This is a genomic window from Xenorhabdus hominickii (assembly GCF_002632725.1).
Classification (GTDB): Bacteria; Pseudomonadota; Gammaproteobacteria; order Enterobacterales; family Enterobacteriaceae; genus Xenorhabdus; species Xenorhabdus hominickii.
On the sequence record NZ_NJAI01000001.1, the window covers coordinates 1,275,341 to 1,327,712 of the forward strand.

Sequence of the window (52,372 nt, forward strand, 5' to 3'; positions counted from 1 at the left end):
GATTTGTGACAATAACGGCAATAGACGTCAGCTTTGGCCATGCTTTACCCTTAAAAGGCGGGAAGCATATCACAACAACTAACTATTTAATACATGACCCGTTTTTTGGGTGAAGAGTTATTTACAAGCAAAAATAATGACATTATTGGGTTTGAAATTAATAATGTCATGTTTTTACTATTGATTAATTATATTTTTCTAATCGATATTTGTAATAATTTTTTCAGTAATCTCCCTTGGATGTAGGGCGGGAGCATAACGTGAATCGTCTTTTTTAAAAAAAACACATCAATAATATAATGTTGGCTATTTTCGATACGCCAAAGTTGATAGTAGTGGCTATTTTCTTGATAGAGATGGTTTTACTTACCTGCTTTCCGTTTATGATACTCTGAGAATCGTGGCATCAAAATAAAAATAAAAATAAAAAGATGGTATTTACGACTTTTCAGTTTATTCTATTTAATTTAGTTGGTTGTATTTAGGTGTATTAAATATAAAAGACTAATGATTTATTTTAAGATGGTGAGGTGGTATAAAATTTGACTCAAATTGAAAATAGGGAGAATGTTAAAATAAAATTTTCATAAGGATTTAATTATGGAACAAAACCACTTACACCCTATTTCAAATGAAAAACATGATAATTTAATTTATGTGAATTTTGAACATAAAGTAGGGAAATATACTGCTGAAGATTTTAAATCTGATTGGAGAATATCGCCTACGTTATCATCAGGGCTTAATCAAGGTCGATTAAATATTGTTATTGATCCACGAAATAATAACAATAAGGTGTTAGAGATAACGTATCTTGCTGATATGGTTGGCTCTAAAGCTGGAACATCATTTAATGTACCAATAAATGGTAAGCATAAAGCGTTATGGTTGCAATATAACGTGTTATTCAGTAAAGATTTTATGTGGATTAAAGGAGGGAAATTGCCTGGTCTGGCAGGTGGTGATCATCCATCAGGATGTGTCGATAATGGTAGTTTTGATGGTTTCAGCAGTCGTTTGATGTGGAAAAAAGGAGGAGGAGTAGTAGGTTATCTTTATTATCCTGAGAAAGAGTCCCGATGTGGCGATAACGTTAAATTAAATTTCTCTTTAAAGAGAGGTGTTTGGTATACATTAACGCAATATGTGAAGTTGAATGATATCGGAAAACGAGATGGCATCTATATACAATATATTGATGATAAAGAAGTCGTTAGGATAAGTGACATTAAATTTAGAAATAAGGATGATGTTTTTATTGATGCAATAAAATGGAGTTCATTTTTCGGTGGTTCGACGCTGGATTGGGCTCCGCCACTAGAGCAACATTCTTATTTTGATAATTTTATTGTTAGTGTTGAAAAACCTGATGGTATTAGGTAATTGATGTATTTATCTTGTAGGGCGTTAGGAATAGGGTGATGACCCCTTTATCTAATGAGATTATAAAGGGGGAATTCAATAATTAACTATTACCGATTAATTACGTGGCTTTTATCACCAGCAAAATATCTCTCAACATTTTTAAACGCGCTTTCGAAATAAATGTCATAGCAGCTTTTGGTAACATAGCCGATGTGTGGGCTGCAAAGTACATTCTCTCGTTTTAATAAAGGGTGGTTGATATCCCAGATTGGTTCAATATCAAAAACATCGAGTGCAGCAAAACCCGGAGTACCTAGGTCTAGGGCTTTTTCAAGTGCTCCGGCTTCTATCAATCCAGATCTTGCGGTATTGACCAATACAGCGGTCGTTTTCATCTGGGTAAGGTCGGAAAATGTAACATTGCCAGCGGTTTCTTTGACTAATCGTTGGTGTAGGGTAATCACATCTGAAGTCTGGAAAAAATCTTCACGGGAATTTGGCACAATCAACCCTTCTTGGCGAGCTTGCTCTTGCGCACGAGTTGATCCCCAAACCTGTACTTGCATGTCAAATGCTTGTGCGTACTTCGCAATCATTTGGCCTATCTTGCCGTAACCGACTATTCCCAGTGTCTTGCCGGCAACGGTATCACCAAACTCAGTTTGCCATAATCCTTTCTTCATAGTTTCTACCGAGGGAACAAATTTGCGTATGGAATTCTGGATTAATAGCCAAGTTAATTCTGCGGCGGCAACGGGTGAACCCGCACCTTCAACGACAGCAATTCCCCGTTGTGCGCATAATTCCAGATCGATATTGTAAGCCACTTTGCCCGTTTGGCTGATCAGCTTTAAATTGGGGGTCTTAGACAAGAATTGCCCATTAATGAGGGTTCTTTCACGGATAAGTATCAGAGCGTCAGCCTTGGCCAACCACGCTTCTGCTTTAGGATCGCGATCAACTGCGCCGAGACTGACAACTTCAAAATCACTGTTCTGATATAAAGCCTGAATGTGTTTTGTAGCGTATTGATAATCATCGGGAATAACAACTAATGGCATTTGAGACATCCTTTGTACAGTTTTAATAATTTCGAGTGAACAAAGTAAAGAGTAAAGGCGATGCAATACGAATTAGGCTAGCTTATTTTTCGTTACAATTCATTAACGTTTAATTTAAAATGTTAACTTCAATCAATTTAGTAAAATGTGAGTAAAGGGGAAATGGCAAGGGCTATATGGGATAAAAATGGGAAGAGCGGGAGAGAGTACCGCCAATTCTTTACGAAATGGCGGTTGAAAATATTAAACAGTTCCAGATAACTCTTTCAGATATTGGTAAATCTGACGGTAGGATTTCGGTGGCTTGTTGGCCGCCTTCTCTTTTTTAGCGTTGCGTACCAGTGTGCGAAGTTGCTGACGATCAGTATGAGGATACAATGTCACCACTTCTTCCAAGGCATCATCATTTTCAAGCAATTTGTCACGTAGTTCTTCCAGCTTATGCAATATAACGATTTGCTGATTGTGACGGTTTTTCAGCTTATCCAACGCAGTGGTAATAGGTTCGGGGTCACGAGCACGCAACAATTTACCGATCAACTGTAACTGGCGGCGACGGCCCTCACGTTTGATTTTTTGTGCCAACTCAATGGCAGCCAGCAAATCTTCATCCAGTGGGATCTTTTCCAGTTGGTTCTTACTGAGTTCAACCAGTTCGGTTCCCAGTTTTTTCAGTATTTCAGCATCTCGCTTGATTTCACTTTTACTGACCCAGATTATCTCTTCTTCTTCCTCTTCAGCAGGATAATTGTCGAGCCAATCTTCAGGCTGCTTTGCCATAATCGTTTTCCTTCCAAAAAGGCCGGATAAGGTATGTTTTGGAGCATGACCTATCGTCCGGTGGGTGTTAACATCCTAATATTGTGTATTGTAACTGGGAAAATTGCCTGATTACCACTCGGCATTCATGTCATGAACCGGATTTAGGCATTTTTTATGACAAATTATCTTTTTAATTCATTGGATTACGGTTAATTAATGATAGTCACGAATCAACAAATCGCAGAGCAGCGTAAGCAACTAGAAGATGCGGTCGCCCATGCTCTGGAATTAGCGAAGTCCGGTTGTGATGCTGCGGAAGTCGCAGTCAATAAAACTACCGGGATCAGCGCGAGCACCCGTTTCAGTGAAGTCGAAAACGTTGAGTTTAACAGCGATGGCGCACTGGGGATCACGGTTTATCATCAACAACGCAAAGGTAGTGCCTCCTCAACAGATCTTAGCCCAGAGGCGATTGCCCGTACTGTTCAGGCCGCTATTGATATTGCTCGCTATACGTCACCTGATCCTTACGCAGGCCCTGCCGATAAAGAGTTACTGGCGTTTGAGGCTCCTGAGTTAGATTTGTTCCATCCGGCTGATCTGGATGCCGATAAGGCCATTGAGCTGGCTGCTCGAGCTGAACAGGCTTCATTGCAGGTGGATAACCGCATTACTAATACCGAAGGCGGCAGTTTTAACAGCCATTATGGTATTCGGGTATTTGGCAATAGTCACGGTATGTTGCAAAGTTACTGTTCAAGTCGTCACTCTATGTCGAGCTGCGTGATTGCTGAGCAAGATGGCAATATGGAGCGTGATTATGCTTACACCATAAGCCGCCATCTTGACGATTTAAAATCACCAGAGTGGGTGGGGCATGAATGTGCCCGCCGTACGCTTTCCCGTTTGGGCGCGCGTAAATTATCCACAATGAAAGCCCCGGTTATTTTTTCTGCGGAAGTGGCAACGGGTTTATTTGGTCATTTGGTGGGAGCAATCAGTGGTAGCAGCATCTATCGTAAGTCTTCTTTCTTGTTGGACAGTCTGGGCAAACAGATTTTACCTTCATGGCTGACCATTTCAGAGCAGCCTCATTTACTGAGGGGGCTGGCTTCGACTCCCTTTGACAGTGAAGGGGTACGCACGGCTCCGCTTGATATTATCAAAGAGGGTGTTTTGCAGACTTGGTTGCTGACTTCTTACTCTGCACGTAAATTGAGCATGGTGAATACCGGCCACGCGGGCGGAATTCATAACTGGCATATCGCAGGTCAAGGGCGGGATTTTGCAGGTTTGTTGCGCGAAATGGGAACAGGTTTGATCGTCACCGAGTTGATGGGGCAAGGTGTGAGTGCGATTACGGGGGATTATTCCCGTGGTGCATCTGGCTTTTGGGTCGAGAATGGTGTGATTCAATATCCCGTCAGTGAGATCACTATTGCTGGCAATTTGAAAGACATGTGGGCGAATATGGTGACAATTGGTGATGATATTGAAACGCGCAGTAATATTCAGTGCGGTTCGGTACTGTTGCCAGAAATGAGTATCGCCGGTCAATAGGGATACTCAATCAACAACAGCCAGTTCGGAAGTCACTGGGCTGGCTGTGAGCTAACGGTGGTATTCACCTGCGGCTTCTGGTTGGTAAAGTATTTCTAATACTTTGATGCGGGTTTTCTCGCCGTTTGGCAGTTCCCAAGCGATCTCATCATTTACCCGCAGACCCAGAAGTGCGGCACCTAAAGGAGCCATAACTGACAGGTGCCTGGTGCTGTCTTGCAGGGAAGCAGGATAGACCAATGTGCGGACACGTTCTTCATTACTGCCTAGGTCAATAAAACGAATTTCACTGTTCATGGTGACTACGTCGGCAGGAATATCTACTGGTGGCACGATTTCCGCTCGATCCAGTTCTTCATTTAAGGCATCCGCAATACTGGTATTGGCAAATGCGGGTTGTTCCAACAACGAATCTAAACGTTCAGCATCCAGTTCATTGATAATAATTTTAGGTTTTGTCATACCACGCTCCAAATTAGGCTCAATACAAAATAACACCCCGCATCGCAAGGAGGGGGTGTTATTTTCAAAGTGATTAAAATGATATTAGGCTGTTCTGCCATGAAAATAAAGAGATCATGATCACGAACTGTTTTGCATTATTAATGAAATAAGCTTCATCCACAAGGGATGGATACACTGCCCACCATCATTTTGAGCCTCAGATTATGCATCGGTGGTAATGACTCGTGGATTGGCTTCTCCCCAGAGGGAAGAAAACTCAACAATGTGCATACCGCTCCATTTCTGAATATCAGATTGGGTGATTTCATCTTTACCTTGTTTACCGAAGATCACAGCTTCATCACCGCTCTTAACTTCTGGCAGATCGGTGACATCGACCATCACGGTATTCATGGAAACGCGACCAACAACTGGCGCACGGTGTCCGTTGATCAGGACGTAGGCTTTGTTTGACAGGCTGGAGCTGAAGCCATCAGAGAAACCGACCGGCAGGTTAGCCAGCTTGGAGTCACGTTTCAGGATAAAGGTATTGTCGTAACCTACACCGTTACCTTTAGGATATGGCTTAACAGAAGCAATGCGGGTTTTCACCTGCATCAGTGGTTTGAATTCTGGGTAATCAGTGCTCAGGCTGCCGTAAAGCGCACTACCAACGCGAACCATGTCGAATTGTGCTTCAGGAACGCTCAAGGAGGCAAAAGAGCTTGATGCGTGTAGGGTAATGTCTTCACGTTTCAGATTAGCCGCTTTCATCAGCCAATCAGTTTGCTCTTTGAAGTTTTTGGCACTTTCACGAATAGCGTTCAGGTCAGTAAGTGCATGGTGGCTCATGATACCCACCATCTTCAGGTTAGACAGTTTAGCAATTTCCAGTGCTTCCTGTTTACCCTGCTCAGTTTTCATCTCCAGTCCGTTACGGCTCATGAGACCAGTGTTCAGAACCAGATGGACACGAATTTCTTTGCCATGTTTTTTGGCAAGGGTATCGATGGTCTTAGCGTGTTCCAGATCGCCAACCATCTCTTCCATGTCATAAGGCAGAGTGCTTTCGATTTCACTTGCCGCAGCCGCACGAACACGCATCAATTGGCCTTTAAAGCCGCTTTCACGCACGATGCGAGCTTCTTCGTTACTGGTGATACCTACACAAGGTACGTTTGTTTTGATTATGGATGGCATCAGTAAGCCGATACCGTGACCATAAGCGTCGCCTTTCAGGATCGCGCACACTTTAGTGTCTTTGTTCAGATGCGTTTTCAGTATATGGATATTGTTTTCAAACGTAGTGGTGTTGACTTCAACCCAAGCGTTATTAGTTGCTGCAACGTGTTCTGCTTTAGTGTTATCCAAAGAGAGTGCAGGCGCTGCTTGAGCAACACTATGGGTCAGGCTCAATCCAAGCATAATTGCCAGTGTAGTTTTAGTAAAACGCATGAAATAAATCTCCAATTTAGGATTTGTGTGTGCAATGCACTATGTGTAAATGCTCCTTAATAATAGGTTTTTTCTAAACTGATTTCATTCAGTTAACTTATTGATATGTAACATTTATTGTGTATTGAATACTATTTATAAATAGTTAGGATAATTAACCAATTTAATTATTTAAGTCGATTGTTTTTATTGTGGTTGAAAGATTTATATGTGGAATATATGAAGGTTTTTTTATCTTTAGTTGGTTTTAACTACTATTTTTGTTTTTTTGAAGATAGAGAGAATGCGAATGTTTTGGATGAAAAAAGGATTTTAGGGCGCGAATATCATTGTGTGGAAGGCGTTGAAAATAAATGTGGTGGGAATGAGAAGGGACAGGTGAGTTTTGTGTTTACGCCCTCTTTCGAGGAATATAATGGACGTTACAGTGACTAGAATCTATTGGAATTGTATATTTTGTTTACTATTCTTCGTCAAAGCCGGAATTAAATAGCTCAACAATGGCCGCCAGCGCTTGTTGTTCATCCGGTCCTGTCGCTTCGACTTCAATATAACTGCCTTGTTCGGAATCCAGCATGAGCATGGCAATCACGCTGCGGGCTTCTGCTTGAATATTGCTGCTGTTGCGCAGAATGACCTGCGATTGAAACTGCTGTACAAGATCATGCAGTTTCATCGCAGGCCGGGCATGCATTCCAAGCCGATTTTTAATTTTAAGCTGTTGTTTGACTGTCATGCTTTTCTTTATTGCTTGATCGATTGATCGCGCTATTTGCGTTTTTCCAATGTACGGTGACGTGACTGCACGTTTTTGCCACGAGAACGAAAATAATCGGCCAATTGCTCCGCAACATAGACCGAGCGGTGTTTACCGCCGGTACAACCAATGGCGACAGTCAGGTAGCTACGGTTATTGGTTTCCAGCATCGGTAGCCAAAGTTCAAGATAGCTGCGGGTCTGATAAATGAAGTTATGGACTTCTGTATGGCGATCCAAAAATGCCGCAACAGGGCGATCCAAACCTGTCATTGGACGCAGTTTAGGATCCCAATGTGGGTTGGGCAGGAAACGCACATCAAAAACATAGTCTGCGTCAATCGGGATGCCATGTTTGAAGCCAAAAGATTCAAATACCATTGTCAGCTCACGTTCACGTTTACCCAGTAAACGCGTCCTGAGCATTTCTGCCAGCTCATGAACGGACATTTCAGATGTGTCGATGATCAAGTCAGCGCGTGAACGCAGAGGCTCCAATAGATCACTTTCTTGGTCAATCGCACTTTCCAGTGACAGGTTCTTGCTTGATAGAGGATGCAGGCGACGTGTATCACTGTAACGACGGATCAACGTGTTGCGGTCGGCATCAAGAAACAGTAGCTGCGGTGAAAAACTGGCAGGCAATTGCGTTAGGGCTTCTTCGAAGATTTCTGGCGACTCCGGCATGTTTCGGACATCGATGCTGACTGCCGCCGAAATATCGCGTTCTGCCAGCGTGTTTGCCAATTCTGGCAGTAACACGACTGGCAGGTTATCTACACAATAGAAACCCATATCTTCCAGCGCACGCAGGGCAACCGATTTACCGGAACCAGAACGACCGCTGACTATCATCAGCACCATGAAGTGACTCCCTAAACGTTTATAATTTTAATTGCCATTTATTCAGTAATGGTTTTGTATAGTTCTTCATCACTCTGTGCTGAGCGCAGGCGACGACAAAGACTCTTATCTGCAAGGCGCTTTGCAATCAATGAGAGTGAATGTAAATGGGTTTGACACTGGTCTGATGGAACCAATAAGGCGAACAATAAATCAACAGGTTGATTATCGATGGCATCAAAAGTAATGGGCTGCTCCAGACGCAAGAACACGCCAACGGCATTATTCGAGCACTCTTTATTTAATTTGCCGTGGGGTATCGCAATTCCATTACCAATGCCAGTTGTTCCCACTTTTTCGCGGGAAAGAATGGCTTCAAATACGGTATGTTCCGGTAATCCAAGCTGCTTTGATGCCAGCTCACTGATAATCTCTAAGGCACGCTTTTTACTCGAACAAGGTACGTTGTTACGCGTACATTCGAGTGAAAGCACTGAGCTTAGTGGTAAATCTGTTTCGTTGTTCATTTTGTTATTCACTTAGAGCCTTGTAATACCAGATGCCTAGTTGGGGCATCTGGTATTGATGCACTGCGTTATAGTCACTCTATAGAAGTCACACCATAGATGTTAAAGACACTATATGTTAAAGACACTATAGGTGCGATAGATAGAACAGTGGTAATTTTATGACGGCCCTATCGCTTGAAAGCTGTTAATGTTGTCTCAATTTGCTTTTGTGTTTGGTTAATTGACGCGCTAGCTTATCTACCAGTACATCAATTGCCGCATACATGTCTTCATGCTCTGAGGTTGCATGCAACTCACCTCCATTAACATGCACCGTGGCTTCGGCGATTTTCTGTACCTTTTCCACTCGGAGGATGACCTGAATGAGATTAATTTTATCGAAATATTGATCCAATTTGCCGCATTTGGTGTTTACAATGTTGCGTAGTGCATCTGTAATTTCAATATTGTGGCCTGTAACATTGAGTTGCATAGTGTTTTCCTTCTCTGTGTTGTTCAAACCAGTTTTTTACGTTGGTTTGAAGGCGGGATGGATAACGACTCTCTATATTTTGCGACAGTCCGACGTGCCACTTGAATACCTTGTTCAGCCAGTATACTGGTCAATTTACTATCACTCAGTGGCTTAGCCGGGTTTTCTGCCGCGACCATTTTTTTCACCAGCGCACGTATTGCGGTAGAAGAGGCTTCACCTCCACTATCTGTATTGACGTGACTGGAGAAAAAATACTTAAGTTCAAAAATCCCTCGTGGACTATACAGGTATTTCTGTGTCGTTACGCGGGAGATGGTGGATTCATGCATGTCAATCTGATAGGCAATATCAGCCAATACCAGCGGTTTCATGTACTCCTCACCATGTTCAAAAAAGTCTTGTTGCCGTTCAACAATGCAGATGGCGACTTTCAATAATGTCTCATTGCGGCTTTCTAAGCTTTTTATCAGCCACTTGGCTTCCTGCAAATTACTGCGGATGAACAGACTGTCATTTTCATTATTGGTCTGTTGCCCCATTGCTGCATATTGCTGGTTGATACGCAGACGGGGAATGCTATCGGCATTTAGCCTGACTTGCCAGCTTTCATTGACTTTCTGCACTAAGACATCGGGAATAACATATTCGGATTCACTGGTATTGACTACCAACCCCGGTTTCGGCTCCAGTGATTGAATAATATCAATCGCTCCTTTCAGAGCGTTCTCTTTTAATTTGCTCTGGCGTAATAAATTACGGAAGTCTCGATTGCCCAGCAGTTCAAGATATTTGCTGACAATGAGTTTGGCTTCGTTCAGATGTGGAGTTTCTGGTAGCAAAATTGAAAGCTGGATAAGCAAGCATTCCCGCAAATCACGGGCAGCCACACCAATCGGATCAAAATGCTGTATGCGCTTGAGAACGGTTTCGACTTCTACCAACGCCAGTTCGTCATTACCGATACTGATAAGGATTTCGTCGACAGAAACAGTCAGATAGCCTGTGTCATCAATAGCATCGATGATTGACGTGGCAATGGCAAAATCGGTTTCGGTAAACGGCGTCAATTCTGCCTGCCACATCAGATAATCTTGCAGCGTCTGATGTGTCTCTCCCTGATAGACGGGAAAGTCCTCAGTTTTGTAATCACTGCTTGTTCCTGAAAGCGTGCCAGCGGAGTAAATTTCATCCCAACTGGTATCCAGTGGGAGTTCTTCAGGCATCTCTTTCTGTTCTAGCGCTTCTCGGGCGTCCATCACTTCAGTATCAGGGGGTTCCTGGCTATCCACTTCTTCATGTGGATCCTCTTGTTCAAGCAGAGGATTGGTGTCCAAAGCAAGCTGAATTTCTTGTTGAAGTTCAAGCGTAGAAAGTTGCAACAAACGGATAGCTTGCTGGAGTTGTGGCGTCATTGCCAATTGCTGACTGAGCTTGAGTTGCAAACTTTGCTTCATAGCGTTACCACTTTCTCCTTAACTCGTCCTTAACCTCGCTGGAACGATCCCTTGAGCTGTGTCTGGCAAAAAATGGGAATTAAAGGCGGAAACCTTCACCCAGATAGACACGTTTGACCTGCTCGTTATTCAGGATATCGTCTGGACTGCCATGAGCAATCAAGTGCCCCTGACTGACGATATAGGCACGTTCACAGACATCCAAGGTTTCACGAACATTGTGGTCAGTAATCAGAACCCCTAATCCGTAATCTCGCAAGTGTTGAATGATCTTTTTAATATCCAGTACAGAAATCGGGTCAACGCCTGCGAAAGGCTCATCCAGCAGGATAAATTTTGGATTGGCCGCTAGCGCGCGGGCTATTTCCACACGGCGGCGTTCACCACCGGAAAGTGATTGCCCAAGGTTGTCACGCAGGTGAGAGATGTGAAATTCTTCCATCAACTCTTCTGCGCGTATTCTCCGCTGCTCCTGATTAATGTCTTTGCGGATCTCAAGGACTGACATTAAATTGTCGTATACACTCAAACGGCGGAAAATTGAGGCTTCTTGTGGTAAGTAGCCGATTCCACGACGGGCACGTTCATGCAGAGGCAGCAGGCTGATGTCCTTGTCATCGATGGTGATTGAGCCAGCATCACGCGGGACAATGCCGACTACCATGTAGAAAGTCGTGGTTTTCCCTGCGCCATTAGGGCCAAGCAGGCCAACAATTTCGCCTGACTTAACGTTTAGGCTGACGTTTTCAACGACCTTACGGCCCTTATATGCTTTTGCCAGATTTTCTGCGTTTAGTATTGCCATAAGTCGTTATTTACTCTTTTTTTGTGCATCAGTGCTGTGAGCACTTGGGCTTTTTTCCTGTAACTGGGCAGGTAACAGGACGGTGGTAACGCGTTTGCCTTTGTCACTAAAGGCTTCCATTTGCTGTGTTGGTACCAGGTAGGTGATTTTATCGCCTTTGATATTGCTGTCCAGTTGTTCAAGATAGGCGTTACCTGTCAGTGTGACCAGCTCTTTACCCATTTCATACTGCATTTTTGACGAATGCCCTTTAATCGGTTTTCCGTCATCTTGCAATTGGTAGAAAGTGGCAGGATTACCGTAGGCTTCAATGACCATTTTCTTCTGGTCCCCTTCAGGGCGGGTGACTACGACTTTATCAGCATGAATGTCGATTGAACCTTGTTTTAAGATAACATTATCCGTAAATGTGGCAATGTTGCCCGTTATATCCAAAGACTGTTTTTCAGAGTCGACGGTAATAGGTTGTTTTGTATCATCTTTTAAAGCCAGTACGGGCAGACTGACTGCAAAAAGTGTACTGGCAATAACGGTATTACGGATTAGGTTGTTCATGTGGAATCTCATAGCGAGTGGTCACCTTTTCAATCAGTTCAGCAGTTTTGTTTCGCAGATTGCCGCGCATTTTCATGCCAACAGATTTCAGCCCGATACCAGTTAGTGTAACTAGGTCATCGGATGCAACATCTTGCGTCGTGAGATTGACGGTTGCATTCTCTGTCGTGATCCTCTGCAATTGTGATGCTTCGGTCAGGCTGTGCAATTGGACATCCCCATAGAGATAGAGCATTTGATCATTGGTTAGCTTGGCTTTATTGGCACCTACTGTCCATGTGGCTACGGGGGTTCCTGCTGTGTTGTTAGGATCAAAAGTTGTTAAAATAGGCTTGCTAAACCAAGTGAGTTTTGTTTCGGCATAGTTTTTGACATCATCGGCCACCAGTTTGTAAACCAACTTTCCCTCAGGATCATAAACAAAAGTAATGGCTTCCTGTGTTTGATAAGTAGGGTAACCATCATCCACGATGGGCGATGATGTGTCGTCATTTATATTGGATAAATTCCAGCCGATCAGCGCCAGTGCGATCAGTGCCAGTGTTGCGATCAGCCAGGATTGAATTCTTCTCATTCTTTTTTCAGTTTTAATTTATATGGATAACCCTTTGGCACCTTCCAGTTTATTCTGAGAGAAGAGTACCAAATCACAAAGTTCCCTGACTGCACCGCGACCACCAGCAATCTGAGTTACATAATCTGCCTTTGGCAACAACAGTGGATGGGCATCTGCAACGGCAGCAGATAGCCCGACTTGTGCCATAACAGGCCAGTCAATAAGGTCATCACCGATATAGGCAACTTGCTCTGGCTGTAGGGCTAGTTTATCCAACAGTTCTTGATACGCCAAAATCTTATCGTTTTGGCCTTGGTAAAGATGTGTAATTCCCAATGTTTCCGCACGATTTTCCAGCAATTTCGCCTTGCGGCCTGTAATAATGGCAACTTCAATACCGGAGGTGATTAAACAACGAATGCCATAACCATCGCGAACATTAAAGGCTTTTAATTCTTCGCCTTGGTTGCCCATATAAATCAGCCCATCAGACATTACACCATCAACATCACAAATCAGCAGGCGGATTTTACTGGCTTTTTCAATAATCGCTTTGTTAACTGGGCCATAACAAGTGTCCAGATACTCTGTTCGGTTCATTCAGGAATTCTCTTTATTTATATCATATATGATTGGCTCAGTTTACTGGCTTTATACGACTCCGGCTTGTAAAAGATCGTGCATATGTAATACACCCAGTAATTTATCACCTTCTGTGACCAACAAGGAGGTAATATGGCGTGATTGCATCAAATTCAAGGCATCAACGGCCAGTGCGTTAGGTTTGATACGGACACCGCCAGCCGTCATGACATCAGCAATTTTTGCATTGTTTAAATCGATTCCCATATCGAAAATACGACGCAAATCGCCATCGGTAAAAATTCCCTTAATCTGCATATCATCATCGCAGATAACCGTCATACCCAGTTTTTTGCGGGTAATTTCCACTAAAGCTTCCCGCAGAGTCGCGGTGCTGGGGACATGAGGAATATCATTACCGATGGTCATTAGATCACTGGTAAGTAATAAAAGCTTGCGCCCCAGTGCGCCACCGGGATGGGAGAGGGCGAAGTCTTCAGTTGTAAAACCACGGGCCTGCAAGAGGGCAATGGCCAAAGCATCTCCCATGACGAGCGTTGCTGTGGTACTGGTGGTGGGTGCTAACCCCAGTGGGCAAGCTTCCTGTGGGATTTTAATACACAAATGGACATCTGCGGCTTTTCCCATGCTGCTGTCGTGATTGTTTGTCATACAAATTAATGAAATTTTCTGGCGCTTGAGAATAGGAACCAAAGTCAGAATTTCATTTGATTCGCCAGAATTGGAGATAGCCAGCACGATGTCTTTTGGTGTCACCATGCCGAGATCGCCGTGACTGGCCTCGCCCGGGTGAACAAAAAAAGAGGGGGTTCCTGTACTGGCAAATGTCGCCGCGATTTTTCGCCCAATATGGCCGGATTTACCCATTCCCATGACAATCACTTTGCCTTCGCATCCAAACATTAATTTACAGGCTTGGCCGAAATCGTCATTAATGTACTGCTCCAGACCTGCCAGTCCGTCAAGTTCGATGTGTAATACTTTCTTACCTGCTTGCTGAAAATCGATATTAGACATTTTTACTTTCCACTCTTTTCCCATTTAACCGGTAATTATTCAGTACCGTAATAATTAGAAACAAAAAGTACGACAAAATAAGCGATAAAACAGCCCAATAACAAGATACCGTTCAATCGGTTCAATCGATGCTTTCTTCCCAGACAGAATACCGTGAATAGTACACTAGCTGCCATCATGACCCAAAAATCCCGTGAAAAGGCATCAGGCGAAATGACGCTGGGGGAAAGTATGGCGGGAACCCCCAAGACGAGGGTAGTATTGAATACATTAGAGCCGACGATATTGCCCATTGCCATGTCATTCTCACCTTTTATGGCGGCTGCAATGACTGTCGCGAGTTCAGGCAGGCTGGTTCCTACAGCAAGAATTGTCAGACCAATGATTAGTTCACTGACACCATAAATGCGTGCAATGACGGTCGCATTATCAATCACCATCCGGGTGGAAATGGGCAGGATAATCAAACCCAGGACAACCCAAAGAAGTGCAATTCCTTTGTTGCCTTCGACAGGTAATTCTGAATTTTGTTCCTGAGTATAGCTATCAACACCATTATGTTGGGATGAAGCCGTCATCTTAAGCATCAATGAGATGAAGAAGAGGGCGGAAAGTAGCAGCATGATGCCATCCAGACGACTCAGGTAGTTGCTGGACAACAAATACCCGGCAAAAGCAGTAATCAGCAACATCAGGGGAACTTCCCGCCGCAAGATGTCTGATTTCACTGTAATTGGCCTAATAAAAGCAGCGGCTCCCGTGATCAGCAGCAGGTTAGTGATATTGGAACCAATTGCATTACCTACGGCCATGTCCGGCAATCCGTCTAAGGTTGCCGTGACTGAAACCATCAGTTCTGGCAGTGAAGTCCCGATGCCCATAATGATTAGCCCGATAACAAAGGGAGGGATTTTTAGGGAACGGGCAAAAACCGCAGCACCATAAACTAATCTATCGGAACCATACACCAGTAAAATAAACCCAGTAATGAGCAGTACAATAGTCAGAAACATGGAGTGTCCCTTAAATAAGAGTTATTCCGAGCATAATGCTAATAATGGTTGATTTTTAAACATAAAATATTTATTCAGCTAGACTTATACATTCTGACGGTCGAGAGATGAAAAGTAAAATTTGTCACAACTTTCCTAACGCAAATCGGGAAATTTTTTTGTAGTATGCAACACTGCTTATTTAAATCTAGTAATAAAAACAGTTCTATTAACGGTTAGGGGCTATCAATAATGAGTCAACAAACAGCAAATCTTATAGAGATCTGCGGCATGTATTTTACCCGAGGTCAACGCTCTATTTTTGCTGATATTAATCTGACCGTCCCGAAAGGAAAAGTTACCGCCATCATGGGGCCTTCCGGCATCGGAAAAACGACCCTGTTACGTTTGATCGGAGGGCAGATCCGTCCAGAACGTGGCGAAATCTGGTTTGATGGCGATAATATTCCGGCATTGTCCCGCCCACGTCTTTATGCTGCCCGTAAGAAAATGAGCATGTTATTTCAGTCAGGTGCCTTATTTACTGATCTGAATGTTTTTAACAATGTGGCTTTTCCCTTGCGCGAGCATACCCAACTACCTGAAGAGTTGATTCATACTACCGTGATGATGAAATTGGAAGCGGTGGGGCTGCGTGGTGCTGCGCAATTAATGCCATCGGAACTGTCTGGAGGCATGGCGAGAAGAGCAGCGCTGGCGAGGGCTATTGCACTCGATCCTGACTTAATCATGTTTGATGAGCCATTCGTCGGTCAAGATCCTATCACGATGGGGGTGTTAGTGAAGCTGATTGATGAGCTTAATCATGCGCTTGGTGTTACGTGTGTCGTGGTATCCCACGATGTGCCAGAAGTGCTGAGTATTGCCGATTATGCTTACATTGTGGCGGAAAAGCAGGTGATTGCAGAAGGTACGCCAGAACAATTGAGAGCAAATCAGGACCATCGGGTACGGCAATTTCTTGATGGTATCGCTGATGGGCCAGTACCTTTCCGTTTCCCTGCAGGGGATTACAAAACTGAGTTATTAGGATAATGGAATGTTGATGTTAACACGGGCGTTGTCAGCATTGGGCAGACGCACAATTGAGGTGATAGCCTCATTTGGTCGCGCGGGATTCATGCTGTTCAGTGCCATTATTGGTAAGCCTGAACCAGCCAAACAATGGATACTGTTACGCCAGCAACTTTATAGCGTAGGTGTGCAATCACTGTTGATTATTGTGGTTTCAGGATTGTTTATCGGTATGGTCCTCTCATTGCAGGGTTATCTGGTTTTGACCACATTTAGTGCAGAGGGCAGTCTCGGCATGATGGTCGCGTTATCACTGTTACGTGAATTGGGACCAGTAGTGACTGCGTTGCTGTTTGCAGGTCGGGCAGGTTCAGCGCTGACCGCAGAAATTGGTTTGATGAAAGCTACGGAACAGATTTCCAGTCTGGAAATGATGGCCGTTGATCCACTGCGACGTGTTATTGCTCCACGTTTTTGGGCTGGTTTAATCAGCATGCCTTTGCTGTCGCTGATCTTTGTCGCCGTTGGGATTATGGGTGGCGCAATGGTTGGTGTGGATTGGAAAGGCATTGATGGTGGTTTTTTCTGGTCATCCATGCAGTCTGCGGTGGACTGGCAAAAAGATTTGCTCAATTGTTTTCTCAAGAGTGTCGCTTTTGCCATCACAGTAACGTGGATTGCACTGTTCAATGGTTATGACGCTATCCCAACGTCGGAAGGGATCAGCAGGGCGACGACGCGCACGGTAGTTCATGCGTCGTTGGCGGTATTGGGTTTAGATTTTGTGCTGACAGCACTGATGTTTGGGAATTGAGTCGATGCAAAGCAAGAAAAATGAAATTTGGATTGGGGCTTTTGTCTTGATTGCGTTGGCTGCAATCATTTTTTTATGTCTGAAAGTTGCGGATATTCGATCCTTCGGCAATCAACCAACTTATCGTGTTTATGCCACATTTGACAATATCGGTACTCTGAAAGTACGTTCACCGGTAAAAATTGGGGGGGTCGTGGTTGGCCGTGTAGAGAGGATTTGGTTGGATCATAAAACCTATACGCCACAAATTGAGCTGGATCTTTTCACGCAATACGACAATATTCCAAGTACCAGTTCGCTTTCTATCCGAACCGCAGGGTTATTGGGGGAGCAGTATGTGGCACTCAATGTCGGGTTTGATGATCCTGATTTGGGAACTTACATGCTGAAAGATGGCGATCGTATTGAAGACACGAAATCTGCAATGGTACTTGAAGATTTGATTGGTCAGTTCTTGTATAAGAGCGGCGGCGGCAGTCAGGAAAAATCCGCACCGACATCTGGACAAGTACACTAACCAGCAATCCACTGCTTAGGAGAGATAATGTTTATGTTTAAGCGATTACTTATGATTGCGTTACTGGTGGTTGCGCCATTGGCCTGCGCCATGGACCAAACCAACCCCTATGCATTGATGAAAGATGCGGCGGAAAAAACATTTACCCATTTGAAGAACAAGCAACCCCAGATTAAGGCAAATCCAGAAGTATTGCGTCAGATTGTGCAGCAAGAATTGTTGCCTTATGTGCAGGTAAAATATGCTGGAGCACTGGTTCTGGGACCTTACTATAAACAAGCGACACCGGAGCAGCGTGACGCTTATTTCAAGGCGTTTGAGTCTTATCTGATACAATCCTATGCTCAGGCTCTGGCGATGTATCACGGCCAAAATTATCAGATTGCCCCAGAACAGCCATTGGGGGATAAGACAATAGTGGCTATCCGCGTCACCATTACTGATTCTAATGGACAACCGCCAGTTCGTCTGGATTTCCAATGGCGTAAAAACAGTAAAACGGGGTATTGGCAGGCGTATGACATGATCGCAGAAGGTGTGAGCATGATTACGACCAAGCAAAATGAATGGGTGGATATCCTGCGCAATAAAGGGATTGACGGTCTGACTGAACAACTGGCTATCAGTGCGAAAACTCCTATCTCTTTGGAAAAGAGCAAGTGACATGGAAAAAGATACGTTGGATAGCAGCTTAGCCAGTAAGAACGTAGCCAGTAAAAAAGCAGTCAGTTGGGAAAAAGTGGGTAATACGCTGTTTCTGCATGGCACGTTGGATCGTGATAGCTTGCTTCCTCTTTGGCAACAAAAAGCCAGTGTGCTTGAAGGCATCGAAAATATTGATGTTGCCCAGCTTAGTCATGTTGATTCTACAGGGTTGGCGCTGTTTGTCCGCTTGAAGGAAGAGTGGCAGCAAAATGGCAGGACTCTGACGCTTTCGAGGGTTGGAGAACGCCTGAAAACGTTGGTTGAACTATATGGTCTGCAAAGTCTTTTTGATGATAATCAGTCCACAACGTAATTCCTTCTTTCAATAATAATCAACGCCCTTGTAAGTCATCGTCTTACAGGGGCGTTTTTCTTGGTTTAAGAGTCGCCTGGATTCCATTACGATAGGCGTCTACTATTATTTTCTAACGACGAGTGTGAGCAATTTATGGATACTAATAAAATTAAAAAAGTGCTGATGGAAAATTTAGCACTTGATGAAGCTATCGTTAGCGGTGATGGCAGCCATTTTCAAGTTATTGTCGTTGGTGCCGTTTTTGATGGCCTGAGCCGTGTCAAACAACAGCAGACGGTTTATGCTCCTCTGATGGAATACATTGCTGATAACCGTATTCACGCGTTGTCAATCAAAGCATATACACCTGAACAGTGGCAGCGTGACCGTAAGCTCCAAGGATTTTGAGGCTGTTTGTCTCTCAGCGAACAGCACATTTTGAATTAAACAAGAGAATCATGACAGATGGATAAATTTCGTGTAAAAGGGCCAACCTGCCTGTCGGGGGAGGTTACTATTTCCGGGGCAAAAAATGCCGCGCTGCCAATTATGTTCGCTGCGTTGCTGGCAGAAGAGCCTGTGGAATTACAAAATGTTCCTGAATTGAAAGATATTGATACCACCATCAAACTGCTCAACCGTTTGGGAACAAAAGTAGAACGTAATGGCTCTGTTTTTGTTGATGCCAGTGGGGTTAACGAGTATTGCGCCCCTTATGAACTGGTCAAGACGATGCGCGCTTCCATCTGGGCATTGGGGCCACTGGTGGCTCGCTTCGGGCAAGGGCAGGTTTCTTTGCCGGGTGGCTGTGCTATCGGTGCCCGTCCTGTTGATCTCCATATTTCTGGGTTGGAGCAGCTTGGTGCGAAAATCGTACTGGATGAAGGTTATGTCAAAGCTTCTGTAGATGGCCGCCTTAAAGGTGCCAACATTGTTATGGATAAAGTCAGTGTTGGAGCAACAGTGACTATCATGACCGCTGCAACATTAGCGGAAGGCACAACCATCATTGAAAATGCGGCGCGTGAACCTGAAATTGAAGATACTGCTAATTTCCTCAATACACTGGGTGCGAAAATCCGTGGGGCTGGCACTGATCGCATCGTGATTGAAGGTGTTGAGCGTCTGGGTGGCGGTGTTTATCGCGTATTACCTGACCGTATCGAAACGGGCACCTTCTTAGTCGCTGCTGTGATTTCCCGTGGTAAGGTGATTTGCCGCCATGCTAAGCCGGATACACTGGATGCTGTATTAGCCAAACTGCGTGAAGCGGGTGCCGATATTGAAGTAGGAGAAGATTGGATTAGCCTTGATATGCATGGTCAGCGCCCTAAAGCGGTGACATTCCGTACGGCCCCGCATCCGGGTTTTCCGACTGATATGCAGGCTCAATTTAGTCTGTTGAACATGGTTGCGGATGGTGCAGGTATGATCACTGAAACTATTTTTGAAAATCGCTTTATGCATATTCCTGAGTTGATTCGTATGGGAGCTCGGGCAGAAATTGAGAGCAATACTGTTCTGTGCCACGGCGTTGAAAAATTATCGGGTGCTCAGGTCATGGCGACTGATTTGCGCGCCTCTGCAAGTTTGGTACTGGCAGGTTGTATTGCTGAAGGAACGACAGTTGTAGATCGTATTTATCATATCGACCGAGGTTACGAGCATATCGAAGATAAATTGCGTGGCCTTGGGGCGAATATTGAGCGTATTAAATCAGCCAGCTAAGCGGAGCTGATATCGACTTCCGTTCGAATAAGAATTATCCCTCGTCCATATTGGTGGGCGAGGGAAATTAATTTAGTGACCATCAAATTCATCAATTGTGACGTTAAGTGTGAGAGGAGAGCCATCACGCAGCACAATAACAGGCACAACGCTCCCCGGATGGATCTCAGCCACTTGATCCATGGTTTCTACAGGGGAAATCGCAGGTTGGTTATTAACACTGGTAATGATGTCGCCCACTTTAATGCCGGCTTTTTCGGCTGGTCCTTCCGGTGCAACTTGAAAAACACGCATGCCTTGAATCTGATTGATATTGCTGTCCGTTGAGCGAATACGGGGTAACTCTCTGGCGGTAATGCCAATGTATCCCCTGATGACTCGCCCGTCACGGATTAACTTCTGCATGATTGTCGTCGCCAGTTTTGTTGGAATGGCAAACCCTAACCCTTCAGGTGTTGTACCAAATTCTGACTTATCAAACGTCAAGGTATTGATACCGACTAATTCCCCCAATGTATTGACCAAAGCCCCACCGGAGTTTCCCTGATTAATCGAAGCATCTGTTTGCAGGAAATTCTGGCGACGTGTCTGGCTGAGGCCCACGCGCCCGGTCGCGCTGATAATCCCTTGCGTGATAGTCTGCCCTAAATTATACGGGTTGCCGATTGCCAACACGACATCCCCTACATGGGCTACTCGTTTGGGATTGATTGGGATCATGGGCAGATTTTTGGCATTAATTGTTAGGACTGCCAGATCTGTTGGATCGTCTGAACCGACCAGCAGAGCCTCATAAAAACGGCCATCTTGCAGCGCGACAATGATAGAGCCTGCTTTATTGATGACATGTTTATTAGTGATAATATAACCACGTTCACTCATAATGACACCGGAGCCTAAGGGTTGTAGTTCTCGGCTTTCGTGGGAAAAACTGCCCATGTTGCTGCTATAGATATTAACAACAGCCGGCGCCGCTCGCCGAACTCCTTGGCTGAAACTGTAAATTTTATTGTTGTCATTATCGCTCAGGAGATTTTTTAAGCCATTGGGACGGAATGAAGGGATGACGACCAATAAAATGGCTGCAATGAATAGACCTATTAGTATAGAGCGCAATAACTTGATCAGCATGGCATTATTCAATAATAAATGATTGAAAGAAGAATAGCATAGAAGTAGACAGACACGGCATTGTACAGTGTCTGTCATGGTTACTAGATTGTGCTTTTATAACCTTCGTCTTTCAAGTTGCCGCTTTGTTGGCTACGCTCACTTACCCCGGTCACATAGTTAGTTATGCTCTCGGGGATTCGTTTTCTTGCCGTCGCGCTGCAACTCGAAATCCATTGGATATATACCCTTGGTTTTTCAGTGGGTATAATGGTTAAATTGATTAATTGCGCAATAACAGATAAACATTAGCGTCGCCACGTATGACGTTCAGCGCGACAACAGAAGATTTTTCCTCAATGACTTTACGTAGTTCATTGATATTTCGAATTCGCACATTATTGGCACCGACAATAAGGTCATTCTTCTGCAAACCCGCCATTGCTGCCGGTGAATTCTGAGCAATGGAATCTACTTTGATACCTTCAGTTTTTTTCTCTGTGCCATTGCTCAGCGTTGCGCCTTTCAGGGCGACACTCAGGTTTTCTGCTTTTGTTGATTCACCATCACTGTTTTCCAGTTTGACGGTTACTTCGATAGGTTTACCCTTGCGCAGCAGGCCAATTTTGACTTCTTTGCCTGGGGCTGTTGTCCCGATTTTTGCCCGCAATTCAGCGAAGCTCATGACTCTCTTACCATCAAAGGAAACGAGCACATCCCCCGGCTTGATACCTGCTTTCTCCGCAGCTGATTTAGGTAAAACTTGGCTGACAAAAGCACCTTTCTGCGCATCAACGTTGAGTGCTTTAGCGATATCTGCCGACATCTCAGTACCCTGGATGCCGAGTATGCCACGTTTGACTTCCCCATTGGCAATAAGTTGACCAGCAAGGTTCTTGGCCATATTACTCGGGATAGCAAAACCGATACCGATGTTACCACCACCCGGTGCGATGATGGCGGTATTAATCCCGACTAATTCTCCTTTCAGATTAATCAATGCCCCACCGGAGTTACCACGGTTAATGGATGCATCAGTCTGGATAAAGTTTTCTAAACCTTCCAAATTCAAACCACTGCGACCAAGGGCAGAAATGATCCCTGAAGTGACAGTTTGCCCCAACCCAAACGGGTTACCAATTGCAACGGCATAATCGCCAACATGTAGTTGATCGGAATCAGCGAATTTAATCTCTGTCAGGTTTTTGGCATCTTTCAACTGTAAAAGCGCTATGTCAGTCTGTGGATCACGCCCGATGAGTTTTGCTGAATATTCACGACCATCGTTTAACTGAACATTCATTTTGCTGGCATTTTCAATAACATGGTTGTTGGTCAGCACATAGCCTTTATCTGCGTTGATAACAACACCAGATCCCAGACCTTTAAATGGGCGGCTTCTTTGCTCAGGTGAAGGGAAAGCAGGTCCAAAGAAGAATTGGAAATCTTCCGGTAACTGAAGTTGCTGATTTTGCACTTCAGTGCCTGAAACATGCACAGTGACAACAGAAGGAAGCACTTTTTCCAGCATTGGTGCGAGACTGGGTAATTCTTGAGAGGCCATTGCAGCAGGTAAGGCTGCATGACTTACCATTGGAACTGAAGCTAAAGACAATCCAATACTGATAGCGAGTGCGCTGAGCAATGTGTTTTTTCTTTTCATTGAATACGTTCTCATACCTAAGCCAGAAAGGGTAATTGTATGCACTTAAGCAACCTATCTTGTCAGGGAGTTTAATGCTCCCCAAAAAGTGATGCTTTATTGTGATAGGTTCTAAGTATCATTGTTTCGATGTTTTTATGACTGTCGATTATTCGGCAAAGTTCACTAATAATGTAGTTACAAGTAATTTCTTTACAGGTATTTACGTGAATCAAAAATAAAAAACAAAACTTTTTCGAGCAGAGAAGAGAAAAACATCGTTGGGTTGCCGTGGCATTGACTGTTACCACGGCAAAATAGTTACTGTTTCTTATCTTGAATAGGGCGAAATAGGCCAGAAGCACCTTCAGAATAATCACGTGGAGGCATATTCGATGCGACTTTACTTTTCTCAGCATCGGATTCGCCCAGGCGATAATTGAAAGGGTTATCCTGTATTGGCGTGTCAGGCATCAGTTCGCTGGAACTTTTAGCCATATGCTGATACAACTGGCGATAATCGCGAGCCATATTATCAAGTAGCTCAGCACTGCGGGCGAAATGACCAACCAGTTCTTTGCGGTATTCTTCCAGCTCAGCCCGATTTTTCTCTAACTCTGCCTGTAGTACACTTTGTTGGCGGAGCTTTGAGCTGCCAAAACGGACAGCTAACGCTCCGGCGATAAAACCAATGATTAATCCGATCAGTGCATATTCCCAAGTCATGGCAACTCCTTTAGTAACATCATTGTTCGTAATGTTTTAGAGCCGATCCCCTTATTTCGAGTAGGCTCTTAATGTCGTTACTACACTATAACCGTTAATTAAGTTGGAGTGGAATATTGATTATTAATTAATTTGCCTACCACCCAATATGTTAATTTTACACAAAATTGCACAAGTATGTAGTGAGCTACTTTCTGAGTTGGCAAAGAGTATAATGAACTGAAATCATAGGAGATTGCTACCACTCTCGCCAATAAAATGCCATATGTGCTGAGAATAAAAAATTTTAAGGATCGTCAATTTCATGTCACCGATTACACCTTCATCTCTCTATCAATCTGCGCTGTCTGACGGCCAGTATCAACCTGACGATGTACAGCGGAATACCGTTACACGTCTGGATATTATTCATCGCAATCTTATCAATGCTCGCTCTTGCCTTTCTCAGCAGCCTAAGGGGCTAAAAGGCATGTTGGGGAAATTATTTGGTCGGCAAGCACCTGAACGGTGTCGTCCGGTGCAGGGGCTTTATATGTGGGGAGGTGTCGGGCGTGGTAAAACGTGGTTGATGGATATGTTTTACCAAAGCCTGCCTAGCGAACGAAAATTGCGTCTCCATTTTCACCGTTTTATGCTGCGGGTACATGAAGAATTAACGATTTTACAAGGGAATGAAAATCCTCTAGAGGTGATAGCTGATGGCTTTAAGGCGCAGACCGATGTGCTCTGTTTTGATGAGTTTTTTGTATCAGATATTACGGATGCCATGATCCTCGGTACGTTGCTTGAAGCCCTATTTGCGCGGGGAATTACATTGGTAGCAACCTCTAATATTCCACCGGATGAGCTTTACCGCAATGGATTACAGCGTGCACGGTTTTTACCTGCCATTGAGCAAATCAAAAAATATTGTGATGTTATGAATGTCGATGCGGGTATTGATTATCGGTTACGCACGCTCACACAAGCGCATCTTTATCTGACACCATTGTCGGACGAAACGCGGCAGGAGATGCATCACATGTTCCTGCGATTGGCGGGGCGAGAAGGTGAACCGAATCCTGTATTGGAGATTAATCACCGCAGTATGCCTGCTATCAATAGTGTGGATGGAGTATTGGCCATTCACTTTAAAACATTGTGTGAAGATCCCCGTAGCCAGTTGGATTACATTGCATTGTCGAAGCTTTATCACTCTGTTTTGCTGCATGAGGCACCGATTATGACCGCGTTGAATGAAAGTGCAGCCCGGCGTTTTATTGCACTGGTTGATGAATTCTACGAGCGTCATGTAAAACTCATCATCAATGCTGAAGTCCCGATGGAGCAGATTTATCAGGGAGAACTGCTGACATTTGAATACCGTCGTTGCCTGTCCCGATTACAGGAAATGCAGAGCGAGGAATATCTGAAACTCCCGCATTTACCTTGATATATTTGCCCGTGAGAGTAAAAGCAAAATCAATCCACGGGATAATTATTGAATTTGGGGTCGATTTTTTACGATGACTTCTCTATAATCTTGCGACCCCACGTTACAGCAGGATTTTTTATTTCCCAAAAAACTTGCATTAGTGCCGGCATAGGCTACTCGAAGGGGTAGGTTTGCTGGACATGAGTCGTGTGAACCTCAAAACAGTTTCTGAACATCGAGTGTTCACCAACGTGTAACTTATAATTGGGTAAGCTTTAATGAAAACTTTTACAGCTAAACCAGAAACCGTAAAACGCGACTGGTATGTTGTTGACGCAGATGGCAAAACTTTAGGCCGTCTTGCAACTGAAATAGCTAGCCGTCTGCGCGGCAAGCACAAAGCGGAATATACTCCGCACGTTGATACTGGTGATTACATCATTATTGTTAACGCAGAAAAAGTTGCTGTAACTGGCAACAAACGTGCTGACAAGATTTATTATCACCACACTGGCCACATCGGTGGTATCAAGCAAGCGACCTTTGAAGAGATGATTGCCCGCCGTCCTGAGCGTGTCATTGAAATCGCGGTTAAAGGCATGCTGCCAAAAGGGCCACTGGGTCGTGCAATGTACCGTAAACTGAAAGTTTATGCGGGCAGCGAGCACAACCACGCGGCACAGCAACCACAAGTTCTGGACATTTAATCGGGATTATAGGCAATGGCTGAAAATCAATACTACGGCACTGGTCGCCGCAAAAGCTCTTCCGCTCGTGTCTTCATTAAGCCAGGTAGCGGTAACATCGTAATCAACCAACGCAGCCTCGAAGTTTACTTCGGTCGTGAAACTGCGCGTATGGTTGTACGTCAACCACTTGAGCTGGTTGAAATGCTGGACAAACTGGATCTGTACATCACTGTTAAAGGTGGTGGTATCTCTGGTCAGGCAGGCGCAATCCGTCACGGTATTACCCGTGCACTGATGGCTTATGACGAGACTCTGCGTTCTGATCTTCGTAAAGCTGGCTTCGTTACTCGCGATGCTCGTGAAGTTGAACGTAAGAAAGTGGGTCTGCGTAAAGCACGTCGTCGTCCACAGTTCTCCAAACGTTAATTTGTTGCCACCGTTGTGGCAGTGGATTAAAGTTAAAAGGCCCGTCATTTTATGGCGGGTTTTTTTATTCTCTTGATTTTTTAGTCTTCGATAATGCGCTTTTTTTTGAAAAAAATAGCACATTAAAGAAACAAAATTTTAGACTCCGATATTTCATCATTAATTCTCAATGTACTTCCCCACAAAATGTGCAAAATCTGGTAGACTAGTAACAATTTTTTGCCTTATCCGTACGTTTGCCTGATTTGGCAGAGGTGGAATATATCTCTTAGACTTCGGACTTCTCGTTGCAACTAACAAAACTGCCACTTGAAAGATGAAAGGGATGATAGCCTCAGATAATAAGTGCGAAACAGGATGAGAATATGAGCGAGAATAGCCGCTGTTCATTGAAGGGCTGTTCGTTCCTTTGTTTAGATAAACTTGGAGGTTTTCATGGCTGTCGCTGCCAACAAACGTTCGGTAATGACTCTGTTTTCCGGCCCGACCGACATTTTTAGCCATCAAGTGCGAATTGTACTGGCGGAAAAAGGGGTCAGTGTTGAGATTGAACACGTTGAAGCAGGTAATTTGCCTCAGGATTTGATTGATCTGAATCCTTACCAATCGGTTCCTACTCTCGTTGATCGTGAGCTGACTCTGTATGATTCTCGCATCATTATGGAATATTTGGATGAGCGTTTCCCTCATCCACCACTCATGCCTGTGTATCCTGTTGCTCGTGGCTCCTGCCGCCTGATGATGCATAGAATTGAAAAAGACTGGTATTCCCTGATGTATAAAATTCAGGAAGGCAATGTTCAGGAAGCTAATGCTGCACGGAAGCGACTTGCTGAAGAATTGATGGCTATCGCGCCTATTTTTAGAGAAATGCCGTTCTTCATGAGTGATGAATTCAGCTTGGTGGATTGCTACTTGTCTCCGTTGCTGTGGCGTTTGCCTATCTTGGGCGTCGAGTTGTCTGGCCCGGGTGCAAAAGATCTTCAAGTCTATATGCAGCGTGTATTTGAGCGTGATGCATTTTTGGCTTCATTGACGGAAGCAGAACGTGAAATGCGTTTACAAACACGGAATTAATTTATGGAGATGACTCAAATGTCTCCACGCCGCCCTTATCTATTGCGGGCACATTATGAGTGGCTGTTGGATAATGACCTGACCCCGCATATTGTTGTGGATGTTAGCTTATACGGAGTAAGCGTCCCGATGGAATATGCGCAGAATGGGCAAATTATCCTGAATATCTCGCCGAGGGCGGTTGGTAATTTGGAATTGACTAACGATGAAGTTAGGTTCAATGCCCGTTTTGGTGGTGTTGCCCGTCAGGTTTATGTTCCGATGGCGGCTGTGATTGCGGTTTATGCTCGTGAGAATGGGGCTGGGATGATGTTTGAGCCAGAGGCTGCTTATGAAACGGATACTGAGTCAGAAGAAATGGCTCCGCCAGTTGCTGACAATCTGGTATTTATCAGAGACAGCAGAGCTTCTCGCGATGATAATTCGCCCGATGACGAACCTCCTCAACCACCAAAAGGTCGCCCGACCTTGCGTGTTATAAAATAATCATATCGAACCTGTTATCCCATAGGATTTCAAATTGCAGCCAACCAAGTCGCAGATTGAAAGATGGGATAATGGTCATGATATAAAATAAAGGAGATTATTATCTCCTTTATTTTTCAAACAAATTTTTATTCAGATGTTAAAAATAGAGACTGTCGGCCGCATCCAACTGCAAGAGACACACTTCTACATTTTCTTTGTTGCTTCCAATATTGGATTTTCTGGCTGCGTTCAAGCTATCTGAGACTTTCTTTATAAATTTTTTGTGTCCATCTGAGCTTGAGATCGTTGCAGGGATATTACAGATTTCACTTGGTGAGAAAGTACGATTTGATTTTGCTAAGGCTAATACTTCTACCGGATTATTAATCAAAGCCAATGACAAGGCGCTACTCACTTGTTGAGAAAATTTGGGATTCATATTGGAGGATAATGCGAAAGCAACTTTCAACCATTGACTATCACCTGTTGTAATATTATGCGTGATTTCATTTTCTTTTCCTTCCTCCCCTAATTGCGCCACCACAGAATTTACTCCTCTTTCATACAGTTGCTGCATGATTTTAGCAGGTGTAGATAACCCCGCAATTGATGGCGAACTTACCAAGAATATAAAAGAGAAGAGCGTTTTTAGGAGTAAGGGCATATATTTCTTCCTGTTATTATAACTTTAATAATATTTTAATTTATTTATATTAAATCAGTTGCACTGAGAAACTTTCTGTTCGAAAAAGACAAACCTTATTGCTGTATTGTGGTATTGCACTATTGTTGTATTGCTGTAACGAATAGGAGATTAAATTTGAATATTTAGCTTTAGGATATAAGAATAGTCGCATAACTCAAAAAAATACAACTGTTGTGGTAGTAAGAAAAAAATAAAAAAGAGAGATTTTTTAATTTATTGAGATATTCTCCGGCCAAAAGGCCGGAGACGTCATCAAAAGGAAGGGGATTGAGTATTACACTGCAAGATAATCGAGAATGCTGGAGGCCGCTGTCCTGCCTTCGGCAATTGCTGTTACCACTAAATCGGAACCACGAACGGCATCCCCGCCCGCGAATATTTTGGGGTTGCTGGTTTGGAAGGGGAATTCGCTGGACTCAGAAGCTATAATGCGCCCTTTTTGATCGAGATTAACTTGATGTTTATCCAGCCAGCTCATGGCATGAGGTTTAAAACCAAACGCCATGATCACTGCATCAGCCTCTATCAAGATTTCAGAGCCTTGAATAACCTCAGCTTGACGACGGCCTTTTTCATCAATGGCTCCCAGTTGGGTTTTTACAACCATGACATTACAAACTTGTTTTGCATTATTAATTTCAATGCTTATTGGCTGGAGATTGAAGAGAAATTCTACCCCTTCTTCTTTGGCATTTTTTACTTCACGGCGGGAGCCGGGTATATTCTCTTCATCTCGCCGATAGGCACAAATAACACGGGTTGCGCCTTGACGAATCGAAGTCCGAACGCAGTCCATTGCTGTATCACCGCCACCCAATACCAAAACACGCTTACCTTTCATATCAATATAAGGCTGTTCCGGTAAAGCCGGATAGCCCATCAACTGACGGGTATTGGCGATTAAAAAAGGCAAGGCATCATATACACCGTCAGCATCTTCGTTTTTCAGCCCACCACGAATGGATTGATATGTGCCAACCCCAAGAAATACAGCATCATATTCTGTGGTGAGTTCGGACAGCGTGATATCTTTACCTATCTCCGTATTTAGGCTGAATTCGATCCCCATCTCAGAGAACATTTCACGGCGGCGCGTCATCACTTCTTTTTCCAGTTTGAAAGCAGGAATACCAAATGTGAGTAAGCCACCAATTTCAGGGTGACGATCGTAAACCATCACTTGTACGCCGTTGCGGGTCAGGACATCAGCACAAGATAGCCCTGCGGGGCCAGCACCAATGACGGCCACGCGTTTGCCTGTCGGGATGACATGCGACATATCCGGCTTCCAGCCCATCGCAATGGCCGTATCGTTAATGTAGCGTTCAATGTTGCCGATGGTGACAGCACCGAAGTCATCATTCAGCGTACAAGCACCTTCACACAGGCGATCTTGTGGACAGACGCGTCCACAGACTTCCGGTAAGCTATTTGTCTGATGTGATAATTCTGCTGCTTCAATAATGCGGCCTTCATTGGCGAGTTTTAGCCAGTTTGGAATGTAATTATGTACCGGACATTTCCATTCACAATATGGATTGCCACATGAAATACAGCGATCCGCCTGTGCTTGGGCCTGAATCTCTGAAAAGGGTTCATAAATTTCCACAAACTCTATTTTGCGGATTTTCAACGATTTTTTCGGCGGATCGACACGCTGTAAGTCGATAAATTGATAAACATTCTGACTCATTTTTGACTCCTCACTGTGCCTGAACCCGCAATTCCGCAGAGGAACGGCAACGGTGTCCTAACAATGCGCTGACATCACTGGATTTGGGTTTCACCAATGCAAATTTATTGACCCATAGTGACCAGCTTTCCAATAGGCTTTCTCCATGTAGAGAACCCGTCAGACGGACATGTTCGGTGATCAATCCACGTAGATGCTCTTTGTGAATGGCAAGGTTATCCATGGAGAGCACTTCCACCAGTTCTGGATTAACGCGCTTGCGAAAATCATCGAATTCATCAAGCACGTAAGCGAACCCGCCAGTCATGCCTGCTCCGAAGTTCACACCAGTGATGCCGAGAACACAGACGATCCCACCTGTCATATATTCACAGCCATTATCACCAATCCCCTCGATAACGGAGATGGCACCTGAATTACGCACTGCAAAGCGTTCACCAGCACGACCGGCGGCAAAGAGTTGCCCGCCCGTGGCCCCATAAAGGCAGGTGTTGCCGATGATCGTTGCCTCGTGGCTTCTGAATGCCGAACCCACCGGAGGACGAATGACTATCCGCCCGCCCGCCATACCTTTGCCAACATAATCATTGGCATCGCCTGTTAAGAACAGTTCGACACCGCCTGCATTCCAGACGCCAAAACTTTGCCCAGCGGTTCCGGTAAAATGCAGCTTGATGGGATCGGCCGCCAACCCTTGATCACCGTGTCGTGCCGCAATTGCACCAGAGAGCGAAGCGCCAACAGAGCGATCGGTGTTTTGGATATCAAAATAGAATGTTTTGCTCCGTGAATTTTCCACATAAGACATGGCCTGAGTGACGATCTCTTTATTTAACTCACCCTGATCAAAAGGTTGATTGCTTTCTGTACAGTGCTGTTCTTTGCCCGCATGAGGTTCAGCCGTTTCCAGCAGTGGCTCAAGATTGAGCTTACTTTGCTTGGCAGAAATACCTTCAAGTATTTCCAGCAAATTTGTTCGACCAATCAAATCAGTCAGTTGTTTCACACCTAATTGCGCCATCAATTCACGTGTTTCTTGTGCAATAAAGTGAAAGTAATTAATCACTCTTTCAGGCAAACCGTGATAGTGAGATTGACGCAGTTTTTCATCTTGGGTTGCGACACCCGTCGCGCAGTTATTTAAGTGGCAGATCCGCAAGTACTTACAGCCGAGGGCAACCATTGGGCCAGTCCCGAAACCGAAACTTTCCGCACCTAAAATTGCCGCCTTGATGATATCCAGACCTGTTTTCAAACCACCATCAACCTGAAGGCGGATTTTATGGCGTAGCCCATTGGCAACTAATGCTTGCTGCGTTTCGACTAATCCCAACTCCCACGGGCAACCAGCATATTTTACTGAAGAGAGGGGGCTGGCTCCGGTTCCACCATCATAACCAGCAATGGTAATCAGGTCGGCATAGGCCTTGGCTACCCCTGTTGCGATGGTTCCCACGCCCGGTTCAGAAACCAGTTTGACTGAAATCAGAGCCTTTGGGTTAACCTGCTTAAGATCGAAAATCAGTTGGGCTAGATCTTCAATGGAATAAATATCGTGATGTGGCGGCGGAGAAATTAATGTGATACCCGGTACGGAGTAGCGCAATTTGGCGATATAAGGTGTGACCTTATCCCCCGGCAACTGACCTCCTTCTCCCGGTTTTGCACCTTGTGCAACTTTTATCTGGATCACGTCGGCACTGACCAAATACGCAGGTGTAACCCCAAATCGACCCGAGGCAACCTGTTTTATGCGGGATACTTTTTTTGTCCCATAACGTGCGGGATCTTCCCCACCTTCGCCGGAGTTGGAAAAGCCTCCCAACGTATTCATCGCTTCTGCCAGTGCTTCATGAGCCTCAGGGCTTAGCGCGCCAATTGACATGGCTGCGGTATCAAAACGCTTGAACAGAGCTTCTGCTGGCTCAACCTCATCAATGGAAATCGGCTCATCTTTAGGAGAAATGGCGAGCAGATCCCGCAGTGTTGTAACGGGGCGTCCATTCACCAATGCGGAATATTTCTGATAATCACGGTAGTTTCCACTGTGAACCGCAGCTTGCAGTGTGTTAACAACATCAGGGTTATAAGCGTGATATTCCCCATTATGGACATATTTCAGCAATCCCCCTTGATCGATGGTGTGGCGATGGAGCCATGCCCGTTTGGAAAGATTAAGCAGGTCTTGTTCAAAATCGCTGAAATCTGCGCCTTCAATACGGCTGATGACACCATTAAAGCAGAGTTCTGTCACTTCAGGGTGCAGACCGACCGCCTCAAATAATTTAGAGCAGCGGTAAGAGGAAATGGTCGAAATGCCCATTTTGGACATAATTTTATACAGCCCTTTATTAATGCCGTTACGATAATTCAGCATAGCCTGAGCGTATGGCATGTTGATTGTGCCATTATCCACCATTTTCCCCAGTGACTCATACGCCAGATACGGGTAAACAGCGGTCGCGCCAAAACCCAACAACACTGCAAAATGATGTGGATCACGTGCACTGGCTGTTTCTACGATCAAGTTGGCGTCACAGCGCAGGTTTTTCTCCACTAAACAGTGTTGTATGGCGCCAACAGCCATTGGAGCAGGGATCGGCAACCTTTCTGGCGAAATATTGCGGTCGGACAGTACCAGTAATACAGCACCATTACGGACAAATTGTTCAGCTCTTTCGCACAAGGTTGAAACTGTATGCTTAAGACTGATTTCTTGTGGATTGAAAGTCAGATCCAGTGTATCAGCGCGATAATGGGACTCATGATGAGTCGTCAGTTGTACAAAATCAGAATAGAGCAAAACAGGGGATTTAAAGCTCAGTCGATGAGCTTGTCCTTCCGCTTCACAAAAAACATTCATTTCCCGGCCAATACGGGTAGTCAGCGACATAACATGAGCTTCACGTAGTGGATCGATAGGCGGATTGGTGACTTGGGCGAATTGCTGACGGAAATAATCGTAGATGATGCGTGGACGGCTGGAGAGGACGGCAAATGGTGTATCATCCCCCATTGAACCCGTTGCTTCTTGTGCATTTTCGCCAAGGGCGCAGATAATCTGCTCCAACTCTTCATTGCTGTAGGCAAATTGCTTGTGATAAGTGGCTAGCAACCGGTCATCCAAACTTCTCTGGCCGACTTGGTCTTCCGACAATTCATCAAATGGCGTCAAGTACTTCACATTTTTCTCCAGCCACTCTTTGTAAGGATGACGGCTTTTCAAATCATTATCCGTCTCCGCGGAATGCAGAATACGGCCTTCATAAGTATCGATCACCATTAACTCACCCGGCCCAACGCGGCCTTTTTCCACAACTTCATCAGGTTGGTAATCCCAGATACCGACTTCAGAAGCACAGGTAATCAGTTTATCTTTGGTAATCACATAACGGGCAGGGCGTAAACCATTGCGATCCAGATTACAGGCTGCATACCGTCCATCGGAAATTACGATACCGGCTGGCCCATCCCACGGTTCCATATGCATGGAATTGAAATCAAAGAATGCGCGCAGGTCGTCATCCATATCAGGATTATTCTGCCATGCAGGGGGAACCAGCAAACGCATTGCGCGAATTAAATCCATACCACCATTGAGGAACAGTTCCAGCATATTGTCCAATGAGCTGGAGTCAGAACCTGTTTCATTGACGAAGGGAGCGGCGGTATACAAATCAGGGATGAGGGGAGTACGGAATTTATAGGCTCTGGCTCTGGCCCACTCACGGTTTCCCGTAATGGTATTGATCTCCCCATTGTGGGCCAGATAGCGAAACGGCTGTGCCAGCGGCCAGCGGGGAACAGTATTGGTTGAAAAGCGCTGGTGGAACAGGCAGATAGATGATTCCATTCGCAAATCGGCTAAATCCGGATAGAAACGAGGTAAATCGGCAGCCATGCACAATCCTTTATAAATCGTGACCAGATTGGACAGGCTACAAATATAAAAATCGTTATCAGTAATTCGTTTTTCTATCCGGCGTCTGGCAATAAACAGGCGTCGTTCGAGATCTTGTTTCCGCCAGCCGACAGGTGCATTGACAAAAATTTGCTCAATACGAGGGAGGCTTGATAAGGCAATATCACCCAAAATATCGCGATTGGTGGGAACTTCCCGCCAACCAGCAATGGATAGAGTTTCGTTTTGTAATTCTTGTTCGATGATATCTCGGCATGACTGAGCGATTTTGGCATCTTGACTCAGAAATAACATACCGACGGCATAGTTTTTGGCAAGCCGCCATGACTGCTCGCTGGCGATCATCTGAAAAAAACGATCGGGTTTTTGCATTAATAGGCCACAACCATCGCCTGTTTTTCCATCCGCTAAAATTGCGCCCCGATGCTGCATCCGGGCCAGCGCATGTATAGCTGTACGCACTACTTTGTGGCTTGGCTCACCTTCAATATGCGCGATTAATCCAAAACCACAGTTATCTTTTTCCTGCACTTGATCATATAACATTGTAACGCTCCCCAAGTTCTGTCCGGCTCTCTCATCACTCGCGAGAGGATATAGATATATTATTTCTACAGGCGTCTGATTTGCGCCCTCAATCAAACACCACTTGTTTGATTGGCAATAACAAGCGGTAAATCAAAATGATGTCATGTCACTGCATAAATATGAGCTGGATGATTATCCAACAGGAGACTGTTCAGTGAATCCCCAACTTAGCGAGAAAAATAGAGCAGGTCAAATAAGGCTAAATGGCATTTTTTATGATGTGTTTTTATTTATCTAATTGAATTTTTTTTAAAAAAATCTTGTTTGAGGTTTTGTGACCCAGATCGTCAACCTGAAATAGTGTGATTTATATCACCAAAACAATAACATTATTTATTTCATATATGCTTTAAAATATGAATTATTCAGTTTTTTTATCTAATTTTATTTAAAATAATGGAATTATAGTTCGTATTATGTGTTCATCAAGTATAAATGACATGATTACTTTTTATTCTTTTAATTTAATGTGATTAATTATGCTTTAATTTTGATTTTTTATTCCATTGGGGTATTGAGAGTGATATCCCTCAACGAAGTTGAGTCTTTTTTACGTTATGATTCAATCTGGTAACTTTACTGGGAGTTGTTATGAAGCTGATTCGAGGGCTTGCTCAATATTATGTTGATTTGATGATGAAGCTAGGGCTGGTGCGTTTTTCGTTACTGCTCGCTTCTGCTCTGGTTATTCTTGCGATGGTTATGCAAATGGCGGTGACGTTTGTATTGCATGGAGAAGTGCATCGCATTGATTTAATACGCTCTATCTTTTTTGGTTTAGTGATCACCCCTTGGGCAGTTTATTTTCTTTCTATTGTGGTGGAGCAACTTGAAGAAGCCCGCCAGCGTGATGCGGCCTTGAATCTGCAACTCAAAGAAAATATTGCCCAATTGAATCAGGAGATCAGAGAAAGAGAGAAAGCGGAAAAAGCGCATCTGATATTGCTGGACAAGCTCAAGTTGGAAATGGAACATCGTGAAAAAACCCAGATTGAACTCGAACAGCAATCGGTCTTATTGCGTTCATTTTTAGATGCTTCTCCGGATCTGGTTTATTACCGTAATGAAGACAACGAATTTTCCGGCTGTAACCGGGCTATGGAACTGCTGACAGGCAAAAGTGAAAAAAACCTCATTGGCCTGACTCCAACCGATGTTTACGATAAAGAAATTGCCAATAAGGTGATGGAAACCGATGAAAAAGTTTTTCGTCACAATGTTTCTCTCACTTATGAACAGTGGCTGGTTTATCCCGATGGCCGCAAAGCCTGTTTTGAACTCAGAAAAGTTCCTTTTTACGATCTCGTTGGGAAGCGACACGGTCTGATGGGGTTTGGACGCGATATAACGGAGCGTAAGCGCTATCAGGATGCGTTGGAGAATGCCAGTAGGGATAAGAGCACTTTTATCTCTACGATTAGCCATGAGCTTCGTACGCCTTTAAATGGCATTGTTGGTTTGAGCCGGATCCTGATGGATACCGATTTAACACCAGAACAGTGTAAATATTTGAAGACGATTCATGTCAGTGCCATTACTCTTGGTAATATTTTTAATGATATCATTGAGTTAGATAAAATAGAGCGGCGTAAAATCCAGATTGATAAGCAACCGGTTGATTTCACCGGCTTTATGGCTGATTTGGAGAACATTTCGGGATTACTGGCCCAGCCGAAAGATATCAAATTTGTGTTGGAACCTGAACTACCCCTCCCCGCCAAGGTGTTGACTGATGGAACTCGCTTGCGACAAATTTTATGGAATTTAATTAGCAATGCCGTGAAATTTACGCCTAAAGGGGAAATTAAGGTTCGTATCTGGCGTGAAGATGGGGAGCGCCTGTTATTTGAGGTTACAGATTCTGGCATTGGCATTCCCGGTGATGAGCTAGAAAAAATCTTCGCCATGTATTACCAAGTGACAGACAGTGCCGGTGGACGCCCGGCGACGGGAACGGGTATCGGTCTTGCTGTCTCAAAGCGGCTTGCTCAAAGTATGGGTGGAGATATTGTTGTAACAAGCACAGTAGGTAAAGGCTCTTGCTTTACTTTGTCTGTCATTGCGCCTGCCATTGATGAACTGCCTGAAGGAGATGAAGAGCTGGATAGCATGCCATTACCTGCACTTAACGTCCTACTGGTGGAAGATATCGAACTGAACGTCATTGTTGCCCGTTCTGTACTGGAGAAATTGGGGAACAGTGTGGATGTCGCCATGAACGGACACGATGCACTGGCGATGTTTGACCCTGATGAATATGACTTAGTGTTATTGGATATCCAATTGCCGGATATGACGGGGCTTGATATTGCCCGTCAGTTACACCAGCGTTATCCCGCTCAATCCTTGCCTCCATTGATTGCACTAACTGCCAATGTTTTAAAAGATAGAAAAGAATATCTTGATGCTGGTATGGACGATGTACTCAACAAGCCACTCTCTGTGAAGGAGCTGATCGCTATGATGGGAAAATATTGGGGCAAGACATCTGAATCTGAAGACACATTACAGGAGACAGGTATTGTGAAGAAGGATGAAGAGTTGCTCGACACGGAGATGCTTAACCAATACATCGAATTGGTGGGACCAAAAATGATCGCTGACAATCTGGTTATTTTTGAGACCATGATGCCAAATTATCTTGCCTTACTGGATTCAAACATGACGGCCAGAGATCAGAAGGGCATTACGGAAGAGGCGCATAAAATCAAGGGGGCGGCTGGCTCTGTCGGGTTGCGTCACTTGCAGCAGTTGGCTCAACAGATTCAATCACCTGATTTACCGGCATGGTGGGATAATGTGCAGGAGTGGGTGGATGAATTAAAGTTGGAATGGAAGACTGATATAGAAATATTGAGAAACTGGTTATCGGACGCTACAAAAAAATAACCCCAACCGAAGTTGGGGTGCGCGAATACTGCGCCAACACCAGGGAAACTTGTTTACCCGCTTATCCTAAGATTTTTTTCAATGCGAGTAATTAAAAAATTCTTCCACATAGAATACAAGTACCAACATAGCAAAGATAAGATTTTTTGTTACAAGATTCATTAAAATCTGTGATGAAGATTGGTGTTTAACCCTCTAAGGGGTTAAGCATTAATCTACTACAATTGGAGAGAAATATGAAATCTGTTGCCGTTATATTGAGTGGATGTGGAGTCTACGATGGAAGTGAAATTCACGAATCAGTTCTGACTATGCTCTCTTTAAGCCGTTTGGGGGCTGATGTGTCTTTTTTTTCGCCTGATGAATCACAACATCATGTAATTAATCACCTTAATGGAGAAGAGAAACAAGAGGTTCGCCACATAATGGAAGAATCTGCTCGTATAACCCGGGGGAATATACAGCCTCTCTCTAAAGTTGATATTAATAAATTGGATGCGTTGATTATTCCGGGAGGGTTTGGGGCAGCTAAGAATTTATGTAATTTCGCATATAAAGGATCAGATTGCGAAATAAATAAAGAATTATTAAGTGTGGTGCGTGAAATGCATCAACAAGGCAAGCCAATGGGGTTTATATGTATTTCGCCCGTTATGGTACCTAAGATATTGGGCACTCCGATAAAAGTAACCATTGGTAATGATCCTGTAACAGCCGCTCAAATAGAGAAAATGGGGGGGATACATGTTGAGTGTCCTGTTGACGACATTGTCGTTGATTTTAAAAATAAAATTGTAACAACACCTGCTTATATGCTTGCTGAGTCATTATCCCAAGCAGAAAAAGGAATTGATAAGTTGGTTCGAAAAATATTGGAAATGATTGAGTAAAAGGATGAAAAGTCCATTTTCAATATTATGGTGCTGGTTGAAAAGAATTGTCGTATCTATCACAGTTCTGTGGTTTGTTGCTGTAATAGCGTTTTCATTTCTGCCGGTACCGTTTTCTATGGTGATGATAGAGCGACAAATGGGCGCTTTAATGTCAATTAATTTATCTTATGTTTTTCGTTCCTCATGGGTAGATCAGAATCAAATTTCACCTTACATGACATTAGCCGTGATTGCGGCTGAGGATCAAAAATTTCCAAAACACTGGGGATTTGATTTTGATGCTATCGAAACCGCGATAGAACATAATAAAAAATATCAGAAACGGATTCGGGGGGCTTCAACCATCACTCAACAGACAGCCAAAAATTTATTTTTATGGGAAGGGCGTAGTTGGGTGAGAAAGGGATTAGAGGCGGGAATGACCGCTGGGCTGGAGATACTGTGGTCAAAGAAACGTATTTTGACTGTCTATCTCAATATTGCTGAGTTTGGCAATGGCATTTTTGGGGTTGAAGAAGCCGCACAACATTACTTCCGTAAGCCAGCCGGACGATTGACGGCTTCTGAAGCTGCATTGCTTGCTGCTGTATTACCAAACCCCCATCGTTATCAAGTGAATGAACCTTCTGCCTATGTGTTGCGGCGTCAGCAATGGATTTTGCGGCAAATGCAGTTGATGGGAGGAGAGAATTACTTAAAACAAAATAAATTGATATAACCGTCATTTTTCAAGCGGTGGGTGGCGGCACCGATTTGTGCCGCCTTGATAGGCTTTAATGGGGCGATTTAGTTAGGAGCGTTTGTTTAAAGGGTTAGCTGAAAGAGTTAGTTGAGATAAGTAAACGCGATTGTTACGCGTTTAACGCCGCTGATTTCGCTGGCAATTTTTGCAGCAGCCGTTCCTTCTTGATGGGTGACAACGCCAAACAAAAATACCTCACCATTCTCTGTCACTACTTTAATGCTGGATGACTTCACTTCATCACTGGTTAAAATTTTGGAACGCACTTTGGTTGTCAGCCAAGTGTCCACGGAAGCTGTACCTAATGTAACAGGATTACCTTGTCGAATTTCGTTATACACCAATTTGGTGCCTTCAACTTTTGAGGCGATTTGTCTTGCACGGTCAGCCAATGCTTCATTGGGGCTTTGTCCGGTTAAAAGAACTTTGCCCTGATACACAGTCACAACCACACGGGTTTGTGCTTTAATTTGTGGATCTTTGTTAATAGCAGTGCTGACACGGGCTTCCAGCGTACTATCGTCAACTTGTTGTCCGATTGTTCGTGGGTCTGTGCCCGCTTTTGTGGCAATCGCAGCAGAGCCGACAACAGCAGCACCAATGCATCCTTGTAATAGCATTGCGCTGAAACAGATCACTAATAGAGAAAATAACCTCATGACTTGGCTCCTTACTCATCCTGATGAGGAAATAGCGTGTTATCGATTAAGTCGCACAAACAGTTAATTGTCAACATATGGACTTCTTGGATCCTGATGCTGTGATGTGAAGGAATACGGATTTCAACATCCTGTGGCCCTAATAATCCTGCTACTTCACCACCATCGTAACCTGTCAGGGCAACAATTGTCATATCCCGCGTGACAGCGGCTTCCACGGCCTTGATGATATCCCGACTGTTGCCATGTGTAGAAATGGCGAGCAGGACGTCTCCAGCGTGTCCCAGGGCCCTGACTTGTTTGGCGTAGATTTCGTCAGGTTGTTTACTGCTGGTGATGGCTGTTATCACCACATTATCGGTATTCAGAGACAGGGCTGGCAGGCTTGGCCGCTCTGTTTCAAAACGGTTGATCATGCTGGCCGCGAAACGCTGTGCGGTTGCCGCAGACCCACCATTACCGCAGCAAAGAATTTTATTGCCGTTCAGCAGTGATTGCACCATCATCATTGCGGCGCGAGAGATTGCGTCGGGTAATGCTTCTGCTGCTGCGATTTGAGTTTGAATACTTTCTGTAAAGCAGACTTTAATTCTATCCAGCACGTTATGACCTATGTGTATTGAAATCTATTTATTAGCGAGCAAATTGAGGAGCTATTGCAATAGCTCCTCACTCAGGAGAAGGCATTTTTCAGCCATTCAAATTTCTGACCCGTAATCGCACAAACATCAAAGCGGCATGAGGCTGTTTCCAGACATTCATTGCGTTGGTACAGCCAAACAGCGGCTGTATGTAATAATTTTCTGCGCTTGCTTTGAGTAATTGTAGCAGTGGCATCACCATACTGTGCGTTCTGGCGGTAACGGACTTCGACAAATATCCATGTGTGTTTATCACGCATGATCAGATCGATTTCCCCACCGCGGATTTTCACATTCTCAGCAACAAAGGCAAGCCCTTGTTTTTGCAAAAACTGTTTGGCCTGATGTTCGTAATGGCGTCCCAGCGCATAGCGATTGATTTTTAGGTTTCTCATCATCTATGAGGTTTATTGTACCGTATTATCGTCAGCAAAATTATTCACATCATCTGAATTCTTCGCACTGTCAGTGTCGTTGGTCTTGTCAGCTGAACCTTCGAGTTCGATGCGCCCTTTATTGAACTGCATCCAAGGCAGTTGGCGCAAGATGATGCAATTATCCGTGACGGAAAGCTCTCCTGTTGCACCATTCAGTCGGAATCCAGCGTATTTTTGTTCTTGAGAAAATTGTTTTTGAGCAAACTGATTGGCCAATGACCATGCATCTATTCCCATTGCGTAGAGACGCATTAGGTTGTAATCATTGGCAAATTTTTTAGCCGCGTGCTGCATCAGTGGCACATTCATACCCGTCAATAATGGGATATCACTAAACTGCATACCATCCATCTCCAGACGGAAATCCGGGCCAGTACCTGATTTATTTCCCCGTGAACTGGCATAGAGAGCCGGTTTTTTGCGGGAATTGATTGCCATATCGATCATTGGCTTGATGGTTGTCAGTTCATCCGCTGTCGCAACAATGTAAACGGCGTCTACTGCGCCTTTGATTGAACTTGTAGAACTTGTGGAAATAACAGGCTCGTTTGTGTTGTTCTGTGTCATGCTGGTATTTGATAAAGATGCACTGACAGAAACCGGTGTACCTGACAAGCGGATACCAACACCACGGTTCATGGATTGTCTCATTTCACCCAGCGTTCCGAACGTTTGCTGTAATACCGACTGTCCACCCAGTTTCTGCCATTCATCAGCAAAGGTTTTTGCTATTCGACGGCCAAATTCTGTGCGAGGTATTAAGACCAGAGGATTGCGTTTCTGCTGCTGCCAGATATGCATGGCGGCACTTTTCACTTCATCTTCTGGAGACAGGGAAAAATAGCAGACATTTGGACGCATTTGTGCCACATCCAACTTATTGAGGGCCAGAACATTCAACGGTGTTTCAATTTGTGCCAATTCTTCTACATTTTGTTTCAATAATGGTCCAACAACTAACGTAACGCCATCTTGTTCCGCTTGTGCCAGCAGGTTGGCGAGTGGCTGGCTGGTGGTGTCATAGATTTTTATATCTTCAACAGTGACGGGAGCATCATTCATTGTGGCGGATGTTGATGCTGGCGCTAATGTTGCCGGCGTTGTTTCTTCTTCGGTCGGTGCGCTATCAGGCATTGCGGCTATTTCTGGATTTGCTTCGCCACTATTTACCGTAGCTGATGCTGCCGTATTTGATGGCCCCACACCGTTTGGATTGGCAATGCTTGATGGATTACCCGTGTTTGGTTCGGCAACATTGACGGGCAATGAAGGCTTGGGTAATCCTTTTTGGGCATCGAGGAAACCTTGTCGAATGGCTTCACCGAATTTTTTTGCCTGACCGTTCAATGGCAGGAATAATCCGAATGTGACACGGTTGTCTTTTGGCTCAAGCTGCACTTGTTGCAGCGCAGAGGGTAAACTATGTGCCGCAGGATTGCTTGAATAGCGGATCCTCCAATCATCTACGGCAGAACGCAGTTTATTGCGATCTTGTTTATTGGTCTGGTAAGTGCTGAGTAAATCAAGCCAGCCCTGCAACGTATATTCGTTGGCATTAATGACTAATTCATTGAGTTGCTGTGGGGAAAGATGGGTCAGTGCTTGCCATGTATCATCGATATTTTTCTGGCGAGCAGCTTCATTTGCTGCATGAGGCTCCAGCGCAATATAAGCACGGATAACATCCAGTGAAGGATGATTATGAGCTGCGTCAATAATGGCTTGATAGCGGTTAATCTCCGCGCTGATATTGTCCTGAGGTTGAGAAGTTGGTTGCCCTTGCTGTTCGGGCATGGTACACCCTGCAATAACCATAGTCGACAGCAGCGCTGTATAGACTAAACCAGTTTTGAAACGCACAAAAATTGAGGGAAGCATACTGTATCCAGTGATGTTTTTTTCAAAGATGCTCAATTTTAAATCGGTCATTCGGATGAAACAATGAATCAAACCAATCGAGCAGTGGTTACGACATCCACGCTATATGTTGTGCCAACCCCTATTGGAAACTTAGGGGATATTACTCAGCGTGCTCTTGAAGTTCTTAAACATGTCGATCTGATTGCAGCCGAAGATACGCGACACACTGGCTTGTTGCTTCAACATTTTGCCATTAATGCGCGCATGTTCGCACTTCATGATCATAATGAACAGCAGAAAGCAGATCAATTGCTGGCGAAACTGGAGCAAGGTATCAGCATCGCATTGGTGTCTGATGCAGGTACACCTTTGATCAACGATCCGGGTTATCACCTTGTTCGTCGTTGCCGTGAAGCGGGAATCAACGTCGTCCCTCTACCCGGCCCCTGCGCAGCAATTACGGCACTGTCTGCTGCGGGGCTGCCTTCTGATCGTTTTTGCTATGAAGGTTTCTTGCCTGCAAAAAGTAAAGGACGTCAGGATACACTGCGTGAATTGGCACAGGAACCGCGAACGCTGATTTTCTACGAATCGACACATCGCCTGCTGGACAGTTTAGAAGATATTGTGGAAGTGTGGGGCCCAGATCGTTATGTCGTGTTGGCAAGGGAATTAACCAAAACGTGGGAATCTATTCAAGGAAAGCCCGCAGGTGAGCTTCTGGCGTGGATTAAGGAAGATGAAACTCGCCGGCGGGGTGAAATGGTTTTGATCGTGGAAGGGTATCGCAAGCCTGCGGATGACAGCTTGCCACCGGATGCTTTGCGGACATTGGCATTATTGCAGAAAGAGTTACCGTTGAAAAAGGCGGCAGCACTGGCAGCAGAGATTCACGGTGTGAAGAAAAATGCCTTGTACCGCTATGCGCTTGATCAGGTTTCTACCCTTGATCAAATTGAAGAAGATGCATGAAAACCCCTATACATTGGGTATTAAACCTCTTATAATCCGCGCCGGAGTTGACCAGACAGTCGCTGCTTTATTCTCTCCCTCGGGGGAAAGTAAAGGGGAGGAAAGTCCGGGCTCCATAGGGCAGGGTGCCAGATAACGTCTGGGAGGTGAAAGCCTACGACCAGTGCAACAGAGAGTAAACCGCCGATGGCTCATTTTTGTAAAAAAGTGAGATCAGGTAAGGGTGAAAGGGTGCGGTAAGAGCGCACCGCGCGACTGGCAACAGTTCGTGGCACGGTAAACTCCACCCGGAGCAAGACCAAATAGGGGTTCAAATGGTACGGCCCGTACCGAACCCGGGTAGGTTGCTTGAGCCAGTGCGCAAGTGCTGGCCTAGATGAATGGCTGTCCAAGACAGAACCCGGCTTATCGGTCAACTTCACAAATTTAGCCCTATAGAGCAGATGCTTTATAGGGCTTATTCATTTTATGACCGGATGAAATTAGCATCAAAGCTAACAACCAACTAGCTATCCACCAGCCAAAGCAATCAATCCGCCAAATCAATTAACAGTCCTCGAAATGGGGTATCTGCCAGTAATGTTATTTCTTGCTCTTCCTGAATAAATATCCCGTCCCCACATTTAATTTCTACGTCTGTATTCTGGTGGCCGTTAACCTTGTTGCTGTTAACCCTTGCATTGCCACTGATGGATTGCAGATAGGCATGATTGCCCCGTAATGGCAAACGTTGGCTATCACGATTTTTGACAACCAAATAGCTTATCCATACCTGTTGGCGCAGAAGCATACTATTATCTTCTGATGTCGGTGAGGCCAGCAATGTTAATGGCTTATTTGTGAGTGTCTTGCGTTGCAAGGGCTGTGGCTCTTGCTGGGAGCAGGCATTGAGCCAAAGTTGTAATCGTGTCAGTGGCACTTTGTCACTGGTATTATGCTCACTGTAACTTACCCCGTGACGGGTAGAAAACAGTAGGCAATCTCCTTGTTTTGCATGAACGTGATTTCCTTCACTATCACGATATTGAGCTTCTCCTTGCAGGATAATATTTAAAATATCAACATGAGGATAAGACTTAGGCTGGAATTCGGCTTTTGGCGCGAGAACTTCTTGATTAAGAACACGCAGTGCCCGGTAATTCAGAAAATTTGGATCAAAATAATGACCAAATGAAAAAGTATAGCGAGCCTGTAACCAGCCATAATCGGCTTTTCCGCATTGATTTGCTGTTCTCATTATTATCATAGCTGTCATCTCTTTAACCAATAAAACAATTAGCTTCGATCTTAATTATCTGGACGTTGAAATGTTAGCCAGTTAATCTGGCGACTATATTCAAAATTACTGATTGAGAAAAATATGGGCAAAGAGCGTGCTCTTACATTGGAATCCTTGCGGGTCATGGATGCAATAGACCGGCGGGGAAGTTTTGCAGCGGCAGCGGATGAATTAGGACGAGTGCCTTCCGCGCTGAGCTATACCATGCAGAAATTGGAAGAAGAGCTGGATGTGGTGTTGTTTGATCGCTCTGGTCATCGCACGAAATTTACCAATGTGGGACGGATGCTGCTGGAACGGGGAAGGTTATTGCTTGAAGCCGCAGATAAACTGACGTCGGATGCAGAAGCACTTGCCCGTGGTTGGGAAACACACCTGACGATTGTGTGTGAAGCCTTGTTCCCGATTGAATCACTTTTTCCTCTGGTAGACAAATTGGCGAATAAATCGAATACCCAGCTTTCGTTAATGACCGAAGTGCTGGCCGGAGCGTGGGAGAGGCTGGAAACGGGATATGCTGATATTGTGATTGCACCAGATCTTCATTTTAGGGCATCTTCGGAAGTTAACTCACGCGTACTTTATTCCATGAACAACGTCTATGTTGCCAGTGTGGATCATCCTATCCATCAAGAACCAGAGCCTTTGTCTGATGCGACGCGGGTGAAGTACCGCGGGATAGCGGTTGCGGATACTGCAAGGGAGCGCCCTGTGCTGACAGTTCAATTATTGGATAAACAGCCACGTCTGACGGTAAGTAAGTTAGAAGACAAACACCGGGCACTGTTGGCTGGGTTGGGAGTGGCAACCATGCCATATCCGATGGTAGAGCGGGATATTGCTGAAGGGCGTTTGCGTGTGGTTGGCTCGGAGTACAGTAATGAAAGCAACATTATCATGGCATGGCGGCGTGATAGCATGGGAGAAGCCAAATCTTGGTGCCTGCGTGAAATTCCCAAACTGTTTTTTAAAAAATAAGCTAGCCGATGATGATAAAAATCCCCTGATTGAGAATGAACAGTCAGGGGATTTTTTGTATTTACTTGAGATATTTCAGGTTAAAACCCATCAATAAGATAAATTACCAAGCTTTCTTCAAGACACGATCAATACTGTATTTTCCGGGCCCCATCATAGCCAGCATCAAATAGCCTGCGCCGATAGCAAAGTTTTTCAGGAACATAGTCTGGTTCATGTCATTTGAAAAATCATTGTGGAACAGAATTGCTGTCAAAATACAGAAAATGAATGTAAATACTGCTGTGGTACGGGTCAGCAGGCCGAACATCACGGCAAGGCCACCACCGAGTTCCAGTAAGATAGTCAGTGGCAATAAAATTCCTGGCACCTTCATGGCTTCCATAAATTCCTGCGTTCCCGCATAAGCGCTACCCAACTTTCCATATCCTGCGATGATGAAAAGAACCGATATTAAAATACGGGCGATCAACAGGCCACTATCTTCAAATTTTTTCATGATTGTCTCCAATAATACCGTGGGTAACGATAAATAAGTTGTCTGTATCGATTAAAATGACCAATAAATGGACAAAAAAGCACAATTTGTTAATCATTAGTTGATGGCGGTATTCTAAGGAGAGGTGTTATTTGTTGATAGTAAGGAATATTAACAATTTCATGCAGTTTTTTTGAAGGAATTACCAAGTAAAGGTAAACTACTACTCATGTAGTGTATTTCGCACGGTTTGCACGATCCCTAATATGCTAATAATACGGCGTGACCAGCGAAAAAATTTGGTTGGATGACGTAGAGCATAAAGCAGGGCAATGCCAGAACCAATGACAGCATAGGGTTTGAAGGTCAGTAAGGTCTGCCAGCCTTTATCATAAGGTTGTGTGATTTCAAGCCAGTGCTGGCTGCAGGCAGAGAGTGATTGGCGTTGTTGTTGGATCTCTTGTAACAGTTGCTGTTTTCGCAATTTGAGTTGCTGACCCCGTGAACTATTCATATCCTGTGAATTAGTCATGATGGTCATCCTTCAGCATTTTGCTATCAACACTCAATTGTTCTCGGGTTGCATGAAGAAAAGTCAGCTTTCGTGCTTTTTTGAGTGTCCATATTGCACCAAAAGCGGCGAGAATCAGTAGTGTTCCGGCAGTAATGGCCATTGCCGTAATTCGGTAGACTGGGTCGACAGCCAAAAATATCAATATCAACAGGCACATCAGGCCAAAGCCTGCGAATAACATGGTGAACCCTACCATCAGCAATAGTTGTACCAGTATGGTTGCACCTTCCTCCAACTCAACAGCAACAAGTTGAAGACGGGTTTCAACCATGCGAACAACAATTGCTGTTACTCGCCGTAAAGTATCAAAGAGCCCTTTGCCAGGGCCTTGTGAGTGAGGTGTTTGGGTCATCTTAGCGCCTTGAAAGCAGCACGCCCAATACTACGCCGACAGCAGCGCCAATACCTACACCAGTCCATGGATTGTCACGGACATAATTATCTGCACGACCTGCAATTTCTTTAGTTTGATCAATCAGTTTATCGTTAACATCACTGAGTGTAGCACGTGCATCTTTTAGTGTGCGTTCTGCTTTACTGCGCAGTTTTTCCAGTTCAGCTTTTGATTTTTCACCGGAGTTATTGAGAACTTCTTCCAGAGTATCCGCAATGGATTGTAACTCAGCACGTAAATCTTCAGAGTTTTGTTTCTGTGGCATTACCTATCTCCTGAAATATACGGTGGATGAATCTCTACCATAGTCGCTTTTGTGAGGAGTTAAAAGGTTGAGTAGATGAAAAATTGTCATACTATGTGCCGAATTAATCTTAAATACTGTTTAATATGGATGGGTAATACAGTAATAGGTAAGGTAAAACAGGTAGGGAGAGTGATGCCCTGTGGTATGTTTTTCAGCAATACCACAGGGAAAAAGCAGAATAACGTAATCGGATGGCTATAGAGAATTATTGGCGCGTTTTTTGCGCCAAATGACCGTCAAGCTGCCTATTAAGCCGATAATTAACAGACCCAGTGGTAACAGCATTAAGAAATTCATCAGATATTCTTCGTACTGGCGGAAAAAAGGACTTTTACCGAGCGCATAGCCCAACGTTGTCAGGATAATCACCCACAAGAATCCACTGAGCCAATTGAATAGTTGAAAACGTCCATTATTCAGCCCGGCCAACCCGGCCAGTGTTGGTAATAATGTTCTGATAAAAGCAAGGAAACGGCCTATCAATAAGGCAGATAAACCATGACGATGGAATAAGTTATGTGCGCGCTGATGATAATGTTCGGGAAGGTGCGATAGCCAGCCCTGAACTAATTTAGTATTACCAAGCCACCGTCCCTGAAGATATCCAACCCAGCACCCAAGGCTGGCCCCAGCGGTAAGAATGGCTAAAGTTATCGGAAAACTCATGGCATCTTTTGCGATCAGGACGCCAACTAATATCAATAGACTATCGCCCGGTAAAAATGCGGCAGGCAATATCCCATTTTCTAAAAACAGGATAGTAAATAGTAGGATGTAAATCGCCCATACTAATGAGGGGTTAGCGAGTGTTTCGTAATCTTGGTGCCAAAGTGCATAAATAAGGTCTGTTACAATTTCCATCAAATGTTCCTAAAACGCGGGTTAAGGATTGCATCTTGCTTTTATGGTGCATTTATGGTGATTTTCTATTCGGTGCTTTGAAATACAAAGCATTAAATACCGATGTCATGAAATGCTCTCGAAATCCCTTCAAGATGGCATAAAGATTGACTGTAACACTTTAACAAAATCAGCAGGTACGAGACAGAAAATTTTGGTGAAGAATTGGACTCTTAGTTTTGAATGAATAGATTTTTTAGTTCGGTATCATTAGAATACAGTCACAGTGTGGGATAAAAAAATAAGACACCAGTGACATAGATAACGATATGACTGGTGTAACAAAATTGCAAATTAGAAAAGGGCATAGGTGGTTATGAGGTTTTCTTATCACTGCTTCATGTTGAAATTGTTATGAATAATGACTTTGTTATATTAATTGTGAAAGCATCAGCCATAAACCAAGCATGGCAAGTACTATACCTATAAACATATTTATAGCTTTTTGTTTATTCAATAAACTTACTCTTAACCTATTGCTGGACAAAAAGTAAGCAACAAAAATAAACCATATTAAATGGGAAAAAGACATAAATAATCCATACAAAATTTGTATATATAATGGAGTGGAAAAACTTACAACTTGTGTGTAAACACTAAGGACAAATAAGGTCGTTTTGGGATTTAATGCATTAGTAAAAAAACCATTCTTGAAAGAAGAAAAATTACCTATAACGTCTAATTTTTCGCTATTGTTAAAAGAAATATTTTTACTTATAAAAGTTTTATAACCTATATATATTAGATAGAATGCACCAATCGTTCTTATTGCAATGAAAAGGCTGGGGGTTTGACTTATTAATATTCCGATGCCAACAAGAGTATAAAAAACATGAACTAAGACTCCTATAGAAATTCCTAATGATGAGTAAACGCCTGATTTACGGCCATAAATCAGACTATTTCTTGTTATCATAGCAAAATCAGCCCCTGGGCTAATGACTGCTAAAAGAGTTATTGTTGCAACAGCCAATAGTTCAATCATTTTATTACTCTTATTTTTTTCTGAAAGTTATAACAAGCATATCTCTTATTGCTTTTTTCTCTCTATCTTTTCTAAATATAGGGCTAACTCCATGAAATAGTTCTTTATCATTTAATATTACCATTTCAAAAGTATTTTTCATGGTGAATGAGATTAATTTATTTTGGTTTTTATCATAAATAGTACTTCCCCCGCCAATGCAATTATTTCTGGTTATGCAAATCATGATAACATAATCTACACCATCTCTATGTATTCCTTCAGGAGTTGGTTTTCCTATTTGATTATCTGTTGATTCAATTCTAAATTGATGAGTTTCTATATGCCAATTTCCTACTGGTGATAACTCTGTGAATAAATCATGTGATAAATAGAATATGCTTTCCATTATTTCACCTTTAATTATTTCATTCGCTATTGGTTCATAATGCCTAGCTATATTACCATTTAGATTATTATAGTATTTTGTCTGGAAGTGAGGCTGATGATCTTCTAGTTCCACTCTTCCTGAAGTGACGTCTGAACTTAACGTTGCATATCTTCGTTTCCTATATTTACCTCCATCTCCCATATACTGGTCAGCTTCTAATTCATTCCAGCTGTTTATAAAATTTTTGATTTCAATCGTTTTTTTATTTGCATTTTTTCTTATTAGCTCTAGTGAATGTTCTGGATTTAAGTAAACAAAGTGTTTGTCTTTTATTTGTTCTATGATAAATTTTTTAATATCGTCACTAGTAGCTTTTTGATAGAAAAGGTGATTGTTAATCATATTGTTAAACATAATGATTCCATTTTTTATATGTGGGATTTTATATTTTGTTCGGTTTTTTTATTTATAAATGATAAATTTTATTTTTGCAAGATAAATGATTTTTTGTGATGGTGATGTTAGATTTGAAATAGTAACTTATAAAATAATTATATTTTATTATGGTGACTGTTGTTTATAATTTTTTTGTAAATAAAAGTTGGGGGTAATAAATCAATAAAGCCAACAAAATTATTCTCAATGTGTAATTATTGGCTTTTAATCCAATTTTTGCTATGATCTCGAAGGGTTGTAATAATGTTTTTCAATATATGCGCCAATCAACTTTTCGTGGATTTCTATCTAACGTGAGTAACAAATTTTTTATTGATAATTACTTAATATGAATGCGCAGATTGAAATTATGCCGCTCGATGCGTTGGGTAAAAATTTTTCCTACTAAATATTTTTCAAGCTCAACTTCTCTGGTGTAGCTCCCCGGTCATCGGTTGTTATGAAACGAATGCTAAAAGGGGTCAGTAAGTCGAGCAATTTGCGGTAGGTTGCACCGGTTAGCGGACCGAATTGTTCTATTATCTGTTTTTTATATCAAACACATATAAAAGAAAATGACGTTGTTTTTTGTTACCAACAAAAGACCATAGTTCATTCAATTCACAGATGAGAGTGACGTTTTCGTAAACAAGCTGTCTCTTTGTTACTTGTTTTGGCAAGAGTTTTTTAGAGCGCGTATTACCGTGTTGATACCGACACTTAAAACATGGCCAGTGTCTCTCACACCAGAGGCACTCATTGCTATACCAACAATTTTCTCTTTCATGTCAGGTTTATGACCACATTGTAACGATAGTTAAGTTAAAAGGTTTTCCGGTAATCCTTGCAATAATAGCGAAAGAGGCTTGCTTTACCTGTCCCATGTTTATGTACAGGTTCGGTTTGACCGCAATATCGGCAAACAACTTCCATCGTGACAGTTATATTAGGGTTCTACTAAAAAAAGCACAAAAATATCAAATTAACGCTTTAGAGTCATGGCCGAGTTTTTCATAAAAAGTATATTTTTGTCATATTGATAATGATAAATAATGCTGCGTAATTTATAAGTTAGGTGAATAAATTTAATTATCTGGGTATAAAAAATACTGAAATTATATTATGAAACTTAATTCGATATGGTGTGTGTTATATGATAATTGTCGTTTTGATCACATAAATGTAAGTGACTTGTTATCTAGAGTTGTATTTTTTGTGTATTGTAGCTAATTATTATTTATAGTTATCCCCATTTTTTGTGCTGGGAAAGTAAACACAAAACACTAGGCTTATAGAGCCAAAAATATTAAATGGACAGACTATGGCAATACAACAAAAAGGCTTCTTGCAATATATTATGCGCGGAAGTTTAGTTGCACAAATATCAATAGGTTTAATTGCAGGAATATTATTGGCATGGTTGGCACCATCTGTTGCGAAGTCGGCTGGTATATTAGGAACACTTTTTATTGGTGCTTTGAAAGCGGCAGCGCCTGTATTAGTATGGGTGTTAGTCATGTCTTCAATTGCTAACCATAAAGCAAGACAAAAAAGCAGTGTTCTCGGTCATGTATTAAATAGTTAGATTGAATATCAAAAATAGTACTCACGCTCAATAAAAGTTCCTATCACCTTATCGTGCATTTCTTCGGATTTTGAATAACTGATAGTTTTTCTATTCAGTCTTTTTATTCGAGTACGCTGAGTTAAATTCGTTCTCTCTATACGCTGAGTAAACGTCTTTCCAGTCAGGTGATCTTCCTCGGGAAGGTTATCATAAACAACATAATC

58 protein-coding genes, 1 other RNA gene and 1 pseudogene are annotated in these 52,372 nt (G+C 43.5%); 22 read left to right on the top strand and 38 right to left on the bottom strand.

Annotated features, from left to right (window positions below; genetic code table 11):
• Window positions 1–600: 600 nt before the first annotated feature.
• Entirely contained in the window at window positions 601–1,383 is a 783-nt protein-coding gene (locus tag Xhom_RS05675; RefSeq protein WP_069317779.1) for a polysaccharide lyase, read from the top strand.
• An 89-nt stretch (window positions 1,384–1,472) separates the two neighbouring features.
• Here Xhom_RS05675 and Xhom_RS05680 read toward each other — a convergent pair whose 3' ends face one another.
• Entirely contained in the window at window positions 1,473–2,426 is a 954-nt protein-coding gene (locus Xhom_RS05680; RefSeq protein ID WP_069317780.1) for a D-2-hydroxyacid dehydrogenase family protein, read from the bottom strand.
• Between the two features lie 243 nt (window positions 2,427–2,669).
• Window positions 2,670–3,206 (bottom strand): ribosome biogenesis factor YjgA, encoded by a 537-nt coding sequence (gene yjgA / locus Xhom_RS05685; protein WP_069317781.1) that lies wholly within the window; start codon window positions 3,204–3,206, stop codon window positions 2,670–2,672.
• 198 nt (window positions 3,207–3,404) lie between these two features.
• On the opposite strand from yjgA, the gene pmbA reads away from it, so the two are divergent.
• Window positions 3,405–4,748: a metalloprotease PmbA gene (gene pmbA, locus Xhom_RS05690; RefSeq protein ID WP_069317782.1), complete on the top strand. Its 1,344-nt coding sequence runs from the start codon at window positions 3,405–3,407 to the stop codon at window positions 4,746–4,748.
• A 51-nt stretch (window positions 4,749–4,799) separates the two neighbouring features.
• Here pmbA and rnk read toward each other — a convergent pair whose 3' ends face one another.
• Window positions 4,800–5,210: a nucleoside diphosphate kinase regulator gene (gene rnk, locus Xhom_RS05695; RefSeq protein WP_069317783.1), complete on the bottom strand. Its 411-nt coding sequence runs from the start codon at window positions 5,208–5,210 to the stop codon at window positions 4,800–4,802.
• A gap of 204 nt (window positions 5,211–5,414) precedes the next feature.
• Entirely contained in the window at window positions 5,415–6,647 is a 1,233-nt protein-coding gene (alr, locus tag Xhom_RS05700; protein WP_069317784.1) for an alanine racemase, read from the bottom strand.
• 210 nt (window positions 6,648–6,857) lie between these two features.
• Here alr and Xhom_RS05705 point away from each other — a divergent pair, with 210 nt between their 5' ends.
• Window positions 6,858–7,082 (top strand): hypothetical protein, encoded by a 225-nt coding sequence (locus tag Xhom_RS05705; protein WP_145957428.1) that lies wholly within the window; start codon window positions 6,858–6,860, stop codon window positions 7,080–7,082.
• Window positions 7,083–7,110: 28 nt separating this feature from the next.
• Here the strand turns inward: Xhom_RS05705 and npr are convergent, their stop codons facing one another.
• The 11 genes from npr to Xhom_RS05760 all read right to left on the bottom strand — a co-directional run bounded on the left by npr (window position 7,111) and on the right by Xhom_RS05760 (window position 15,254).
• Window positions 7,111–7,383 (bottom strand): PTS phosphocarrier protein NPr, encoded by a 273-nt coding sequence (gene npr / locus Xhom_RS05710; RefSeq protein ID WP_069317786.1) that lies wholly within the window; start codon window positions 7,381–7,383, stop codon window positions 7,111–7,113.
• 32 nt (window positions 7,384–7,415) lie between these two features.
• Window positions 7,416–8,267, bottom strand: coding sequence for an RNase adapter RapZ (rapZ, locus tag Xhom_RS05715; RefSeq protein ID WP_069317787.1), 852 nt, complete (start codon window positions 8,265–8,267; stop codon window positions 7,416–7,418).
• 38 nt (window positions 8,268–8,305) lie between these two features.
• Window positions 8,306–8,773: a PTS IIA-like nitrogen regulatory protein PtsN gene (ptsN, locus tag Xhom_RS05720; RefSeq protein WP_069317788.1), complete on the bottom strand. Its 468-nt coding sequence runs from the start codon at window positions 8,771–8,773 to the stop codon at window positions 8,306–8,308.
• Window positions 8,774–8,960: 187 nt separating this feature from the next.
• A complete protein-coding gene (hpf, locus tag Xhom_RS05725; protein WP_069317789.1) occupies window positions 8,961–9,248 on the bottom strand; it encodes a ribosome hibernation promoting factor in 288 nt (95 codons plus the stop codon).
• Between the two features lie 23 nt (window positions 9,249–9,271).
• A complete protein-coding gene (gene rpoN / locus Xhom_RS05730; RefSeq protein ID WP_069317790.1) occupies window positions 9,272–10,705 on the bottom strand; it encodes an RNA polymerase factor sigma-54 in 1,434 nt (477 codons plus the stop codon).
• Window positions 10,706–10,784: 79 nt separating this feature from the next.
• The gene (gene lptB / locus Xhom_RS05735; protein ID WP_069317791.1) at window positions 10,785–11,510 is read right to left on the bottom strand and encodes an LPS export ABC transporter ATP-binding protein; all 726 of its coding nucleotides are present in this window, start codon (window positions 11,508–11,510) and stop codon (window positions 10,785–10,787) included.
• Window positions 11,511–11,516: 6 nt separating this feature from the next.
• Window positions 11,517–12,065 (bottom strand): lipopolysaccharide ABC transporter substrate-binding protein LptA, encoded by a 549-nt coding sequence (gene lptA / locus Xhom_RS05740; protein ID WP_069317792.1) that lies wholly within the window; start codon window positions 12,063–12,065, stop codon window positions 11,517–11,519.
• Window positions 12,046–12,639, bottom strand: a complete 594-nt coding sequence (lptC, locus tag Xhom_RS05745; protein WP_069317793.1) for an LPS export ABC transporter periplasmic protein LptC — start codon at window positions 12,637–12,639, stop codon at window positions 12,046–12,048. The genes lptA and lptC overlap by 20 nt, the downstream gene beginning before the upstream one ends.
• An 18-nt stretch (window positions 12,640–12,657) precedes the next feature.
• On the bottom strand, window positions 12,658–13,221 hold the full coding sequence (kdsC, locus tag Xhom_RS05750) for a 3-deoxy-manno-octulosonate-8-phosphatase KdsC (protein WP_069317794.1): 564 nt from the start codon (window positions 13,219–13,221) through the stop codon (window positions 12,658–12,660).
• A gap of 51 nt (window positions 13,222–13,272) precedes the next feature.
• A complete protein-coding gene (gene kdsD, locus Xhom_RS05755) occupies window positions 13,273–14,241 on the bottom strand; it encodes an arabinose-5-phosphate isomerase KdsD (protein ID WP_069317795.1) in 969 nt (322 codons plus the stop codon).
• 35 nt (window positions 14,242–14,276) lie between these two features.
• On the bottom strand, window positions 14,277–15,254 hold the full coding sequence (locus Xhom_RS05760; protein ID WP_069317796.1) for a calcium/sodium antiporter: 978 nt from the start codon (window positions 15,252–15,254) through the stop codon (window positions 14,277–14,279).
• Window positions 15,255–15,485: 231 nt separating this feature from the next.
• On the opposite strand from Xhom_RS05760, the gene mlaF reads away from it, so the two are divergent.
• From mlaF to murA, 7 genes are all read left to right on the top strand, one after another.
• A complete protein-coding gene (gene mlaF, locus Xhom_RS05765; protein ID WP_069317797.1) occupies window positions 15,486–16,289 on the top strand; it encodes a phospholipid ABC transporter ATP-binding protein MlaF in 804 nt (267 codons plus the stop codon).
• A 10-nt stretch (window positions 16,290–16,299) separates the two neighbouring features.
• Window positions 16,300–17,082, top strand: a complete 783-nt coding sequence (gene mlaE / locus Xhom_RS05770; protein WP_069318548.1) for a lipid asymmetry maintenance ABC transporter permease subunit MlaE — start codon at window positions 16,300–16,302, stop codon at window positions 17,080–17,082.
• Window positions 17,083–17,086: 4 nt separating this feature from the next.
• Window positions 17,087–17,599, top strand: a complete 513-nt coding sequence (mlaD, locus tag Xhom_RS05775; RefSeq protein WP_069317798.1) for an outer membrane lipid asymmetry maintenance protein MlaD — start codon at window positions 17,087–17,089, stop codon at window positions 17,597–17,599.
• A 33-nt stretch (window positions 17,600–17,632) separates the two neighbouring features.
• Window positions 17,633–18,262 (top strand): phospholipid-binding protein MlaC, encoded by a 630-nt coding sequence (gene mlaC, locus Xhom_RS05780; protein ID WP_069318549.1) that lies wholly within the window; start codon window positions 17,633–17,635, stop codon window positions 18,260–18,262.
• Window position 18,263: 1 nt separating this feature from the next.
• A complete protein-coding gene (gene mlaB, locus Xhom_RS05785; protein ID WP_069317799.1) occupies window positions 18,264–18,617 on the top strand; it encodes a lipid asymmetry maintenance protein MlaB in 354 nt (117 codons plus the stop codon).
• A gap of 135 nt (window positions 18,618–18,752) precedes the next feature.
• A complete protein-coding gene (gene ibaG, locus Xhom_RS05790; RefSeq protein WP_069317800.1) occupies window positions 18,753–19,007 on the top strand; it encodes a BolA family iron metabolism protein IbaG in 255 nt (84 codons plus the stop codon).
• A 57-nt stretch (window positions 19,008–19,064) separates the two neighbouring features.
• The gene (gene murA / locus Xhom_RS05795) at window positions 19,065–20,327 is read left to right on the top strand and encodes a UDP-N-acetylglucosamine 1-carboxyvinyltransferase (protein ID WP_069317801.1); all 1,263 of its coding nucleotides are present in this window, start codon (window positions 19,065–19,067) and stop codon (window positions 20,325–20,327) included.
• Window positions 20,328–20,399: 72 nt separating this feature from the next.
• Here the strand turns inward: murA and degS are convergent, their stop codons facing one another.
• The 3 genes from degS to zapG form a co-directional block, all read right to left on the bottom strand.
• Complete coding sequence (gene degS, locus Xhom_RS05800; protein WP_069317802.1) at window positions 20,400–21,458, bottom strand: outer membrane-stress sensor serine endopeptidase DegS; 1,059 nt, start codon at window positions 21,456–21,458, stop codon at window positions 20,400–20,402.
• Between the two features lie 262 nt (window positions 21,459–21,720).
• The gene (locus tag Xhom_RS05810) at window positions 21,721–23,100 is read right to left on the bottom strand and encodes a Do family serine endopeptidase (RefSeq protein ID WP_069317803.1); all 1,380 of its coding nucleotides are present in this window, start codon (window positions 23,098–23,100) and stop codon (window positions 21,721–21,723) included.
• 300 nt (window positions 23,101–23,400) lie between these two features.
• On the bottom strand, window positions 23,401–23,805 hold the full coding sequence (gene zapG / locus Xhom_RS05820; protein ID WP_069317804.1) for a Z-ring associated protein ZapG: 405 nt from the start codon (window positions 23,803–23,805) through the stop codon (window positions 23,401–23,403).
• 304 nt (window positions 23,806–24,109) lie between these two features.
• Here zapG and zapE point away from each other — a divergent pair, with 304 nt between their 5' ends.
• From zapE to sspB, 5 genes are all read left to right on the top strand, one after another.
• Entirely contained in the window at window positions 24,110–25,237 is a 1,128-nt protein-coding gene (gene zapE / locus Xhom_RS05825) for a cell division protein ZapE (protein WP_069317805.1), read from the top strand.
• Window positions 25,238–25,497: 260 nt separating this feature from the next.
• Entirely contained in the window at window positions 25,498–25,926 is a 429-nt protein-coding gene (gene rplM, locus Xhom_RS05830) for a 50S ribosomal protein L13 (protein WP_012990147.1), read from the top strand.
• A 15-nt stretch (window positions 25,927–25,941) separates the two neighbouring features.
• Complete coding sequence (gene rpsI, locus Xhom_RS05835) at window positions 25,942–26,334, top strand: 30S ribosomal protein S9 (protein WP_069317806.1); 393 nt, start codon at window positions 25,942–25,944, stop codon at window positions 26,332–26,334.
• A 435-nt stretch (window positions 26,335–26,769) separates the two neighbouring features.
• Window positions 26,770–27,411, top strand: coding sequence for a stringent starvation protein SspA (sspA, locus tag Xhom_RS05840; protein ID WP_069317807.1), 642 nt, complete (start codon window positions 26,770–26,772; stop codon window positions 27,409–27,411).
• Between the two features lie 3 nt (window positions 27,412–27,414).
• Complete coding sequence (sspB, locus tag Xhom_RS05845) at window positions 27,415–27,897, top strand: ClpXP protease specificity-enhancing factor (protein ID WP_069317808.1); 483 nt, start codon at window positions 27,415–27,417, stop codon at window positions 27,895–27,897.
• A 139-nt stretch (window positions 27,898–28,036) separates the two neighbouring features.
• On the opposite strand, the gene Xhom_RS05850 is transcribed toward sspB, so the two are convergent.
• The 3 genes from Xhom_RS05850 to gltB all read right to left on the bottom strand — a co-directional run bounded on the left by Xhom_RS05850 (window position 28,037) and on the right by gltB (window position 34,746).
• Complete coding sequence (locus tag Xhom_RS05850) at window positions 28,037–28,543, bottom strand: hypothetical protein (protein WP_069317809.1); 507 nt, start codon at window positions 28,541–28,543, stop codon at window positions 28,037–28,039.
• 316 nt (window positions 28,544–28,859) lie between these two features.
• The gene (locus Xhom_RS05855) at window positions 28,860–30,278 is read right to left on the bottom strand and encodes a glutamate synthase small subunit (protein WP_069317810.1); all 1,419 of its coding nucleotides are present in this window, start codon (window positions 30,276–30,278) and stop codon (window positions 28,860–28,862) included.
• A gap of 10 nt (window positions 30,279–30,288) precedes the next feature.
• Window positions 30,289–34,746: a glutamate synthase large subunit gene (gene gltB / locus Xhom_RS05860; protein WP_069317811.1), complete on the bottom strand. Its 4,458-nt coding sequence runs from the start codon at window positions 34,744–34,746 to the stop codon at window positions 30,289–30,291.
• Window positions 34,747–35,379: 633 nt separating this feature from the next.
• Between gltB and arcB the strand changes: the two genes are divergently transcribed.
• The 3 genes from arcB to mtgA all read left to right on the top strand — a co-directional run bounded on the left by arcB (window position 35,380) and on the right by mtgA (window position 39,288).
• Window positions 35,380–37,677, top strand: a complete 2,298-nt coding sequence (arcB, locus tag Xhom_RS05865; protein WP_069317812.1) for an aerobic respiration two-component sensor histidine kinase ArcB — start codon at window positions 35,380–35,382, stop codon at window positions 37,675–37,677.
• 236 nt (window positions 37,678–37,913) lie between these two features.
• Complete coding sequence (gene elbB / locus Xhom_RS05870) at window positions 37,914–38,567, top strand: isoprenoid biosynthesis glyoxalase ElbB (RefSeq protein WP_069317813.1); 654 nt, start codon at window positions 37,914–37,916, stop codon at window positions 38,565–38,567.
• A 4-nt stretch (window positions 38,568–38,571) separates the two neighbouring features.
• Complete coding sequence (mtgA, locus tag Xhom_RS05875; protein ID WP_069317814.1) at window positions 38,572–39,288, top strand: monofunctional biosynthetic peptidoglycan transglycosylase; 717 nt, start codon at window positions 38,572–38,574, stop codon at window positions 39,286–39,288.
• A gap of 107 nt (window positions 39,289–39,395) precedes the next feature.
• Here the strand turns inward: mtgA and dolP are convergent, their stop codons facing one another.
• The 4 genes from dolP to Xhom_RS05895 form a co-directional block, all read right to left on the bottom strand.
• Window positions 39,396–39,971: a division/outer membrane stress-associated lipid-binding lipoprotein gene (gene dolP, locus Xhom_RS05880; RefSeq protein WP_069317815.1), complete on the bottom strand. Its 576-nt coding sequence runs from the start codon at window positions 39,969–39,971 to the stop codon at window positions 39,396–39,398.
• A gap of 11 nt (window positions 39,972–39,982) precedes the next feature.
• Window positions 39,983–40,573, bottom strand: a complete 591-nt coding sequence (gene diaA / locus Xhom_RS05885) for a DnaA initiator-associating protein DiaA (RefSeq protein WP_069317816.1) — start codon at window positions 40,571–40,573, stop codon at window positions 39,983–39,985.
• A gap of 71 nt (window positions 40,574–40,644) precedes the next feature.
• Entirely contained in the window at window positions 40,645–41,007 is a 363-nt protein-coding gene (locus Xhom_RS05890) for a YraN family protein (protein WP_099139653.1), read from the bottom strand.
• A gap of 12 nt (window positions 41,008–41,019) precedes the next feature.
• Window positions 41,020–42,927, bottom strand: coding sequence for a penicillin-binding protein activator (locus Xhom_RS05895; RefSeq protein ID WP_084023220.1), 1,908 nt, complete (start codon window positions 42,925–42,927; stop codon window positions 41,020–41,022).
• Window positions 42,928–42,990: 63 nt separating this feature from the next.
• On the opposite strand from Xhom_RS05895, the gene rsmI reads away from it, so the two are divergent.
• Together rsmI and rnpB are read left to right on the top strand one after the other, a co-directional pair.
• Window positions 42,991–43,881 (top strand): 16S rRNA (cytidine(1402)-2'-O)-methyltransferase, encoded by an 891-nt coding sequence (gene rsmI, locus Xhom_RS05900; protein ID WP_069317819.1) that lies wholly within the window; start codon window positions 42,991–42,993, stop codon window positions 43,879–43,881.
• Between the two features lie 43 nt (window positions 43,882–43,924).
• Window positions 43,925–44,305: RNase P RNA component class A (rnpB, locus tag Xhom_RS05905), an RNA gene on the top strand.
• A 105-nt stretch (window positions 44,306–44,410) separates the two neighbouring features.
• On the opposite strand, the gene Xhom_RS05910 is transcribed toward rnpB, so the two are convergent.
• Window positions 44,411–45,127, bottom strand: a complete 717-nt coding sequence (locus Xhom_RS05910; RefSeq protein ID WP_069317820.1) for a pirin family protein — start codon at window positions 45,125–45,127, stop codon at window positions 44,411–44,413.
• 114 nt (window positions 45,128–45,241) lie between these two features.
• Here Xhom_RS05910 and Xhom_RS05915 point away from each other — a divergent pair, with 114 nt between their 5' ends.
• Window positions 45,242–46,138 carry a LysR family transcriptional regulator gene (locus Xhom_RS05915; RefSeq protein ID WP_069317821.1) on the top strand — a complete coding sequence of 299 codons (897 nt, stop codon included), beginning with the start codon at window positions 45,242–45,244 and terminating at the stop codon, window positions 46,136–46,138.
• Between the two features lie 103 nt (window positions 46,139–46,241).
• On the opposite strand, the gene Xhom_RS05920 is transcribed toward Xhom_RS05915, so the two are convergent.
• From Xhom_RS05920 to Xhom_RS45695, 11 genes are all read right to left on the bottom strand, one after another.
• Entirely contained in the window at window positions 46,242–46,637 is a 396-nt protein-coding gene (locus tag Xhom_RS05920) for a DoxX family protein (protein WP_069317822.1), read from the bottom strand.
• 202 nt (window positions 46,638–46,839) lie between these two features.
• Window positions 46,840–47,148 carry a YqjK-like family protein gene (locus Xhom_RS05925; RefSeq protein ID WP_232326170.1) on the bottom strand — a complete coding sequence of 103 codons (309 nt, stop codon included), beginning with the start codon at window positions 47,146–47,148 and terminating at the stop codon, window positions 46,840–46,842.
• Window positions 47,141–47,542 carry a phage holin family protein gene (locus tag Xhom_RS05930; protein WP_069317823.1) on the bottom strand — a complete coding sequence of 134 codons (402 nt, stop codon included), beginning with the start codon at window positions 47,540–47,542 and terminating at the stop codon, window positions 47,141–47,143. The genes Xhom_RS05925 and Xhom_RS05930 overlap by 8 nt, the downstream gene beginning before the upstream one ends.
• A 1-nt stretch (window position 47,543) precedes the next feature.
• Entirely contained in the window at window positions 47,544–47,849 is a 306-nt protein-coding gene (locus Xhom_RS05935; protein WP_069317824.1) for an ElaB/YgaM/YqjD family protein, read from the bottom strand.
• 237 nt (window positions 47,850–48,086) lie between these two features.
• Window positions 48,087–48,752, bottom strand: a complete 666-nt coding sequence (locus Xhom_RS05940) for a DedA family protein (protein WP_069317825.1) — start codon at window positions 48,750–48,752, stop codon at window positions 48,087–48,089.
• 409 nt (window positions 48,753–49,161) lie between these two features.
• The gene (locus Xhom_RS05945; protein ID WP_069317826.1) at window positions 49,162–49,776 is read right to left on the bottom strand and encodes a LysE family translocator; all 615 of its coding nucleotides are present in this window, start codon (window positions 49,774–49,776) and stop codon (window positions 49,162–49,164) included.
• 10 nt (window positions 49,777–49,786) lie between these two features.
• On the bottom strand, window positions 49,787–50,560 hold the full coding sequence (locus Xhom_RS05950; protein ID WP_099139654.1) for a 2OG-Fe dioxygenase family protein: 774 nt from the start codon (window positions 50,558–50,560) through the stop codon (window positions 49,787–49,789).
• Between the two features lie 361 nt (window positions 50,561–50,921).
• Window positions 50,922–50,978, bottom strand: a complete 57-nt coding sequence (locus tag Xhom_RS45680; protein ID WP_418384946.1) for a hypothetical protein — start codon at window positions 50,976–50,978, stop codon at window positions 50,922–50,924.
• 8 nt (window positions 50,979–50,986) lie between these two features.
• Window positions 50,987–51,124 (bottom strand): IS1 family transposase, encoded by a 138-nt coding sequence (locus tag Xhom_RS45685; protein ID WP_084023224.1) that lies wholly within the window; start codon window positions 51,122–51,124, stop codon window positions 50,987–50,989.
• Window positions 51,121–51,261, bottom strand: coding sequence for an IS1 family transposase (locus tag Xhom_RS45690; protein WP_084023225.1), 141 nt, complete (start codon window positions 51,259–51,261; stop codon window positions 51,121–51,123). The genes Xhom_RS45685 and Xhom_RS45690 overlap by 4 nt, the downstream gene beginning before the upstream one ends.
• Window positions 51,246–51,368 (bottom strand): IS1-like element transposase, encoded by a 123-nt coding sequence (locus tag Xhom_RS45695; protein WP_084023227.1) that lies wholly within the window; start codon window positions 51,366–51,368, stop codon window positions 51,246–51,248. The genes Xhom_RS45690 and Xhom_RS45695 overlap by 16 nt, the downstream gene beginning before the upstream one ends.
• 534 nt (window positions 51,369–51,902) lie before the next feature.
• Here Xhom_RS45695 and Xhom_RS05975 point away from each other — a divergent pair.
• Window positions 51,903–52,142 (top strand): annotated as a pseudogene (locus tag Xhom_RS05975) (cation:dicarboxylate symporter family transporter); the annotation flags it as partial.
• A 32-nt stretch (window positions 52,143–52,174) separates the two neighbouring features.
• On the opposite strand, the gene Xhom_RS05980 reads toward Xhom_RS05975, so the two are convergent.
• Window positions 52,175–52,372: IS1 family transposase (locus Xhom_RS05980; protein WP_244590771.1), on the bottom strand; the 198-nt coding region annotated here is incomplete at its 5' end.

Coding starts and splice junctions, on each gene's coding strand:
- Xhom_RS05675 (WP_069317779.1), top strand. CDS start 601: ATGGAACAAAACCACTTACACCCTATTTCAAATGAAAAACATGATAAT.
- Xhom_RS05680 (WP_069317780.1), bottom strand. CDS start 2,426: ATGCCATTAGTTGTTATTCCCGATGATTATCAATACGCTACAAAACAC.
- yjgA (WP_069317781.1), bottom strand. CDS start 3,206: ATGGCAAAGCAGCCTGAAGATTGGCTCGACAATTATCCTGCTGAAGAG.
- pmbA (WP_069317782.1), top strand. CDS start 3,405: ATGATAGTCACGAATCAACAAATCGCAGAGCAGCGTAAGCAACTAGAA.
- rnk (WP_069317783.1), bottom strand. CDS start 5,210: ATGACAAAACCTAAAATTATTATCAATGAACTGGATGCTGAACGTTTA.
- alr (WP_069317784.1), bottom strand. CDS start 6,647: ATGCGTTTTACTAAAACTACACTGGCAATTATGCTTGGATTGAGCCTG.
- npr (WP_069317786.1), bottom strand. CDS start 7,383: ATGACAGTCAAACAACAGCTTAAAATTAAAAATCGGCTTGGAATGCAT.
- rapZ (WP_069317787.1), bottom strand. CDS start 8,267: ATGGTGCTGATGATAGTCAGCGGTCGTTCTGGTTCCGGTAAATCGGTT.
- ptsN (WP_069317788.1), bottom strand. CDS start 8,773: ATGAACAACGAAACAGATTTACCACTAAGCTCAGTGCTTTCACTCGAA.
- hpf (WP_069317789.1), bottom strand. CDS start 9,248: ATGCAACTCAATGTTACAGGCCACAATATTGAAATTACAGATGCACTA.
- rpoN (WP_069317790.1), bottom strand. CDS start 10,705: ATGAAGCAAAGTTTGCAACTCAAGCTCAGTCAGCAATTGGCAATGACG.
- lptB (WP_069317791.1), bottom strand. CDS start 11,510: ATGGCAATACTAAACGCAGAAAATCTGGCAAAAGCATATAAGGGCCGT.
- lptA (WP_069317792.1), bottom strand. CDS start 12,065: ATGAACAACCTAATCCGTAATACCGTTATTGCCAGTACACTTTTTGCA.
- lptC (WP_069317793.1), bottom strand. CDS start 12,639: ATGAGAAGAATTCAATCCTGGCTGATCGCAACACTGGCACTGATCGCA.
- kdsC (WP_069317794.1), bottom strand. CDS start 13,221: ATGAACCGAACAGAGTATCTGGACACTTGTTATGGCCCAGTTAACAAA.
- kdsD (WP_069317795.1), bottom strand. CDS start 14,241: ATGTCTAATATCGATTTTCAGCAAGCAGGTAAGAAAGTATTACACATC.
- Xhom_RS05760 (WP_069317796.1), bottom strand. CDS start 15,254: ATGTTTCTGACTATTGTACTGCTCATTACTGGGTTTATTTTACTGGTG.
- mlaF (WP_069317797.1), top strand. CDS start 15,486: ATGAGTCAACAAACAGCAAATCTTATAGAGATCTGCGGCATGTATTTT.
- mlaE (WP_069318548.1), top strand. CDS start 16,300: ATGTTAACACGGGCGTTGTCAGCATTGGGCAGACGCACAATTGAGGTG.
- mlaD (WP_069317798.1), top strand. CDS start 17,087: ATGCAAAGCAAGAAAAATGAAATTTGGATTGGGGCTTTTGTCTTGATT.
- mlaC (WP_069318549.1), top strand. CDS start 17,633: ATGTTTAAGCGATTACTTATGATTGCGTTACTGGTGGTTGCGCCATTG.
- mlaB (WP_069317799.1), top strand. CDS start 18,264: ATGGAAAAAGATACGTTGGATAGCAGCTTAGCCAGTAAGAACGTAGCC.
- ibaG (WP_069317800.1), top strand. CDS start 18,753: ATGGATACTAATAAAATTAAAAAAGTGCTGATGGAAAATTTAGCACTT.
- murA (WP_069317801.1), top strand. CDS start 19,065: ATGGATAAATTTCGTGTAAAAGGGCCAACCTGCCTGTCGGGGGAGGTT.
- degS (WP_069317802.1), bottom strand. CDS start 21,458: ATGCTGATCAAGTTATTGCGCTCTATACTAATAGGTCTATTCATTGCA.
- Xhom_RS05810 (WP_069317803.1), bottom strand. CDS start 23,100: ATGAAAAGAAAAAACACATTGCTCAGCGCACTCGCTATCAGTATTGGA.
- zapG (WP_069317804.1), bottom strand. CDS start 23,805: ATGACTTGGGAATATGCACTGATCGGATTAATCATTGGTTTTATCGCC.
- zapE (WP_069317805.1), top strand. CDS start 24,110: ATGTCACCGATTACACCTTCATCTCTCTATCAATCTGCGCTGTCTGAC.
- rplM (WP_012990147.1), top strand. CDS start 25,498: ATGAAAACTTTTACAGCTAAACCAGAAACCGTAAAACGCGACTGGTAT.
- rpsI (WP_069317806.1), top strand. CDS start 25,942: ATGGCTGAAAATCAATACTACGGCACTGGTCGCCGCAAAAGCTCTTCC.
- sspA (WP_069317807.1), top strand. CDS start 26,770: ATGGCTGTCGCTGCCAACAAACGTTCGGTAATGACTCTGTTTTCCGGC.
- sspB (WP_069317808.1), top strand. CDS start 27,415: ATGGAGATGACTCAAATGTCTCCACGCCGCCCTTATCTATTGCGGGCA.
- Xhom_RS05850 (WP_069317809.1), bottom strand. CDS start 28,543: ATGCCCTTACTCCTAAAAACGCTCTTCTCTTTTATATTCTTGGTAAGT.
- Xhom_RS05855 (WP_069317810.1), bottom strand. CDS start 30,278: ATGAGTCAGAATGTTTATCAATTTATCGACTTACAGCGTGTCGATCCG.
- gltB (WP_069317811.1), bottom strand. CDS start 34,746: ATGTTATATGATCAAGTGCAGGAAAAAGATAACTGTGGTTTTGGATTA.
- arcB (WP_069317812.1), top strand. CDS start 35,380: ATGAAGCTGATTCGAGGGCTTGCTCAATATTATGTTGATTTGATGATG.
- elbB (WP_069317813.1), top strand. CDS start 37,914: ATGAAATCTGTTGCCGTTATATTGAGTGGATGTGGAGTCTACGATGGA.
- mtgA (WP_069317814.1), top strand. CDS start 38,572: ATGAAAAGTCCATTTTCAATATTATGGTGCTGGTTGAAAAGAATTGTC.
- dolP (WP_069317815.1), bottom strand. CDS start 39,971: ATGAGGTTATTTTCTCTATTAGTGATCTGTTTCAGCGCAATGCTATTA.
- Xhom_RS05890 (WP_099139653.1), bottom strand. CDS start 41,007: ATGAGAAACCTAAAAATCAATCGCTATGCGCTGGGACGCCATTACGAA.
- Xhom_RS05895 (WP_084023220.1), bottom strand. CDS start 42,927: ATGCTTCCCTCAATTTTTGTGCGTTTCAAAACTGGTTTAGTCTATACA.
- rsmI (WP_069317819.1), top strand. CDS start 42,991: ATGAATCAAACCAATCGAGCAGTGGTTACGACATCCACGCTATATGTT.
- Xhom_RS05910 (WP_069317820.1), bottom strand. CDS start 45,127: ATGATAATAATGAGAACAGCAAATCAATGCGGAAAAGCCGATTATGGC.
- Xhom_RS05915 (WP_069317821.1), top strand. CDS start 45,242: ATGGGCAAAGAGCGTGCTCTTACATTGGAATCCTTGCGGGTCATGGAT.
- Xhom_RS05920 (WP_069317822.1), bottom strand. CDS start 46,637: ATGAAAAAATTTGAAGATAGTGGCCTGTTGATCGCCCGTATTTTAATA.
- Xhom_RS05925 (WP_232326170.1), bottom strand. CDS start 47,148: ATGACTAATTCACAGGATATGAATAGTTCACGGGGTCAGCAACTCAAA.
- Xhom_RS05930 (WP_069317823.1), bottom strand. CDS start 47,542: ATGACCCAAACACCTCACTCACAAGGCCCTGGCAAAGGGCTCTTTGAT.
- Xhom_RS05935 (WP_069317824.1), bottom strand. CDS start 47,849: ATGCCACAGAAACAAAACTCTGAAGATTTACGTGCTGAGTTACAATCC.
- Xhom_RS05940 (WP_069317825.1), bottom strand. CDS start 48,752: ATGGAAATTGTAACAGACCTTATTTATGCACTTTGGCACCAAGATTAC.
- Xhom_RS05945 (WP_069317826.1), bottom strand. CDS start 49,776: ATGATTGAACTATTGGCTGTTGCAACAATAACTCTTTTAGCAGTCATT.
- Xhom_RS05950 (WP_099139654.1), bottom strand. CDS start 50,560: ATGTTTAACAATATGATTAACAATCACCTTTTCTATCAAAAAGCTACT.
- Xhom_RS45695 (WP_084023227.1), bottom strand. CDS start 51,368: ATGAAAGAGAAAATTGTTGGTATAGCAATGAGTGCCTCTGGTGTGAGA.